This is a genomic window from Empedobacter stercoris (assembly GCF_025244765.1).
GTDB lineage: Bacteria > Bacteroidota > Bacteroidia > Flavobacteriales > Weeksellaceae > Empedobacter > Empedobacter stercoris.
This window is the reverse complement of sequence record NZ_CP104209.1, coordinates 288,358-346,028: the sequence shown is the minus strand read 5'-3', so window position 1 is coordinate 346,028 and position 57,671 is coordinate 288,358. Positions and strand designations below refer to the sequence as shown.

Sequence of the window (57,671 nt, the reverse complement as noted above, 5' to 3'; positions counted from 1 at the left end):
ATTATGATTGAAGCAGCGCAAGGATTAACGACTCAACAAATTGCAGAAAAATTATTTATCAGTACGCATACAGTTGATAGTCATAGAAAAAACTTGATCGAAAAGTTCAAGACTTCTAACCTAAGTTCGGCAATTACCACTGCAATAGAATATGGTTTGATTTCAAAACCTTAAAAAATAACTATAAATAGGGATATTATAGGGTGCCAAAATTTCTCAACTTTGTCGTTATAAAACGGAAATTTCATCACCATTTACATTCGCAATAAGATTACTAACTGATTCTTATTAACTAAAACTACAATTTAAAAAAATCGCTTCATTTCTTTAATCAAGCGATTTTTTATTCAATATAGCTAAAAGCAGTGATGAATTAAATAGTTTTTATGCAGTATTTTTAAAACAAAAATGAAATGGCATTATATCATTATTTTATTCGCCTTTGTCGGTTGCTCTGCTCAAACCAAATTAAAGGTTGAAACCATCTTAGCTACACCAAAAATAGTGACTGCACAAGATCCTGAAACAGGTAGAAAGTATCAAAAAACCAATTTTGTAACGATTACACAACGTTTGGAACCTGCGATTGTAATGCACGAAAAGAATGAAAAAAAATTAAGGTTTTCACTGCAAGGAAATATTAATTCTGGTGGACATTCTATACATAAAGTAAGAAAAATTCGTTTCGAAAAAGAGAAGTCACTTGAACATAGTATCCTATTAAAATATTATGTAGAAATCGTTTATGTCGCAGGAAAAGAAGGGGCTAATGTAAGAGGCTACAACTATTCGAAAGAAGAAACCTATACTATTCTAAAAGGAATTAAGGAAATCAAAATCGAGTTGTATGAAGATCGAGTGAAACAAAGAACAAGTTCGAAAAAACCTAAATTAAAGCTTGTTGCTCAGCAAATTGTTGAGTTTTCTACAAATATTTAGATTCAGTTAATAGGTTTATATCATTGATTTAAAAAAAAACCAGATTAATTTAAATTAATCTGGTTTTTAAGTATAGCTATCTATTTTTATGAAAAAAATATAGCCTTATAATTTAATTCTAATTTGAAGCAGAAAAATCTTTAATATTAATTAAATCTTTCGTATCTAAATTAATTACTGGATTTACCATACTATCAAGACAATTTTTTAGTTCAACTCTTATATATTGTGGAGCACCATAATCTTGTCCATTTTGTACAGCTTGTACTTTAACTAATAAAATTTGATTAGGATTATTAATTTCATATAATTTTTTGATTTCATAATAAGCAGTATTTGCGTCTTCATGAACTCGAGTTACTACATTGTCTTTTAGTTGATTTGATTCTCCTTCTAATTCTTTATAACTCTTTACAATTTTAGAAACTAATTGTCCGTTTTCATCATAATCAAAAACTTCTTGTTCGACAATTTCTCCTAATACAAAATTTAGTTTAAAATCAGTACACACTGAAGGTTTTTTGATCTTTATCAAATCTGCTGCACAAATCTCTAATGTCTTATTGACATCTATTGTGTTTCCAAAGACAGATTGAGGAACAATCGAAATATCATGTAAATAAGTATAGTTACCTAAGTTTGCTTGAACAAGACTAAAATAAGTAATCTCTACTCTATTAAAAGGTTGATCGATTCCTGTAATTCTAAAACGTGGAATTGGATTTTTAAATAAAAACAAATTAAGGTTAATTACTTTAAATTGGTTACTTGCAACAACAGGTCCTACAGGTATATCATCCATGTAACGTTGAACTTTAAAGCTAGCTCCTAAATCAAGCGATAATATATTTACTCCTTCACTCGTCATGATTAACTCTAATTCATCACCTGGACGTGCAGTATTTCTTAAGTTAACCGTCAATTTTTGTCGGTTAAGAGCAGCAACTGTTTTGTTAAAAATAGCATAAGTAAAAGGATCTTCGTCTACCGCTAAATATGGATAAACAACTGATGATAATGATGTTGCAACACCTAAGCCAGCGTCTTCTACTCCCCAAGTCACGTCATTTACGTAATTGTTTAATTTAATTCCTGTTGTTTCATTTTGAGGAGTTAAAACGACAATATCTTCTGGAGAATTTGGTACAATATATTTCAATTTATTTGGTTGAGTGTTAGATGCAGGTAACTTTGCACCTTTCGCATAAATAGTTTCCTCAGGAACTGTTTCGTTTTCTGCTAAAACTCTATCTTTTTCGTAATACGCTCCATATAATACAGCATTATTTGCGACAGCTAATAAACTTCCCACAATAACACGAACTCCTTTGTAAGCGACTGCTTTACCACGTGCATTTGTTGGTACAAAGGTATATTCAAATACATTATCACCTACTAACAAATCAAGTAAAGCACCTTCACCAACAGATTTAATAGGTCCAATTGAATTTCCTTTTTCATCTAAACCAACTACTGTTATACCTCCACCAAGTTGTAATCCACTATACTCTTGTCCTAATTTAACCTTTAAAGGTGTACCTGCTGGAACAACATGATCAAAATAAATATTTTGCCAAGTCGTACCTAAACCAAGTAAAGCAACTACAGATGAAATCGTAGAATAGGTTGACAAATCATTATCATAGGCCAATTCTTTATTTGTAACCACTCCTGCTAAAGTTGTACCCCAACCACTTCCCGAAGGAGCTGCAGTTGCAACAACACGTTCTGTAACCACACGACATTTTGCAAGATCATATACATTTAAAGTAATTGTAGCATAACTAACACAATCTTTCACAGTTCCATTTGCTCCTGTAGAAGTGGCTACAACAGTAAAAACATAGGTTCCTTCTTTTGTAAAATCGAATCGATTATTTTCAATTTTAACACCATTCATATCAAAAACCTCAATTGTACTAGGATACTTAGTTGTAATTGACGGTATTAGAAAATGATTATTAGTACTCTCTGGTGAATTTACTGCAAACAATGGACGTGAAAATTGTGTTCCGCCTGCTATTGTAACTTCATTTTTTTGTACATTAATTTTAACTACATTAGAATATGCAAAATTATTAGGTCGTGTTCCTGTTGGTCTTTCATGCGCTTTACGTCTTAACCAAAATGATTTTTGAACACCTTTTAAAGTCATTGATTTTGAACCAGAATCAGTTTCTGTGTTAGCATTTCCGTTATCTTCATACGGATACCAAGTTAACCCTTCATCATAACTAGACTCCCACGAATATTTTAAGGCATAATGAGCAGGTCCTAATGCTACAAGAGTACCTTTACCATCTTGATTATTATAAATTTTAAATTCTTTATCATTATCATCAAAACATATGTCTATTGATTCTAATAATGAGTCTTCGTCTTCGCCTTCTGACAAAGATATTTTACCTGGATCTGGTAATTCGATATCAGTTTTAGAAAAACTTATATAACCTCTTTCACCTTCACAACCTGATGCAGATACTTTACTATACGAGTAATTTAAAATACCTGTAAAATTCATATCAATTGGGCTATCTCCAGCAACCTCGTTACCAGAAGAGTCATAAAATTTGTAATTTACAATTGCATCTTCTAAACCAGATGCTTTGTGTACTCTATATGATCCTGTTTCATTTAGTTTTATTGTGAAATTTTTTTGTTTATCAGGTATCCTAGAAATTTTATTAGAAACGTTTAAACGAAAATCGGGATTATCCATTTGACCAGAAGCAGAAGAATTCCCATATCTCATTTCTAATTTACCAGAAATTTCAGCATCAGTAGACCTCTTAAAGGACAATTCGAAAACGACCTCTTCATCTATAGCAAAAATCTTAGGACCAACATATCCTAATGCTCCAGTAAAACGCATATCACCAGAAATAACGCGTAATGAATTTACATTTATATTTCCTCCTACAAATCTAATTTTTTTGTTATTAACACCAGATCCTTTAGATTCTCCTGATATTTTAATTGCTCTACCTGAAATATTTTTTAATGTGTATCTTACAACTCTACTTTGTGCATTACCTGAATAACAAATAGTTGAAATTTCACTCGAAAGAGAGAACATCTCATTTTTATCAATAGAAACAGATTGATTATCAAACGTAATATTTGCAGTACTACAAGTAGAAGAATTGAAGACACATAAATTATACATCAACGGCTCTTTAGGTAAAGAAGTACCTGGAGCAATCTTAATTTCACCTGTTGTTGCATCTAATTTAATTCCTAATGGCCAAACTCCTAATGGTGAAATTGTCGCATTTTGATGAGCACCTGTAAGTATTAACGCCTCTGTTTTACCGTCAAAAGTATCATTTGATGCAATATTAAAGGTAGAATATTCAAAAGTAAAATGATCGTCATTTGCTTTAACTACTCCTTCAATTGAAGTATTTAGCAGCACAGAATAATCTTGATTTACATTTAACTTCCATTTCCACCAACTATCCGAATCATCTATTTTTTTTGTTGGTGATACAACTACATTATTTAAAGCATTTAATCTATTATTTGTGTTAAAATATTTGTAATCAAACGAAACTTTTGATACAAACATTGCAGGCAATTTTAATGAAGATGAACTAAAATCTTCATTAAAGGCAGCTTTTACTGAAACTATTTGGAACATACCAAAAAGTAACAGAAGTGTATATTTTAATTTATATATGATTTTCATTTTGTATTATTTAGCATTAAACAATTCTTTCTAATGATATTTGAATTCAAAAGATTATTTAACTTTTAATACAACATTCATAAAGGAACCATTTCTAATAATCGCTTCAGGTAATATTTTATATTTTAATATACCTTCAGGAGAAATCTCTACAGTAGAAGGATTTGTTCCATCACCTAAATTAAAAACTGTTTTATCAGCAAATGTAATAAAATAGTCATATTCATTTGCTTCTAAAATAAACCCATTCAAATTCGATTGAGAATTACTTACTGAAATTGGCGTCCCAAATTGATCTTTGAATAACTTATATAAATCCACCTCATATACCTTTTCTGTATCATTGAATTTATATCCTGAATTTGGAGTTTTTAAACGTTCATCAGAAATAAGTGTTGGTAGTAAAACTGATGGCATATAAAAGAAGCCTGGATTAGCATTTCCAGAAGATAGTTTTACCCAAACAGTACCATCAAAGTAATAAAAGCCTTCAGCATTAATATTTTTAGCTGTATTTTCTTGTGTTCCTGTAGAAATATTATTTACAAAAATCATAGTAGATTTTTCTATATTTCTCATAGATTGCGCTCTTTCTCTATCTACACGTGGTATTAAAATTCCTTCCACTGTTTCCAGATTCCCAGTAGGATTAACAGCTGTAACATCTAATGTTGTTTTAGGATCACTTGTTCCAATCCCAACCTGAGCCATAGCATAAGCCGTTGGTAGAGCAAATGCTATTGCAAGTAAAACTTTTTTAATAAATTTATTATTAATTAAATCAGTACAAAGCTATAAAATAGAATAACACTAATTTGTAACACGAATTACATAGCAATACTTTTCAATATTTTATCCATTTAATAAATGGATAAAAAACTGATATATCCTTAATTAATAAATTCAAAATATTAATATGATTTATATCACGTCTTAATAATTTTAAATTACAAATAAAAATATTATACAATAATTTCATTAATTTTTAATCATTAAATATAAAGCTTATTCAAATTTCTTGAAAAAACAGCCTTACTTTTTATGGTTATTAAAACCTAACGATTAGCTAAACCATTGTGTGTCTATAACTATTCTGAAAATTATTAGTTTAAAAACAAAATTATAGTCTTTTTTATTTTTATTCAAATCATATATTTTTCTACTAAGAATCTAATCGTTTAAAATTAAATAGGTAAATTTTTTAGATGAAGAGTATTTCATGTTTTTTTTCATTATAAATAATCCAATATTATTTAACATCTATGATATTGATTAGTCCAAAACACAATACAAAACCCTATATTTGTAGAAATTTTAAAATTAGTAATGACAGCAGTAATCATTATCTTCATCATACATTGGTATGCTTCTTTATTTTTCCAAACTTTTTTTCATCACAGATATGCTTCTCACGCAATGTTTACGATGTCTAAAACATGGGAAAAAATATTTCATGTTTTAGCTTGGATATTTCAAGGTTCATCTTATCTAAGTCCATATACTTACGGTGTTATGCATAGACATCACCACGCGTATGCCGACACAGAAAAAGATCCTCATTCACCACAATATGATCCTAACTTCTTTGCAATGATGTGGAGAACTCGACTTGTTTATAACGAAATTGATCATGATAAAGCACAAGTTTTAGAAAAGTTCAAAAAAGGGGTTCCAGCTTGGAGATCTTGGGATGCTTTCGCAGGAAATAATGCGGTGAGATTAGCTTGGGTAATTATTTACATTTTGATTTATATGGCAGTCGATGCACCGTTATGGACGTATTTTGTATTTATTCCACTACAAGCTTTGATGAGTCCATTACATGGTGTAATCATCAATTGGTTTTCACACAAATTAGGTTACCGTAATTACGATGTTGGAGACACTTCTACAAATTTAATGCCGATAGACTGGCTAATGTGGGGAGAATGTTTGCACAACAATCACCATAAATTTGGTGGACGTCCTAATTTCGCCGTTAAAAAATGGGAATTCGATCCGATGTATCCATGTATCTGGGCAATGAATAAACTAAATATTATTCAGTTCAAAAAAGGAAAATTAGACACCGATTATATGTAAAATAAAAAAAGCGATTCAATCTAGACTGCACCCAAAAGTTTGGACAGATTAAAAATTAATAATTATAAAAATGAGTTCGATATTGTATCGGGCTCATTTTATTTAAGTTCGATTTTATTCTATCGTTATTGTAATAGTAAATGTATTGTTTTATTTCTTTTTTTAGCTCTTCAATAGAATTAAATTTTTGTAAATAAAATAGTTCCGATTTCAGTATTCCGAAGAAATTCTCGATAATAGCATTATCTAAGCAATTTCCTTTTCTACTCATACTTTGTATGATTCCTTTTTCATTTAATAAAGCCTGATATTGTTTCATTTGATATTGCCATCCTTGATCGGAATGTAATATCAAATCTTTGGTGTCTTTCGTTATTTTAAATGCCTTTTTAAGCATTTGAGTTACTTGATTAAAAACAGGTCGTTCGCTTAACTCATAGCTGATAATTTCTTGATTGTACAGATCCATTATCGGTGATAAATATAGTTTTTTATCTTTTACTTTAAACTCGGTAACATCTGTTACCCATTTTTGGTTGGGTTTATCAGCCTTAAATGCTCTTTGCAAGATGTTTGGTGCAATCTTTCCTTGTTCTCCTTTGTAAGATTTGTATTTTTTTCTTCGAATCAAACTCTTTAATCCTAAGCTATTCATCAGTTTAAGAACAGTTTTATGATTGATGATAGTTCCTGATTTTCTTAATTCATCGGTAATTCGTCGATAGCCATATCGCCCTTTATGCTGATGATAAATGGATTTTATCTTAAGTTTTAATTCCTCGTATTTATCTGTTTTACTACGTGAAATATGATAGTAAAAGCTGCTTCTAGCCATATGTGTACAATCTAAAAGTAAATTTAGATGAAATTCTGGCCTTAATTCATTTATGGCTTGTGTCCAAGTTTCTTTTGTTTTTCTTCCTCGGCTTGAATTAAGGCATTGAACTTTTTTAAGAGTGCAACTTCACAACGTAAACGTTCAATCTCTAACAATAGTTCTTCTTCTCTTGATAATGGTTGTTTCGATTTTTTAGGTCCACCCTTAGATGTGCTCATAGTCTTGGGACGGCCTTTTGGTTTGGGTTTTAATCCGTCTATTCCAAAGGTAGCAAAATCTTTTTGCCATTTTATAATAACCGATTCACTTGGAATATTAAATTTAACTCTGGCTTCTCGTAAACTAAGATATTGACTAGTTATAGTCTTAATAACTTTCAACTTAAATTCAACGCTATACGTTTGGTTTTTTTTAGGTTCTATACCTGAAATTCCTTGATTATGATAATCAGAAACCCATTTCTTTAATAAAGAAGCATGTATATTTTCTTTTTTACTAATTGAACGTATTGTTCGATGTTTTTCTAAAACTTCTTTCACACAGCGTAACTTAAATGCTACACCATATTTTACTTTTCTTGTCATAAAAAATGCCCCCAAAAGTGTCTAACTTTTTGGGGGCAGTGTAATCAAGAATCGCTTTTTTTTATTTCTTTTGATAAACGTTACTTTCGATGTACTTCTTGAAAAAAAATTGACTATCAATATTCTCATATCTTTTAGCGAAAACTTGTTGCATTTTGGGTAATTGAGTTATATCTAAACCTATAGCAATTCTAAAAAATCTCAACATAAAGTTTGTTATTATTTTCTGCCAACCGTTTTGATCTTGAGTGAAATCTACATAAAACCAAATTCCTTTAGGCTTCAAATTATCATTCAATTGATCAACTAATTTTTCTGCTCTTTCCTGAGAAAAATGATCAAATAAAAAAGTGGTCATCACTACGTCGTATTTTTTTGACGTTTTAAATTCAAAAATGTCTGAAACAATAAAATTGATTTTCAAATTACTTGTGTTTACTTTTTTTGCTAAATCAATCATTTTAAAAGAAAAATCAATATAATCTATTTCTAATTTCAAGTTGTGTTGTTCTAACGCTGAAATAAACTTTCCAGCTCCTCCTCCTATCCACAGAATTTTGTCACCATCTTTTAAATGTTTTAAAATCAAAAAATGAGCTTGATGTTGCCTATTCAAAAAAAACAACTGACTCAACGAATGATAATATGGTGCAATAAAATTGTAATTCATTATTCTCTAAGTTCAACAAATAAGTGCAACTCAAATTAAATCATTGGGGGCTAGCCCCCAATGATTAGCCAAGTGCTAAATTTGATTTGTGAAAAAAATATATAAACAACTCGACCAGGAACAAAGATACCAAATTGGAATACTTTTGACCGCAGGAAAAAGCAAAAAAGATATTGCTGATTTAATAGGCGTACATAAATCTACCATCACGCGTGAATTACAAAGAAATATTGGCAAGCGTGGTCTACACGCAGGTAGCTATATTCCTGATTTGGCGCAAGAAAAAACAAGTTTAAGGCACAAACAAAAAAACAAGGCAGTAAAATTCACAAAGTCGCTTAAAAATCAGGCAGCTAATTGGTTAAAGAATGAACAACTAAGTCCAGAATTGATTGCTGTAGAATGGAAGTGCATGGGCGTTCAGGGTGTTTCTCTAGAATGCATCTATCAATGGATATGGGACTGTAAAAAGAGTAATCGCAGAGCTGACGCGCCCTATAAAAATCTGTATAAATTTTTAAGACATGGCAGGCGCAGATTCAAAAGAGGCAACTATAAACAAACCCGAGGTATAATCAAAGACAGAGTATCCATTGAGAAACGTCCAAAAGTAGTTGAACAACGAGAAAGATTGGGAGACATCGAAGTCGATTTAATGATGGGGAAAGACCACAAATCAGCTCTATTAGTGATGACAGACCGAGCAACTTTGGTAACCACCTTAGACAAATTGCAAGGAAAAGACGCTCAAAACATTCAAGAATTAATCAATAAAAGAATATCCAGAATAGGTAGCAGCTGGATCAAAACCATGACTTTTGACAACGGAAAAGAGTTTGCCGGACACAAACAAATAGCCGAAAAACACCATATCAAAACCTATTTCACTCGACCCTACACCTCACAAGATAAAGGAACTGTTGAGAACAGAATAGGCTTGATAAGAAGATTTTTACCAAAGAAAACAGACCTGAATTTAGTAAGTAACCTAAGAATCAAACAAATAGAAAAATTAATTAACAATAGAAGAGTAAGAAAGTTTGGCTATATTAGCCCTATCGAAAAACTAAAATCTACTTGGCCAGTTGCACTTATAACTTGAACATGGCTTCAAATAAAATTACGCTTAAAATTCCACAAATTGCTTTGAAAAAAATCATTCCATCAATCGCAATTAAATAATACAAAATAGGTTTTGGACGATGAAGTCTCACTGTAAAAATTGCCAAACAAATTATCGGGATTAACATAAATAAAATTCGATGCAATGGCAAATCATACCAAATACCAAAAAGGACAAAACTTAAAAAACCTAAAAAGATCAAAGGTAAAATGATACGATTTAATGTAAAATGATAACCATATTTCACTACAAATGTTTTCAAATTTCGATTGTTATCGTCTTCATAATCTTTCAAATCAAACAAAATTGCATTTACAACACAATACATAAAAGTCTGAGAAAATAGAAAATAGAATTTTGCATCGATCATATAATGTGTTTTATTTTTTAACATCAAGAATAAAACAGGTAAAAAAACAGTCGTAATTGCCCATGTCCAACCAATTAAAAAAGGTTTCAATAACATCGTTTTTCTCAACGAAATTCCCAATTTCAAATCATAATAACCGAAAGACAACAATGCTGTAAAGAATAAAACAAAAAACCATTTCCAAGATAAAATATCATAATTTGGTAAACATCTGATTGCCAAAATTGAGCCTGAACAAAAAGCGACAACAAGTAAAAAATAAGTAAAATATCGAATATTTTTTCGGTGATCAATATAGAATTGAATACGAGGATTTTGAGATGCTTTTACTTGTTTTGGAACACGATAAGCGTACAAATAAAATAAAACCGTGATGGAACTAATAAAAGAATAATATGCTATCGAATTAAGTGGTAAACCAATTTTAATATTCGTTTCAATATTCAAAGCTATTGAAAGTAGAATTAAAAAAAAATTAGAAAAAAAGATGTTTTCGATTACTCGATTTTGTACTTTTTGTTCCATTTTTTCGTTTTTTTAATCGTTGAATAAATCAAGTATCGAATTTCCATAAGTCAAACAGCAGGAAATTTTATTTAATCCAAATATATAATTTTATTCTGAATGGATTTTATTTTTTGTATTCAATAATAGATTAAAAACTGATGATTGATGTAAAGTTTTAAAAAATTACAGCAAAATATTTCGTGTAAAAAGAATTCTAAATTCCATCTAATCAATTAAGAGGATTTGGGTTTATCTGATTATGTAAAATAGTTATAGTTTTAAATTTTTTCATTTGTACGAATGACAGAAAAAGACCTAATAAAGTGGCTAAATTTTATCTTTTCACAAGATTTATTATAACGGATAATTGAAATATGAGAGGTTTTTATTTATCTTTAGCGTATAGAAATATACTCAATCAAACACAACAAAAATGATAAACAAAAAAGTAAACAGCATCGAAGAAGCACTACAAGGTGTAGAAAGCGGAATGACGCTTGCTGTTGGAGGCTTTGGACTTTCTGGAATTCCTGAAAATTTGATTCAGGGATTAGTCAACAAAAAAATCAACAACCTTACTTGTATTAGTAACAATGCTGGTGTTGATGATTTTGGTTTAGGATTATTATTGCAAGGAAAACAAATCAAAAAAATGATTTCTTCTTATGTTGGTGAAAATGCAGAATTCGAACGCCAAATGCTTTCTGGTGAATTAGAAGTAGAATTAATTCCGCAAGGAACTTTAGCTACACGATTGATGGCTGCCGGTTATGGAATGCCTGCAATTTTTACGCCTGCAGGAGTTGGAACTGAAGTCGCTGAAGGAAAAGAAATTAGAAAATTCACGTTTCATGGAATCGAAAAAGAATATTTGTTAGAATATGCTTTCGAACCAGATTTTGCATTAGTTAAAGCTTGGAAAGGTGATACAGCAGGAAATTTAGTTTTCCGTGGTGCAACTGCCAATTTTAATCATCCAGCTGCGATGTGTGGAAAAATTACCATTGCTGAAGTGGAAGAATTGGTGGAAGTCGGTGAACTTGATCCAAATCAAATTCATACACCAGGTGTTTATGTAAATCGTATTTTACAAGGAGAAAAATACGAAAAACGAATTGAAAATAGAACTGTTCAACCTAAACCATAAAGGCAATGTTAGATAAAAATGGAATTGCAAAACGTATTGCGAAAGAAGTTAAAGATGGATATTATGTGAATTTAGGCATCGGAATTCCAACATTGGTTGCCAATTATATTCCTGAAAATGTAAATGTTGTTTTGCAATCAGAAAATGGATTATTGGGAATGGGACCTTTCCCTACAGAAGGTGAAGAAGATCCTGATTTTATCAATGCTGGTAAACAAACAATCACCACTTTACCTGGTTCAGCCTTTTTTGATTCGGCAATGAGTTTTGGAATGATTAGAGCTCGAAAAATTAACTTAACTATTTTAGGCGCAATGGAAGTTTCTGAAAATGGAGACATTGCAAATTGGAAGATTCCAGGAAAAATGGTTAAAGGAATGGGAGGCGCAATGGATTTAGTCGCTTCTGCAGATAATATTATTGTTGCCATGCAACATGTAAACAAAGCAGGAGAATCTAAATTACTACCAAGTTGTACGTTACCTTTAACAGGAATTAATTGTGTTAAAAAAATTGTGACAGAATTAGCTGTGTTAGAAATTTTACCAGAAGGTGGATTCAAATTATTAGAACGCGCACCAGGTGTTTCGGTAGAAGAAATTAAAAATGCAACTGAAGGAAAATTAATTATTGAAGGAGAAATCCCTGAAATGATTTTATAAAATCAATTATTAAATTGTTTTATACTAAACATAAAAAAACCACTCAATCGAGTGGTTTTCTTATTGTTATATAGATTGAGTTAATCAATTACTTTACCTATTAAATCGAATTCATACGCTTCGATAATTTCTACATTAACAAAATCACCAATTGGTAAATAAGTATCTACTGCAGAAATTAAAATTTCGTTGTCAACATCTGGCGAATCATGTTCAGAACGACCAATAAAATTATCACCTTCTTTTCGATCTATCAACACTCTAAATGTTTGACCGATTTTTTCTTGGTTCAAATCGTAAGAAATTTGAGATTGAATCTCCATAATTTCTTCCACACGTTGTTGTTTTACTTCCTCTGGTACATCGTCCACTAAATTATAAGCATGTGTATTTTCTTCATGAGAATAAGTAAAACATCCTAAACGATCGAACTTTTGAGCTTGAACCCACTCTTTCATTTCTTGGAAATCTTCTTCCGTTTCTCCTGGATAACCACAAATTAACGTCGTACGAATGGTCATTCCTGGAACTTTAGAACGGAAAGCTTCTAATAAAGCATTCGTTTTTTCTTTTGTTGTTCCACGACGCATCGATTTCAAAATGTTTGTCGATATGTGCTGCAAAGGAATATCTAAATAATTACATACTTTAGGTTCTTCACGAATTACATCTAAAACATCTTCTGGGAATCCAGCTGGAAAAGCATAATGTAAACGAATCCACTCGATCCCTTCTACTTTTACCAATTCTTTTAAAAGACTTGCTAATTCGCGTTTTTTATAGATATCTAATCCGTAGTAAGTTAAATCTTGTGCGATTAAAATCAATTCTTTTGTTCCATTTTTCGCTAATTTAGTTGCCTCCGTAACTAAATCTTCGATTGGACGAGAAACGTTTCCACCACGCATCAAGGGAATTGCACAAAATGAACATGGACGATCGCAACCTTCGGCAATTTTTAAATACGCATAATGGCGAGGTGTAGTCGTTAAACGCTCCCCTACTAATTCGTGTTTATAATCTGCACCTAAAGCTTTTAATAACAATGGTAACTCACGTGTTCCAAAATATTGATCAACATCTGGTATTTGCTCTAATAAATCTGGTTTATAACGCTCAGATAAGCATCCTGTCACAAAAACTTTTTCTACTAAACCGTCTTCTTTACGTTGTACATAGTCTAAAATTGTATCAATACTTTCTTCTTTCGCATTATCAATAAAACCACATGTATTAATCACAACAATTTCTCCTGACTGCTCATGAACTACTTCTTTTCCATTTGCTTTCAATTGCCCCATTAATACTTCAGAATCATATACGTTTTTAGAACACCCTAACGTAATTACATTTATTTTCTTTTTCCCAGTCGATTTCGTACGCATTACTATAATTTAAGTGTGCAAAATTACAAAATTTTTAAGAGACTACCCGTAAAGATTAATTGGAAGTGATATAAATGCCTAAAATAAAAACTATTCTATGAAACAAATTCATGATAGAAGGTTTTCAACTCATCATTTTATCTGAATAAACATAATTTATACCCAGAATAATAAGTCAAAAATTAATCAATATGAAAATGACTTGGAAAAGCCTTTTCAGGATTTTGCTTAAGTAGATTTAATTTGAATTGACTTTCTAAAAATCCATATCCGTAATTAAAAAATTGAATTAAAGTCGTTTGAATAGATAGTAAACCTACAATCGCAGATTTGAATCGTATGGTTGAAAATATAAAGATTAAAAACATATAAATTAACCACAAAACAAAAGGAAGTTGCAGGATAAATTTATACGCTGGAACGATAAAACTCAATACTAACAAAAGAAAAGCAGCTATTGTTCCGACAAAAAATAAGCTCGGAAACCAAAAAGTTGGTTTGATGTATTTTGGATGACGTCGATTAAGAATTGGTCGAGCAACCCCAAATTGATAGACTTGTTTAGCAAATTTTTTCAAGGAAGTTCTACGTTTATGAATCACTTTCGAATTTTGAAACAAACGAGTGTCAAAACCATTTTCCCATAAACGCATCGATAAATCTGGATCTTCTCCAACACGTAAATCTGCAAATCCTCCCGTTTTTTCATAGGCTACACGAGAAATCCCCATGTTAAAACTACGTGGTTGAAATTTACCTATTTGTTTTTTACCTCCACGAATTCCACCTGTTGTCAGAAAAGAAGTCATCGAAAACGTAATGGCTTTTTGCAAATCTGTAAACGATTCATCTGCATCATCTGGTCCACCAAAAGCATCAACAAAATTAGTTATCAACTCCTTTTTTACAGATTCGATATAAGTTGATGGAATAATGGTATCAGAATCTAAGAAAATGAAATAATTTCCATTCGCTTTTTCCATACCATAGTTTCTCGATTTTCCTGGACCTGAATTTGTTTTGTAGTAATAATGAAGATCTAATTGAGAATCAAATTTAGCACAAACCACATCCAATTTATTTGTAGAACCATCGTCTACAATGATAATTTCGAATGACTTATCCGTTTGTTTTGTTAAACTTGACAATAATTCTGTCAATTCATCTTGACGTTCGTAAACCGCAATAATTATCGAAATTTGTAAATCTTCTTTTTCCAAAATAAATTATTGATTGAATGATTCTTTCAATTCCAACGTTACTTGCTGAATTTCGTTTAAATTCTTAAAATGATTCAGTTTGAAAGTAGATTTCGTTTGATTTAATTCGTGAACAATTGCCAAAATGGTATCCAAAGGACTTTGCTCCTCTCCTTTTGAAGTTTCGTCAAAATTAATTCCAACCAAAGAAACTTCTTCAATCATTCCGAACAACCATTCTTCTAAAAAAGTATTCAAATCGATTGAATCAATTTTATGATTTTCCCATTGATTATGTTTCGCATTTTTAGCTAAATCTGTATTCGACCAAAAGCAAATCACCTCTAAATTAGAACCATCTTCATACTCAAATTCCTCTGAGTACGAAACAGCAAAACCTTCTTCTGAAGTTAAAATATATACTTTTTGATCTTGACAGATTTCTTTAATAAATTGACTCACTTTTCTTAATTTTGATTTTTAGCTTTTTTACTTCCTTCGTACATTTCATATTGTAAAAAGTCGCATTCTAATTTACCATTAAATACTTTTACTTTTCTCGAAGGACGTAAACCGACATATTTTTTGGCTTGTAAATCTGATGTAATAAACCACGCCAAAGTATTTGGATAACTCGATTTTAATGTATCTCCAATTTGTTTGTAAAATTCTTGGTTATTATTTTCGATACGCTCATCATAAGGCGGATTAAAAACCAGTAAAACTGGGAATAATTCTTTTTTAGATGTAAAAAAATCTTGATTTCTAACTTCAATAAACTCTTCTAAATCTGCAGATTTTATGTTTGCTTGTGCAATTTTCACCATCATTGGCGAAATTTCATAACCAACGATTTTATATTCTGATTCTTTGATTCGATTTAAACGTGTGTTACGAATTTGCGTAAACAATGTTTCGTCATAATCTGGCCAATTCTGAAAAGCAAAATGCTTACGATGAATTTGTGGTGGAATATGATTTGCAATCATCGCTGCTTCGATTAACAAAGTTCCCGAACCACACATCGGATCAAGGTAATTTCCTTTTCCATCATAACCCGCTTTTAACAACAAACCTGCTGCTAAAACTTCATTAATTGGTGCTGGTCCAGTTTCTTCACGATAACCGCGTTTGTGCAGAGAATCTCCCGAAGAATCTAAAGACAATGTAATTTTGTCGTGCGAAATATGTAAGTTGAAACGTACATCAGGAAAGTCTTTATCGATACTCGGACGACGACCATCCTTTTCTTTAAAACGATCTACAATAGCATCTTTTACTTTTAACGCTGCATAATGCGAATGTGTAAAATAATCTGAAAAAACAGTTGGATCAATCATAAAAGTTTGATCGACATTCAAATAATTTTCCCAATGGAATTTCTTGAATTTCTCGTACAATTGATGATCATTTTTCGCTGAAAATGTAAGAATTGGTTTTTGTATACGTAATGCTGTACGCAGGCTATAATTGGCTTTATACATAAAACCTAAATCGCCATTAAATTCAACCATTCGGTTTTGAACTTTTACATCTGCTGCACCCAACGCTCTTAATTCTTGCGCCAATATTTCTTCGAAACCAAAAAAGGTTTTCGCAATCATTCTGAAATTTTCCAAGGAAATAAAATTTTTACAAAAGTACGGGAAATAAAGGAAATTGAGAAAGGAATAATCGATTTTCAATTTTCTAAACTTTCTTGCTTCAAGATTTTAAAACAATCGAGATTTTATTTTTCATTCTTCGTACCTTTCGCCCGTAAAAAAGTCAAATTTTAGAACGATATAAAATGGAAAAAATCACTGATCGTCTTTCAGCCTTGAGAGAAGTTATGAAACAAAATGGTGTAAGTGCAACTATTATTCCAGGTACAGATCCTCACGGAAACGAATATTTACCAAATCGTTGGAAAGAACGTGAATGGATTTCAGGTTTCAATGGTTCGGCTGGTACGGCAGTTGTCACGTTAGAAAAAGCTGCTGTTTGGACAGATTCAAGATATTTTATTCAAGCAGAAGATCAATTGAAAGATACCACTTTCGAATTGATGAAAATGAAAATGCCTGAAACTCCTTCAATTAATGAATGGATTATTTCTCAATTAAAAGCAGGTGAAACTGTAGGTCTTAATCCACAGATGTTTGCACATCATGCATTTACTGAAACAGCGAACGAATTTACATTCAATCAACTTGCTGTTAAATCAATTGATTTAATTGACTTGACGAATAAAAACCGTGATGAATTACCTCAAAATCAATTCTACATTTATGATGTTAAATTTGCTGGAAAATCAGCTACAGATAAAATTTCGGAGGTACGAAATGAAATGAAAAAAGCAAATACAAACGTTTATTTCATGAACTCGTTAGACGAAATCGCATGGTTATTTAATATTCGTGGAAATGATGTTAATTTTAATCCTTTGACAATTTCATATGCGGCAGTAGATACAGAAAATGCTTATTTATTCATAGATGAAGCGAAAGTAACTCCCCTTACAAAATCTGCTTTAGCAGCTGAAGGCGTTATGATTAAATCATATTTGGAAATATATGATTATCTACAAAACTTAAATGAAAAATCGCACGTTTTGGTGGATGGAAATCGTATCAACCAATCGCTTTACGAAGCTATACCTTCATCATCAACGATCAAATTAGCTTCATCAATTGTAACACATCTAAAATCACAAAAAAACGAAGTTGAATTAGATGGTTTCCGCCAAGCAATGGTAAAAGATGGTGTTGCATTGACGAAATTTTTCATGTGGTTAGAAGAAAATATCGAACAAAATATCAATGAAGTTACGGTTGCAGATAAATTAATCGAATTAAGAGCTCAACAAGAAAACTTTAAAGGTGCAAGTTTCGGAACGATTTGTGGTTACGCTGATCATGGTGCGATGAATCATTATTCTGCAACTCCAGAATCTGCTTATACATTAGGAAAAGAGGAAATGTTATTGATTGATTCGGGCGCACAATTTTTAGAAGGAACAACAGATATCACACGTACATTGATGTTAGGTGAGCCAACTGCTCAACAAAAAATTGATTATACATTGGTTTTAAAAGGAAATATTGCTTTATCAGAAGCTGTTTTTCCTGTTAATTCTCGTGGTTCTTTGTTAGATGTTTTATCACGTAAAGCGCTTTGGGAAAATGGTTTTAATTACGGACACGGAACAGGTCATGGCGTTGGACATTTCTTATGTGTACACGAGGGGCCGCAAAGTATTCGATTAGAAGAGAATTTAACTCCTCTAAAAGTAGGAATGGTTCTTTCGAACGAACCTGGTTTGTACCGCGATGGTGAATACGGAATTCGTATCGAAAACTTAATGGTTGTTCAACCAGCGATGTCAACTCAGTTTGGGGATTTCTTGAAGTTTGAAATTCTTACTGTTTCTCCGATTGATACAAAATTAATTGATAACAATTTGATGACTACTCAAGAAATTGAGTGGTTAAATAACTATCACCAATTTGTATTCGAAAAAATTTCTCCATTCTTAGATGAGAAAGAAACAACTTGGTTGAAAGAGAAATGTAAAGCGATATAAATCGTTGACATAAATCGTTAACTGAATTCGTTTCGGAACTATTCAAAATAAAATCCTATTCGGCATGAATAGGATTTTTTATTTTCTAACTTTCTTTGTATTATTGCAACATATTTGCATTAAGAGATGAAACGACGAAATACACCAACCAAACAAGCGGTTATTGATTTGTTCAATTCGTGTTCTACTGCATTGAATCAAGAACAAATTGAGACACAATTGCAAGGAAAAATGGATAGAGCGACAATTTATCGTATTCTAAATAATTTTTGCGATGATGGAATGATGCATAAAGTTGTTGGCGATGATGGTGTAAACTATTTTGCGATGTGCAAAACAAGTTGTGAACACACCCAACATCATCACGATCATTTTCATTTTCGCTGTACAACTTGCAATCAATTAATTTGTTTGAAAGAAGAAATAAAAATTAATTTACCCGAAGGTTTCTCTATGCAAGATTGTAATTGTGTCATTACAGGAACTTGTCAAAATTGCCAAAAATAACAACAATGGATTTACAATGGTTTGTAAAATGGTTTAACTCGCCATATTATCATATTTTATACAAAAACAGAAGCTTAACAGAAGCAGAAGATTTTATCAAAAAAATCACCCATTACTTACAACTTCCGCAACATGCAAAACTGTTGGATTTAGCTTGTGGAAAAGGCCGACATTCGATTACGTTGAATAAATTAGGATTTGATGTTTTGGGAATAGATTTAGCCGAAGCAAGTATTTCTTTTGCAAAACAATATGAAAATGAACACTTAAAATTTGAAGTACACGATATGCGCGAAGTGTATCATCCAAACGAGTTTGATGCTGTTTTCAATTTATTTACAAGTTTTGGTTACTTCGAGAAATATGAAGATAATTTTAGCGTTTTTGAAGCCGTAAAACAACAAATTAAATCGCATGGAATTTTTGTGTTGGATTATCTGAATGCAGAAAAAGTTGTTTCACACATGATTCCCTATGAGGAAAAAGTAATTGACGGAATTTTATTTAAAATCACAAAGTCAATTGAAAATGGATTTATTAAAAAAGAAATTGATTTTGAAGATAAAGGCGAAACTTTTCATTTCGAAGAATATGTTCGATTGATTTATTTCAATGATTTCAAAAAAATATATGAAACTGAAGGTTTTGTATTAGACAAAGCTTTTGGGAATTACAATTTGGATGATTTTGATGAACAAACATCCGACCGATTAATTTTAGTATTAAACAAATGAAAGAAAGTTTAATCTTAATTTCAAGTGTTTTAATTGGTGTGATATTCTCTCGAATTTTACTCAAAAACAAACACAACTCAAAATTACTGCTCACCTTTAGTGGTGCTTATTTCTTAGCGATGACCGTTTTAGAAATATTACCTCAAGTTTACGGACATCCCTCAGATCATCATAGTCATCATTCGATTGGTTTGTTTGTTTTGTTAGGGGTTGTTGTGCAATATATTTTAGAAACAGTGAGCAAAGGTGTCGAGCACGGACATATACATTTGCATAAAAAAGAGCAGTTTCCATTCGGAATTTTTGGAGGATTATTTCTTCACTCTATTATCGAAGGAATTCCCGTTGCAAATGCAGCTTCGCATGATTTTATGTGGGCAATTTTTGTACATAATATTCCTGTTTCGACGATTTTATTTAGCGCATTGTGTCAACATACAGAATCTAATGCAAAACGTTTTCTCTTTATGTCTTTGTTTGCATTAGCCGCTCCAATAGGTTATTTCTTAGGAAAACACACCATTATTTCGAACTATTCATTAGAAATGAGCGCAATTGTTTCTGGAATATTCTTACACATTTCAACGGTCATTTTATTCGAAAGTAACGAAGGACACAAATTTAATCTACAAAAATTTGGCTCAATTATAATTGGATTTTTATTGGCTTATTTAACCGTTTCTATGCATGTACATTCGCATTAAAATAAAAAAAAAAGAAGTTCAAAATTTGAACTTCTTTTTTTAATTATAACATTTTTCGATGATCTAAAACTAAAATTTCTCCGTTTGAGACAAATTTCCATTTTTGATCTTTTTTACATTCATTTTTTTCAGTCGTTGATTTAATATCAAATGCAACTTCTTTTCCCTTCATCGAAATTGAAGTGTGGTAATCACAATCTCCAATTTTTACATTTGTCGAAACAAAGTCATTCGCTAATATTTCTGTTTCAGGAATTGCTTTTATCGCTTCATTAATAATATTTAAATCCAATTCATTGTAAATTAATTCAAAATTATCCTTTACCAAATTTGTTGACAAACGAAAAGAATTTGATTCTACATCTGTTCTAATCGTCGTATTTTTTGTGCTCAAGTCTAATTCTTCAACACGTTTTGGACAATCTAAATAGTCTGGAAATTTAATTGATTCTTTACTTTGTAAATCTTTTTGAAATGCTTTAATTTCATAAAATAATTGTTTTTTATCCTCAGAAGCATCTTTAAATTCTGATGTTTCAGAAAGTTCTAACGTTGTAAGCTGTTTAACTTCTAACTTATTTTCGGTGCAATTAAAGAAGAATAAAAATGTAAAAAGTGAGTAAATGTAATGTTTCATAAGCTTGTAGATTTTAATTACCTAATTTACAAAATATAACACTCAATTTCAATAATTTAACACTCCCTAATTATAGGTATTTTTTCAAATCCAATTTCAATATTTCTCCAACTTTAGTAAATTCCTCATTAACTTTCGCATGAAGCGTGATTTTTTTATTTGAAACAGGATGATTAAACACTAACTCATGGGCATGAAGCATCATTCCTTTCAATCCAAAATTCTCTAACCACAATTTATTCTGTTTATTACAGCCATGTGGACGACTTCCTAAAATAGGATGAAAAATGTGCCGAAAATGTTTTCGCAATTGATGCATTCGACCAGTTTCTGGAATTGCTTCAACCAAACAATAACGAGAAGTTGGATGATTATTGAAAGCCAATTCAATTTCAGCTGTTTGCAAGCGATGAAAGTAAGTAATTGCGTTTTGTTTTACACCATCATCATTGGTTAAATCATAATCTATTGTTAGCTCTTCTGGTGCCCAACCACGTAATATCGCCAAATATTTTTTTTCGACCGCACGTGTGGCAAAACGGTCATTCATAATTTTTAGACTTTCTTTATCTAAAGCAAATAAAAGTACGCCAGATGTTTTGCGATCTAAACGATGAATGGGATAAACGTGTTGCCCTCCTATTTGGTTGCGCAACTCTTGAACTGCAAAAACAGAAGCATCTCGCGCATAAAAAGATTTATGAACCAATAAACCACTTGGCTTATTAATGGCAATAATATAGTCGTCTTGGTAAAGAATTTCTAACATTAAGCAAAAATAAAAAGAGATTTGGTTTAATAAATCTCTTTTTGAATAATAATTATGTAGATAATGTTAATTAACTGCTTTGAAAAACGAAGGAGCGTTTCCATAAATAGCTGTTTTTCCATCCCACTTTTCTATAAATTGTTGTTGAATCAATAATTGATTTAAAGAAACTTTTCTCAATTCATTTGCTCTTGCTTCAGCTTCGGCTTGTACAATTAATTTTTTAGCATTTGCTTCCGCAACTTTTAATTCGTTTTCTACACGTTGTGCTTCTTGTATCGCGGCATTCTTAGCATTAATGGCTTTTGTAATTGCTTCAGGATATTGAATTCCACTTGTCAATTGTTCTAAAATAAATCCTTCTTGTTTCAAAAATGCATTCATTTTTTGCTGAACTCCATTTTCAAAAGCTTCGCGGCTGCTAATAATTTGATCTGTAGTAAATTTATTAAACTCGATACGGTAAACATCTTTGATATGATTAACTAAAGTATTCTGTAAAACTTCGTTAATATTACGACGATATTTTTTGAAAATTTTAGGCGATTCTCCATCTATAACTTTAAGCGAAATTGTAGGGTCAACCGTAAAAACAGAACCATCTTTTGCATTAACTGTGAATGCTTCATAATTGATAGTCTGCACATAAGTTGGAATTTCGAACACTTGTTCTGTCAAAGGATTATACCAAACTCGACCCGTTACTAAAGCAACATCTTGCACACCTTTGTCTGATCCGTACATTTTGACAAGTAAACCTTCGTGACCAGCATCAATGCGTTCTGTACAAGCTATTGCAACAACTAATAAAAATAATGAAAGTGTTCCTCCTGCAATTAATTTGATTAAATTTTTATTCATTCGTAAAATAGATTTTTTTGAAAATAATTAAAGTTGTAAAAATTAAAATACTTAACAATACGACGCCTATAACAACATGCAGTGTATTTGGTTCGCTAATTAATCCAAATATATATTGAATAGCAAACAATATAAACAGTAACCAAATGGGTACAAATGCAATTTTTAAAATTGTTTTGTTCGACATAATTTAAGTTTTGTTAAAAATATCATAAATAAATTTAATTTATAACATAATTAATCATTGTAAATAGTATTTATTATATTTATATTTATCGAATGTTTTGAAAATATGAAGAAAGGATTAATTATTGGAAAAGGTTGGTTGGGAAGTCGCTTAGAAGAACATCTTGCAAAACACTATCAAATTACTTCAACCAAACGACAGTCTGATGCTCCAAATTGCCTTTCGATCAATTTCGATCAAACATCATTACAACGTATCGATACCAGTATATTCGAGTTTATTATTATTACCATTCCTTTTGGAAAACGCAATACTACAGATGAGTTGAGAATTAGATTTAATCAAATTATTCAGTTTATCGGAACATATAGTCGACCACTTTTTTTGATAAGTAGTACTGGAATTTATCCAGATTTAGAAAAAATTATCAGCGAAAATAAGTTAGAAAAAGATAAGCTAAATCAACCTTATTTATTTATTGAAAACAAATTGCGAATACAATTTCCGCAGCTTAATATCCTAAGATTAGGAGGTATAATGGGCGATAATCGCCGTTTATCAAACTATTTAACTTTTGAAAGTCCTCATTTGAATCAAGTTGTTAATCATGTTCATTTTGAAGATATTTGTCTAATTATAGCACAATTAATTCAACAAAATAAAACTTCATCTATTTATAATATTGTTGCACCAAAACATCCTACAAAAGAAGAAATTTTAAATTATCAACAACATCAAAAAATAATAAATTCTGAAATAAAAAAAGGTAAAATCATCTCGTCGGATAAAATTATCAACGAATTGAATTACCAATTTATATTTCCAAATCCACTTTATTTTTAACCTATCTTCTTGGATTCTTGCGTTTATTGTTTAAAACAAGAAGAAAAATCACAATTGATAAAACCGTAATTAAAATGGTGTCCCAATGTTCTTTGAATAGTGTACTTATATGATCCATTTTGATTTGTATTTAATTTTAAAAATAATAAAAAAAGCTGTTCTTACGAACAGCTTTTTGAATTTATCTTAAATCTATTGATTAAGCGTGAATTGCACGATTGTCTGTAGCAGCTAAAGCAGCTTCTTTAATCGCTTCTGCAAATGTTGGGTGTGCATGAGACATTCTTGTTAAGTCTTCTGCTGAAGCACGGAATTCCATTGCTGTAACTCCTTCTGCAATTAAATCAGCAGCACGAGCACCAATAATATGCATTCCTAGGATTTCGTCTGTATTTTTGTCTGCTAAAATTTTAGCAAATCCATCCGTATCCATAGAAGCACGTGCACGACCTAAAGCTTTGAATGGGAAAGAACCAACTTTGTACTCTACTCCTTCTTCTTTTAATTGCTCCTCTGTTTTTCCAACTCCAGCAACTTCTGGCCATGTATACACAACGCCAGGAATTAAGTTATAGTTGATATGAGGTCTTTGACCTGCCAATTGCTCAGCAACCAATACACCTTCTTCTTCTGCTTTGTGTGCTAACATTGCACCGGCAACAACGTCTCCAATTGCGTAAACGTTAGAAACGTTTGTTTGTAAATGATCGTTTGTTTTGATACGTCCTCTTTCATCTACTTCGATTCCTACATTTTCTAAACCTAAAGAACCAGTGAAAGCACGACGACCAACTGCAACTAAAGCATAATCTCCGTTAATTTCAATTTCTTCTCCTTTTTTAGAAGCCGCTTTTAATGTTACATCGTTTCCATTATTTACAACTGAAGTTACACCTGTAGAAGTGTGGAATTTCATTCCTTGTTTTTTCAATACTTTTGTCAATTCTTTAGACAAAGCACCGTCCATACCTGGAATAACACGGTCTGCATATTCTACAACTGTTACTTGAGAACCTAAACGTAAATAAACTGATCCTAACTCTAATCCGATAACACCACCACCAATTACGATTAAGTGTTTAGGAACTTCTGTTAAAGCCAACGCTTCTGTAGAAGTAATGATACGAGTTTTATCTGTTGGCGCAAATGGTAATTCAGATGAAACTGATCCTGTTGCGATAATTGTATTTTTTGCTTCGATTTCTTGAGTAGAACCGTCTTTAGCAGTTACAACAATATGAGTTGCATCTTTAAAAGCACCTGTACCTTCTAACACATCAATGTTATTTTTACTCATCAAGTATTTGATACCAGCTACGTTAGTATCTACAACACCTGCTTTGCGAGCAATCATTTGAGTGAAGTTTACTTTTGGAGCATCAATTTCGATTCCGTGCTCTTTAAAGTGATTTACAGCATCGTAATAGTGATGAGAAGAATCTAATAAAGCCTTTGATGGGATACATCCAACATTAAGACAAGTACCACCTAAACTTTCTTTCTCGATAATTGCTGTTTTAAATCCTAATTGCGCGCAACGAATTGCAGCAACATATCCTCCAGGTCCAGCACCAATTACGGCTACATCATAAGAACTCATATAGTTTTATTTTGATTTTGTTATTATAATTTTTTAAACTCCACAAATATAACTAATCCCGAATATATTTGCGTTATAAAATTGTAATGAATTTTATCAATTTAGTCTATTATAAATAATATAAAAGTTTTTAAAACAATATGTATCCTATTTTTTAAAGAATTGATAATGATTTTACAGAAGTACAAAACCCTTCACTTTATAGCGAAGGGTTTTGTATATCATCTAAATTAATTTTAATTTCTATCGAATAATTACCAGTTTATTAACACAGATCCCCATGTAAATCCTGCTCCAAAAGCAGTCATCATCACCAAGTCTCCTTTCTTGATCTTACCTTCTTTTTTCGCTTCACTTAATGCAATCGGAATAGATGCTGCTGTTGTATTCCCGTAGCGCATAATGTTGTTGTAGACTTTTTCGTCAGGTAATCCTAATTGTTTTTGAACAAACTGAGAAATACGCAAATTGGCTTGATGTGGAATAAATAAATCTAAATCTTCTGGCTTTTTATTTGCAGCAGTTAATGCTTCTACAATTGATTCTGGAAAACGAGTTACCGCATGTTTGAAAACGTAATTTCCGTTCATGTACGGGTAAATCTCTTTTTTTGTTAATCCGTGATTATCTTTCAACAATTCGTCTGACCAACCTGTTTTAGTTCCTGGGAAAGTAACGGCTAATTCTTCCGCAAATTCTCCTTCTGAATGTAAGTTTGTTGATAAAATTCCACGACCTTCTTCTTCTGAAGCCGAAACAACTACCGCTCCTGCTCCATCGCCAAAAATAACAGAAACTCCTCGTCCTTCATCAGAATAATCTAAACCAAATGAATGAACTTCTGCTCCAATTACTAAAATATTTTTATAAATACCTGCTTTTATAAAAGCATTTGCTGTAGACAAGGCATACACAAAACCAGAACATTGGTTACGAATATCCATCGCACCAATTGTTCGACATCCTAATTCTTTCTGAACCAACACTCCATTTCCTGGGAAGTAATAATCTGGCGATAAAGTTGCAAATAAAATAAAGTCGATATCTTGTGCTGTGATTCCTGCATCTTCTAATGCATTTTTAGCCGCAATTACACCTAAATCTGTAGATGAAATTTTAGAGCCAGTTTCGATATGTCTTCTTTCAACTATACCTGTACGTTCCTGAATCCATTCATCATTGGTGTCCATTACCTCAGCTAAATCAAAGTTTGTAACTACACGTTCTGGCACATAGTGTCCGACACCTGTTATAATAGAGTTTATCATTTTTTATGGTTTACTTTTCAATTAAAACAAATGTATTAAATGATAACCATTTCTTAAAACAATTACGTCTTTATGACAACAAATTATTTAAAAAACTTTGCTTTTAAGATTCCATTCATAACGATAGAAAGTACCATTACTCCTGTAGCAATATAAAAGACAGGTGTCATAAGTTCTGAATCCCCAAAAATAAGACTTGCTAAAAAGATGCCGTAAACAGGTTCCAAATTTACGTTTAACATCATGGTAAAAGCACTTACATGTTTCAATAAAGCGACAGATTCAATTTGTGCAAATGCTGTAAAAATAACTCCAAGTAATATTAACCATCCTAAGTTTGACCAACTTACATTTATAACTTCCGTAATTGCATCTGGTTGTAACAGTACCATAATCAAAGAAAGTGTGATGAGTCCTCCAACCATTTCAAAAAATGTAACTTTTGTAGGTTTTATGCTTTTTGGTAATCTCGAATTAAGAACAGCAAATAATGCGGATAAAAAACTACATAAAATACCTATGATAATCCCTAATTTATAATCATCTGGTGATGCATTAAAAATAACAGCAACACAGGCTGAAACAATAATTGCTAAGATAATTTCGAGGAGATTAATTCGTCTTCTGAAAAAAATAGGTTCTAATACTGCACTAAAAAGTGCGCCCATTGATAGTGTGCTCAATGCAATAGAAATATTTGAAAGCTTAATAGATAAATAAAACGTAAACCAATGTATACCTACAATACCTCCAATTCCCAATAGTGTTAACAACTCTTTTTTAGAAACTTGAAAATCAGATTTCTTAAATTTCATGTAAACAAAAACTGCAATTGCGGCAATTAAAACGCGATACCAAACCATAGGCAAAGCATTCATGGTTACAAGTTTACCGAAAACACCTGTAAATCCCCACAATAAGACAAGAAATTGTAATCGGAACTGCACGTTTGAAATCATCTTTAGCTTTTTGGCAAAAGTAGAATTAAATTCTTGATTGTAAATAGCTTTTTGAATGAATTATTTACTAATAAAACTCTATTATGAAGTCAATATTAAATTAACATTAAATTAACATTAAATAATTATTTACATAAAATTAAATATCAATCTCGTTGTATTTTCGTTTTTTTTAAAAAATTATCAATGGATTTTAGTATTTTTTTACAACCCGATGCATTAATTGCATTGTTTACATTAACGATGTTAGAGATTGTTTTAGGAATCGATAATATTGTTTTTATCTCTATTTTATCAGGAAAATTACCTGCACATCAACAGAAAAAAGCACAACAACTTGGTTTATTCTTAGCCATGTTTACACGTGTTATCTTATTGTTTTCGCTAAGTTGGGTGATGAGTCTTACGACACCGTTATTTAATATTGGCGATTGGATTGGAATAACATCAATTGAATGGGTAGAGAAATTAGCAATTTCTGGGCGTGATTTGATCCTATTAATTGGAGGTCTATTCTTAATTTATAAATCAACCGTTGAAATTCATCACAAAATAGAAGGCGTAGAAGAAAACGAAGGAAAAGTAAAAGTACATTCTTTTGCTGGTACAATTATTCAAATCTTAATTTTAGACATTGTCTTCTCTTTAGACTCGGTGATTACAGCAGTTGGTATGGCAGAACATATCGAAGTAATGATTGCTGCAGTTGTCATCGCAGTAGCTGTAATGATGTTGTCGGCAAGCGCTGTTTCTAAATTTGTAAATGATCATCCAACAGTTAAGATGTTAGCATTATCATTCTTATTGTTAATCGGTGTTTCGCTATTAGCAGAAGGATTTGATCAACACATTTCGAAAGGATACATTTATTTCGCAATGGGATTCTCAGTTTTGGTTGAATTCTTAAATTTGAGAATGAAGAAAAAACATTCAAATCCTGGTGTTATTCGAAATATGGTTGGCGATGCAGAAGAACAAAACAAGAATTTATAACTATCTTTAAGGCCTCAACTAAGAGGCCTTTTTTATTCAATAAAATCAATGCAAAATATAAAATTAATAGTGACTGATATGGATGGAACTTTATTACGTTCAGATCATTCATTAAATCCTGAATTCTATACAATCTATGAAGAATTAAAACAAAATAACATCCTATTTGTGCCTGCAAGTGGACGCCAATATTATAGCATAATCAACTATTTTGAGCATATAAAAGATGAATTAGCGGTTATTGCCGAAAACGGTACTTATGTAACGTATAAAGGTCAAGAAGTTTTTGTTGATGAATTGGATAAATCTATAATAAAAGAAATCATTGAAGAAGTTCGAAAAATTGATGGTGCTCATCTTGTTTTAGCAGGAAAAAATGCCGCTTATGTTGAATCGAAAGATGAAACGTTTTTAGAATATTTTAAAAATTTTTACGACAAAAATGTTTGGGTTGAAGATTTAACACAAATCGAAAACGAACAATTCATTAAAATAGCGGTAAATCATCAAGGAGGAACAGAACATCATGTTTTTCCAAGATTAATCAATTTTGAAAAACATGGCCTTAAAGTAGTTGTTTCAGGTGATGTTTGGTTAGATGTTATGAACAAAAAATCAAATAAAGGTGTCGCATTACGAGCATTGATGAATAAATTACATATTTCGTCTGAAGAAATCATTGTTTTTGGCGATTTTATGAATGATTACGAAATGCTAAATTTGGCAAAATATAGTTTTGCTATGGAAAATGCACATCCTTCTATTAAGGCAATTGCAAATTTTAGCGCTCCTTCAAATGATGAAGATGGTGTAAATCAAATAATTAAACAATATCTACAACAATTAAAAACCGTAAATACTTAATAATCTTATAAATAACATCAATTATTTAACATTCAAATCACATTAAATTATTAATTTCGCAAAAAACCTAAATAACCAATGTTCAAAACAAATAAACATCTAAAAAATGTTTTCGTAATCGCCTTTTTACTTGTCATTTTTTCGTGTAAAAACGAAAATCATTCCGTTCAAAATCAAACTTCAATTTCTGAACCGAAAGAAATTTTGCAAGATGATGTCGATTCTATTTATACCGTAAAAATTGACTCTTCTTTGTTACAATTAGACACAATTGTTAAAGCTGAAAAACTGCAAAAAGTTGATTCGACAAAACAATATGTTTATTTAACATTTGATGATGGTCCTTACAAAGGAAGTAAAAATATCAATAAAATATTAACAGAAGAAAATGTAAAAGGAACTGTTTTCTTGGTTGGTTTTAATGCTTTTACAAAAGATTTGAAACAAAATGTAGAAGATTATAAAGCAAATCCGAATGTAGAAATTGCCAATCATACTTTTTCTCATGCACGAAACAAATACAAAACTTTTTACAGCATACCGGAACAAGTTTATGAAGATATTCGCAAAAATGAAGTGGTTTTGGACATACATTCGCGCTGGGTTCGTTTGCCTGCACGCAATACGTGGCGTTTGAATAAACGTAAAAGAGACGACCCTATGAAAAATGCAATTCCAACTGCTGATTTAATCGCCAAAAATCAATATTATATTTATGGTTGGGATTATGAATGGAACCGCAACCAAGAGGGCTTAACTTCTCCCGAAAATATCTACAATGGTATTGTAAACCGTTTGGATCAAAATAAAACATTTGAAAAAAATCATTTGGTAATTTTGATGCACGATGATATGTTTAATTCTGATACAAATGCAGAAAAATTAAGACAATTAATCGTTTTGTTAAAACAAAATCCAAAAATTGTAATTGAAGGAATATCAGGATATCCTATAAGAATTAGCTAATAAAAATCAATGGATATATAAAGCCACTTCAATATAGACTGCACCCAAAAGTTTGGACAGATTAAAAATTAATAATTATAAAAATGAGTTCGATATTGTATCGGGCTCATTTTATTTAAGTTCGATTTTATTCTATCGTTATTGTAATAGTAAATGTATTGTTTTATTTCTTTTTTTAGCTCTTCAATAGAATTAAATTTTTGTAAATAAAATAGTTCCGATTTCAGTATTCCGAAGAAATTCTCGATAATAGCATTATCTAAGCAATTTCCTTTTCTACTCATACTTTGTATGATTCCTTTTTCATTTAATAAAGCCTGATATTGTTTCATTTGATATTGCCATCCTTGATCTGAATGTAATATCAAATCTTTAGTGTCTTTCGTTATTTTAAATGCCTTTTTAAGCATTTGAGTTACTTGATTAAAAACAGGTCGTTCGCTTAACTCATAGCTGATAATTTCTTGATTGTACAGATCCATTATCGGTGATAAATATAGTTTTTTATCTTTTACTTTAAACTCGGTAACATCTGTTACCCATTTTTGGTTGGGTTTATCAGCCTTAAATGCTCTTTGCAAGATGTTTGGTGCAATCTTTCCTTGTTCTCCTTTGTAAGATTTGTATTTTTTTCTTCGAATCAAACTCTTTAATCCTAAGCTATTCATCAGTTTAAGAACAGTTTTATGATTGATGATAGTTCCTGATTTTCTTAATTCATCGGTAATTCGTCGATAGCCATATCGCCCTTTATGCTGATGATAAATGGATTTTATCTTAAGTTTTAATTCCTCGTATTTATCTGTTTTACTACGTGAAATATGATAGTAAAAGCTGCTTCTAGCCATATGTGTACAATCTAAAAGTAAATTTAGATGAAATTCTGGCCTTAATTCATTTATGGCTTGCGTCCAAGTTTCTTTTGTTTTTCTTCCTCGGCTTGAATTAAGGCATTGAACTTTTTTAAGAGTGCAACTTCACAACGTAAACGTTCAATCTCCAACAATAGTTCTTCTTCTCTTGTTAACGGTTGTTTCGATTTTTTAGGTCCACCCTTAGATGTGCTCATAGTCTTGGGACGGCCTTTTGGTTTGGGTTTTAATCCGTCTATTCCAAAGGTAGCAAAATCTTTTTGCCATTTTATAATAACCGATTCACTTGGAATATTAAATTTCAAGCGTGCTTCACGCAAACTAAGAAACTGTTTGGTTATAGTCTTAATAACTTTCAACTTAAATTCAACGCTATACGTTTGGTTTTTTTTAGGTTCTATACCTGAAATTCCTTGATTATGATAATCAGAAACCCATTTCTTTAATAAAGAAGCATGTATATTTTCTTTTTTACTAATTGAACGTATTGTTCGATGTTTTTCTAAAACTTCTTTCACACAGCGTAACTTAAATGCTACACCATATTTTACTTTTCTTGTCATAAAAAATGCCCCCAAAAGTGTCTAACTTTTTGGGGGCAGTGTAATAGAAGTGGCTTTTTTATTTGTTGAAAATTTAATCTTAGTTTCCTAAAATGTAATTAAAAATCAATGGTGCAACGATTGTCGCATCAGATTCGATCATATATTTTGGTGTATCAACATCTAATTTACCCCATGTAATTTTTTCGTTAGGAACTGCTCCTGAATAAGAACCGTAAGATGTTGTAGAATCAGAAATCTGACAGAAATATGCCCAGAACGGAACATCAGTCCATTCTAAATCTTGGTACATCATTGGAACTACACAAATAGGGAAATCTCCTGAGATACCACCCGCAATTTGGAAGAACCCTACTCCTTTTCCATCAGAATTTGCACGGTACCATTCTGTTAAATAAATCATGTATTCGATACCAGATTTTACTGTATGTACGTTCAAATTACCTTTAATTACGTTTGAAGTAAAGATATTTCCACAAGTCGAATCCTCCCATCCTGGAACAACGATTGGTAAGTTTTTCTCAGCCGCAGCAACAATCCAAGAATCTTTAGGATCAATTTCATAGTATTGCTCTAAAACACCTGAGTTAACTACTTGATATAAAAATTCGTGTGGAAAATAACGTTCACCTTTTGCTTCAGCAGCATGCCAAACATCTTCTAAATGTTTTTGTAAACGACGGAATGCTTCCTCTTCAGGAATACATGTATCTGTTACACGGTTATAATGATTATCTAATAATTCTCTTTCTTGTTCTGGAGTTAAATCTCTATAATTTGGCACTCTTTTGTAATGAGAATGAGCCACTAAGTTCATCACATCCTCTTCTAAGTTAGCTCCTGTACAAGATATAAATTGAACTTTATCTTGACGAATCATTTCAGCTAATGAAATTCCTAATTCAGCAGTACTCATTGCACCTCCCATAGAAATTAACATTTTTCCCCCATCTTCTAAATGCGCTTCATATCCTTTAGCTGCATCTACTAATGCAGCTGCATTAAAGTGTCTATAGTTGTGCTCTATAAACTGACTGATTGGTCCTTTACTCATTTTATTTGTTTTTATTTTATTAAAATTCTAATTATTTATATCCCAATGTATTCAACACATCTTGGTGTGTTTGTTCTTCTGAATACACTTTTGCTTCGTAGTTTTCATCAATCAAAATATATTTTGGCTGAGGAATCAAACAGTGATTTATTCCACCAAATCCACTGATATTATCTTGATACGCTCCTGTATTAAAGAAACCAATATACAATGGTTTTGCTTGATCGTATTTTGGCAAATAAATAGCATTTACATGTTGTTCTGAGTTATAATAATCGTCAGAATCACACGTTAAACCACCTAATAATACACGTTCGTATTTATCGTACCAACGGTTAACTGGCAACATTACAAATCGTTTTGAAATTGCCCAAGCATCTGGTAAAGTCGTCATGAAAGATGAATCGATCATATCCCAATACTCTTTATCATTTTGTTTCTTTTGATAAAGAATTTTGTAGATCACTCCTCCACTTTCACCTACTGTAAACGATCCAAATTCTGTAAAAATATTTGGAACAGGAATACCTTCTTCGTCACAAATCATTTTAATTTGCAACAAGATTTCTTTCGCCATGTATTCGTAATCATATTCGAAATTCAACGAATTTTTGATTGGAAATCCACCACCGATATTCAAACTATCTAATTCTGGACAAACTTTCTTAAGGTTTACATAAACTCTCAAACATTTTGTCAACTCATTCCAATAATATGAATTATCTTTAATTCCTGTATTGATAAAGAAATGAAGCATTTTCAATTTAATGCGTTCATTTGGTTTTACCATTGTTTGATAGAAAGGAACAATGTCTTTGTATCCTATTCCTAAACGAGACGTATAAAACTCGAATTTTGGTTCTTCTTCAGATGCAATACGAATTCCGATTTCGAAATCACCTTCGATAGCTTCCGAAAATAAATCAACTTCTTCGTAATTATCAATAACTGTAATTGTTTTGCGATGTCCGTTATTGACCAAACGAGCAATGTTTTCTACATATTCTTCACGTTTAAAACCATTACAAACGATATATTGATCGTCTGTAATCAATCCTTCTTTAATCAAATTTTCGACAATATTAATGTCAAATGCAGAAGATGTCTCGATGTGAATATCGTTTTTTAATGCTTCGCCTAATATATGACGAAAGTGAGAACTTTTTGTACAATAACAATAATTGTAAGTTCCTTCATAGTTTAATTCTTCACGCGCTTTTTCAAACCAACCTTTCGCTCTTTGAATGTTTTGTGAGATTTTTGGTAAGTAAGTAAATTTTAATGGTGTTCCATGTTCTTCGACTAAAGCTTTCAAGTCGATTCCATTAAATTTTAAGTGCTCTCCATCCAATTCAAATTCATCTTGCGGAAAGTCAAATGATTGCGTGATTAAATCTATGTATTTAGTTTTCATTATGCTTTATAAATGTTACGTGTGTTGAATAATTCTAAAAAATTTGCGAGAAAAATTTTAGGGTATTACAGACGTATCGCATAATATACATTGCGAAGCAATAAAGGGAAAGAATAATTCTTAGACTCTTTTCGATTCATTAAAAGTAATGCGTTGAGATTTTTTTTAATTTCAACGCTTTCGAATAAAAGGTTAAAACTCATCAACTTTTTTTATTAAAAAAATTATAAAAATACTTGCCGCAAATATATGTTTTTTAATTCTGTTAAAAAGATAAAATAATATTAAAATTTATCAATAGTTAACTCTTAATGTTAGCGATAATTTAAATATTCTACAATTGTTCAAAATTTTATTTTTTCTTTAAGGTTTAACAAGGTTAAATATTGTATTTTTGAAATCGTTTTGAACGTAAATTATGGGTAAAATTATTGCTATTGCGAACCAAAAAGGTGGCGTAGGAAAAACGACAACCTCGTTAAATCTTGCCGCTTCTTTAGGTGTTTTAGAGAAAAAAGTTTTATTAATTGATGCAGATCCGCAAGCAAATGCAACATCTGGTTTAGGTTTTGATTTGGATGAAATCGAAGCAGGAACCTATGAAGTATTAGAACATGAAGTTCTTGCAAGCGAAGCTATTTTACAATCAGAATCTCCTAACTTAGACTTAATGCCTGCTCATTTAGATTTAGTTGCTGCCGAGATTGAAATTGTAGATTACGAGAACCGCGAATACATGTTAAAAACTGCGTTGTCGGAAATCAAAGATCAATATGATTATATAATTATAGATTGTGCGCCTTCACTTGGCTTGATTACTTTGAATGCACTTACAGCTGCAGATTCTGTAATTATTCCTATTCAGTGCGAATATTTTGCTTTAGAAGGATTAGGAAAATTATTAAATACAATAAAAGGAATTCAACAACACCACAACAAAGAATTGGATATTGAAGGTTTATTGTTGACAATGTACGATTCGCGTTTACGCCTATCTAATCAGGTTTTAGATGAGGTAAACAATCATTTTCCGCAAATGGTTTTCAAAACAATTATTACGCGAAATGTGCGTTTGTCTGAAGCGCCAAGTTTTGGCGAAACAATTATTCAGTACGATGCAGCAAGTAAAGGTGCAGAAAATTACTTAAATTTAGCGCGTGAATTTTTAATTAACAACAACGATACAGTTTAAATAAAATGGCAAAGCCAAATAAAAATAATCGCTTAGGACGTGGATTATCAGCTCTATTAAAAGATGAACCAACGGTAAAAACAGCACAAGATGAAGGTGCGAAGAAATTGGTTGGAAATATTTTGGAAATAGATTTAGAAAAAATAACCGCAAATCCTTGGCAACCACGAACTAATTTTGATAAAAAAGCTTTAGATGAATTAGTCGCTTCTATTCAAACATTAGGCGTTATTCAACCCATTACAATTCGTAAAAAACCAACAGGTGAATATGAATTGATTTCAGGTGAAAGACGTTTTCGTGCTTCGCAATTGGCAGGAAAAAAGACAATTCCGGCTTATGTGCGATTAGCAAATGACCAAGAAATGTTGGAAATGGCATTGGTCGAAAATATTCAACGTCAAGATTTAGATGCTATTGAAATTGCACTTTCTTACCAACAATTAATGGATGAAATCAAGCTTACTCAAGAAGAATTAAGTAAACGTGTTGGGAAAGATAGAACATCTATTACAAATTATTTACGTCTATTAAAATTAGATCCAATTATCCAAACAGGAATTCGAGATGGAATGATTTCGATGGGACATGGGCGTGCTTTAATGGCAATTGATGATGCGGATTTACAGTTTGATATTTACGAAAAAATTGTCAAAAATAATTTATCTGTACGTGATACAGAACGTCTAATCAAATCAATAAAAGAAGGGAAACCTGAGAAGAAAGCTAAAGATGAATTGCCTTCTCAGTACAAAGAAGCATTAAGTTCTATTTCAAATTCTTTGAAAACGAAAGTCGAAATAAAACGTGCGAATAATGGTAAAGGTAAAATTATTTTGAATTTTACTTCTGATGATGAGTTTGAACGTTTAAGAAAGTTTTTGAATGAAAATTAAAGGATTATTTCTTGGATTAATGATGGCTTCAACGTTTTCATTTGCCCAAGTTCAAATAGATTCAACTCTAATCGTAAAAGATTCTGTTAAAATTAGTAACGAAGTCTTAATGGAAAAAAGTCCAATCAAAGCTTCGTTGTATTCAGCTATTTTACCAGGTGCAGGACAATTGTACAATAAAAAATGGTGGAAAGCACCAATTGCATTGGGATTAGTTGGTACAGGCACAGGTTTTACAATCTATTACAATAATTTATATAAAAAGTACCGAAAAGCGTACATTGCAGTAAGAGAAGGAACTCCAAACGAATTTTCTGGTATTTTAACTCCAGAACAACTGGCAGTTATACAAGACGATTACAAACGAAAACGTGATTATAGTGTTGCGTTAACTGCGTTAGCTTATTTATTAAATGTTGTTGATGCTACAGTTGATGCACATTTATTTACAGTACGAAACGACACTGAAATGTCATTTAAACCAACTGTCATTCAAGATGAAATGACATTAGAGCCAGTTTTGGGATTGGCATTTAACTTAAAATTTTAGAAATTAAAGATGAAAATTGCATTAATAGGATACGGAAAAATGGGAAAAGCAATAGAAGAAATTTTAGTTCAACGTGGTCATGATGTTGTACTTAAAATTTCTCGTACTCCTCTTCCAGAAGAATTAAAAGATGTTGAAGTTGCAATCGAATTTTCTCGACCAGAATTTGCATTCGATAATCTTAAAGTATTACTTGAGAACAACGTTGCAACTATATGTGGAACAACAGGATGGTTAGAGAAACAAGGTGAAATAAATCAATTAGCCATTGCTAATCATACGGCTTTTTTATATGCTTCTAATTTTAGTTTAGGTGTAAATTTATTCTTTGAATTGAATTCTATTTTAGCTCGAATGATGAATAAATACCGCAACGAATATCAAATTAATTTAGAAGAAATTCATCACACACAAAAACTTGATGCACCTTCAGGAACTGCAATTACAATTGCAGAAGGAATTATTGATCATTCTTCTTATACTTCTTGGTCGATGGATGAAAAAGCAAAAGATATTATTCCTGTCGAAGCAAAAAGAATAGAAGATGTTCCTGGAACACATATCGTGCAATATAATTCGGAAGTAGACACAATTGAAATTTCTCATACCGCTCATTCACGCAAAGGTTTTGCCTTAGGTGCTGTAATTGCTGCGGAATGGATTTGGAATAAACAAGGTGTTTTTACAATGAAAGATGTACTTGAACTGAACTAAATTAAAATACTAAATATCAAAAACTTATGCATGTACTAATTTACTGGTTAATTGGTTTTATCATAGCCAATGTAATCTTTGGAGCTGCAACTTGGAAATTATATAAAAATGCAGGAAAAGAAGCTTGGCAGGCCTATATTCCCTTTCTTAATATTTGGAAAGGTTTAGAAATTATTCATCGTCCAAAATGGTGGATTATTCTATTTTATTTGCCAATTGTTGGTCCTATTTTTTGGTTAGTATTCTTTGTTGATTTAGGCGACTCTTACGGAAAAATTGAAACCAAAGATAAAGTCATCATGGTTTTGACATTAGGTTTATACATTTTTGCAGTAAATTATGCTGATAATCCAAAATATTTAGGTCCTGAAAAACGTAAACCTACTTTTGTTTCTTCCTTAATTTTTGCGCTTGTATTAGCGACATTAGTTCACAACTGGTTTATACAACCTATGATTGTTCCTACAGGATCAATGGAAAATACAATCAAAATTGGTGACGCCCTTTTTGTAGAAAAAGTAAGTTACGGTGCACGTGTTCCTATTACTCCTATTGGAATTCCTTTCTCAGAATTCATTTACCGTGATGGTTTTATCGATAAAGCACGTTTGCCTTACATGCGTGTTCCGGGTTGGAGAGATTTAAAATCAAATGACATTGTTGTTTTCAATTACCCTACCGATTCTATTTACAATGCGATTGATCGTAAAGATGCATATGTAAAACGTTTGGTTGGTTTGCCAGGAGAAACAGTTCAAATTCGAAATGGTGTTTTATATGTAAACGACAAAAAATTCATCCCGAAAAAAGATGCACAAGTTCAGCATTCATATTTAGTGGTTGTAAAAACTCCATTTAGTGATAAACTATTATACGATAATTTTGGAATTATCAGTACAGATTATCAAGCTGGAAAACAAACTGATGGTACATTTATCTATCAATTTGCTGCATTAACTGACGCACATGTCACAGCAATGAAATCGAATGCAAATGTAGTTTCTATCGAACCTATTTTACAACCAGTTGGTCAAAAAACAGAACATATTGTGAATGGTAAAATCGATAGTACAAATACGATTTTCCCTGTTAACAAAAACTGGAATACAGATCAATACGGTCCTTTATACATTCCGAAAAAAGGAGATGTTGTAGATGTTAACAAAGAAACGTTGGCACAATACATCAATATTATTCGTCGTTACGAAAACAATACGCTAAAAGTTGATTCTGCTAATGGTAAGTTTGATGTATTTATCAACGATCAAAAAACAGACAAATACGAAATCAAACAAAACTACTATTTTATGGTTGGTGATAACAGAAATCAATCATTAGATGCGCGTTTCTTTGGATATGTTGGAGAAGATCATATCATTGGTCGTCCAATTATGATTTGGGCAAATATGAATGGAATGTTTGAACCTGCAGCTCCTAAGAAATTTATATGGGATCGATTCTTTACCTCAATCAACAACGATAATCCAAACAAAACATCGTACGGAATTTATGTTTTAATTGCGTTAATTGGTTGGATTGGATACGATATTGTAAAAGCTCGAAAAGAGAAAAAGAAAAACAACTATTAAAATTATTTTGTAGTCAAATTTTAAAAAATAAAATTTGTTATTCGAAAATAAATAACTCAAAACTGTGCATTATAAGTAATTGTAATGCACAGTTTATATACAGAAAAATAATAAAAACGAATGAAAAATACGTTTGCCGCTTTTTATTTTGGACCGATTGATTACTATGCAGAAATGGTAAAAAGCCAGACTTTGGATATCGAAGTTCAAGAAAATTTTCAAAAGCAAACTTACCGTAATCGCATGTATATTTTGGGCGCAAATGGTAAGTTGATGTTAAATATTCCCATCTTTCACAACGGAACTCGATTGTTCAAAGATTTACAACCTTCTTATGAATATGATTGGCAGAAAGAACACATCAAATCGTTAAAATCAGCTTATCAAAGTTCTCCATATTTTGAGTATTATGAAGATGAAATTATTCCAATTTTAGAACAGAAGGAAAAATTTTTATTGGATTTGAATTTAAAAACAATTGAATTCATCAACAAAAAATTAAACTTAGACTTGGAAGTTTCTAAAACAGAAACTTATCAATCTATATTACCTGAAAATGATTTTAGAAATCAATTTTCTGCTAAAAAAGCACCTCAATACAACTTACCCGAATACGCACAAGTTTTTGATGACAAATTTGAATTCGTTGAAGGATTGAGTATCTTAGATTTACTTTTTAGCGAAGGTCCAAGTGCCGCAGTGTATTTAAAAAACTTAATAAAATAACAACATGAGAAAATTATTTATTGCTTTAGGATTTGCCTTTACATTAGGGTTTGCTCAAGCACAAACAACAGAAGTACCGAAAGAAAAATGGTACCATGCAAGTGTAGAACAAACAGGTATTTATGGTGTAAATACTGATCAAGCATTACAATTTTTAAAAGACAAGAAAAGAAAAGCCAATACAATTATTGTAGGCGTATTAGACAGTGGTGTTGAGCATTTCCACGAAGATTTGAAAGCAAATATGTGGTCAAATCCAAAAGAAATCCCAGGAAACGGAATTGATGATGACAAAAATGGTTACATTGATGACGTACACGGATGGTCTTATTTGGGAACAGCGAAAGGAATCAATTATAATGATGATACAACTGAAATAACGCGTATTTACAAAAACTTATCGAATAAATACGCTACTTACGATCAGAAAAAAAATCATGCTGCAATTGCAAAAAATCCAACAGAATATGCAGAGTTTCAAAAAATTGAAAAAGAATATTTAAGCGCTGTAGGTAAAGCAAAATACAACCAACAAGTTGCACAATCAAAACTAAACGCAGTTGAAGGTGGTGTAAATAAAATGGTTTTAGAATTTGGTGACACTAAATTATCAAAAGATGTTTTGGCTAATTACCAACCAACAGATTCACAAATTTTAGAAGCTTTATGGATTTTTGGTGAATTAAAAGAAGAGCAATGGGTTGGTAAAACCATGAAAGAGGTTGCCAATACTTACTTAGGAGCTGCACGCCGTGCTGCAAAAGGTGATGCTTTAACATCTCACCTGAACTTAAATTTAGTTGATCGCAAAGACGTTGACAATCCAAACGATAAGAAAGAACGTTTTTACGGAAATGGAGATTCTAATGGTCCTGAGTCATCTCATGGAACACACGTTGCTGGAATTATCGGTGCTGTAAGAGGAAATAACATCGGAAACGATGGTACAATTGGTGGAAATAATGTAAAAATTATGTCAGTTCGTACAGTTCCAAATGGTGATGAGCGTGACAAAGATGTTGCAAATGCAATTTATTATGCAGTGGACAATGGTGCTAAAATCTTAAACATGTCTTTCGGAAAACCATACTCTCCCGATGCGGATTTAGTTTGGGATGCTTTCAAATATGCTTCGGATAAAGGAGTTTTAATTGTAAAAGCAGCAGGAAACAGCAACGAAGATATTGATGTTCATGTTCATTATCCAACAAATTTCAGAAATGGAAATGCAGTTTCTAAATCTGTTTTAACAGTTGGTGCATCAACAAAAGATCCAAATGCTTTAAAAGCTCGTTTCTCAAATTATGGTAAAAAATCAGTTGATGTTTTTGGACCAGGACAAGAAATTTATGCTACTTATCCAGGTGTAGATCAATACCGTTTCTTAAATGGAACTTCTATGGCTTCTCCTGCTGTTGCTGGTGTTGCTGCAATGGTTTGGTCACACTATCCAAAATTAACTGCTGAAGATATTCGTAATATTTTAATGGAAACAGTGAATAAAAATGATCAATTAAAAGACATTTCTGTTGCTGGAGGTGTTGTAGATTCGTACAAAGCTGTACAAAAAGCTGAAGAAATTTACAAACAACGTAAATTGAAATAATTTTAACACAACATTATAAAATGGCTCCCTAATTTGGAGCCTTTTTTGTATTTTCAAAATACGAAAACTCAATGTGTAACAATTCGCTTTGTTATCCGACATATATAGAAAAATTTATTATGAAAAAATTCTTATTAAGTATATCTGTTGCCATGTTTATTGGTGTGGCATCATTCGCACAAGAAACTATTCCATTACCAAAGGTTGACCAAAAATATTGGCAACACGAATCTCTTGAAGAAAGTGGTGTTTATGGTGTTAATACACAAAAAGCAATTCAATTTTTAGAATCAAAAAAACGTAAACCATCGCAATTAATTGTCGGAGTTTTAGATTCTGGTGTTGAAGTGACACATGCAGATTTAAAAGATAATGTATGGATCAATGCAAAAGAAATTGCTGGAAATGGAAAAGATGACGACAAAAATGGATACATTGATGATGTGCATGGTTGGAATTTTATTGGAGGAAAAGATGGTAAAAACGTCGATGGCGATACATTAGAATTAACACGTCTTTTTGTAAAATATAAAAACCTTTTCGAAACGAGTACCGATGCTGCTTCAAATAAAACCAAATACCCTGAAAAATTTGAAGAATACCAAAAAATAAAAGTAGAATTCGAAAATAAATTAGCTGAAGCTAAACAAGGTGCTATGCAATATCAGCAAATGGATGAAATTTTCAAAGTTAGTTTTCCAGTATTAATTTCTGAATGGGGAGAAAAGGATTTGGACGAAAAAAACATGTCTACCTTTCAACCAAAATCGAAAGAAGCTCAGCAAGGTATGATGATTTTCGCGATGGTTCCAAAAGAAGCTTGGGATGGTAAGACAATGAAAGAGTTTTTGAAAAAAGTAGGTGATGAAATTGCTGAAGGTGCGAAATATTACAAAGAACAAGTAGAAATTAACTTAAATACAGAGTTAGATCCTCGTCCTATTGTTGGTGATGATTATGCCAATGTGAATGAGAGATACTATGGAAATTCGGATGTAGACGGTCCAGATTCAAACCACGGAACACACGTTGCTGGAATTATTGCGGCAAAATCTGGTAATGGAATTGGAATAGATGGTATTGCTGGACAAGGAAATGTAAAAATAATGTCTGTTCGTACTGTGCCTAATGGTGATGAGCGCGACAAAGATGTTGCAAACGCTATTCGTTATGCGACTGACAATGGTGCTAAAATCTTGAATATGTCTTTTGGGAAAGCGTATTCTCCTGATGTAAAAGCAGTTTGGGAAGCGTTTAAATATGCACAAGACAAAGGTGTTTTATTGATAAAAGCAGCAGGAAACGATAACGAAAACATCGACACGAATATACATTTTCCTACGGTTTATAACGAAGCGGGTACAGCAATTTCTAACAATGTGATTACTGTTGGTTCGAATACAAGTAATAAAGATGAATTAAAATCTAGTTTTTCTAATTACGGTAAAAAATCTGTAGATGTATTTGCTCCAGGTTCTGATATTTACTCTGCAATCCCAACAAGAGATGGCGAATACAAATCAAATTCTGGAACTTCTATGGCTTCACCAGTTGTTGCAGGTGTTGCAGCATTAGTTTGGTCACATTATCCAAAATTGACAACACAACAAGTGAAACAAATCATTTTAGATTCTGTCAATAAAAATGATCAATTAAAAGATATTTCTGTAACTGGAGGTGTTGTTGATGCATATAAAGCTGTACAATTAGCTGAAAAGATTTATACAGATAAAAATTTGAAATAATTTTTCATAAAACGTATAATACAAAAATACCTCTCGATTATGAGAGGTATTTTTTTTAATAAAAATTGTTTAAATCGTATTATACTTTGGGCTTTTCTATTCAGGAATAACAGCTTTAATGGTTTGTTCTATGGCGTTTTTTAGCTAATATATTTTATAAATCTTGAAGAAAAAATCCAGTTAAATCGTTAACTGGATTTTTATTTGATTATTATTGATCTAATTTTATTTTTTGTTGACTTTGTTGCAATTGATACAACTCAATAATATCTTCGATTGGATAATTGAACCAATCTACTTGTTTTTTTATTTTTGAATTTTCATCCAAATATAAAAAAGTGGTAAACTTCATCGAAGGAAAATTCATTCCATTATAGGTGTAAGCAGAAAATTCTCCATTGGCAATAATCATCGAATCATTTGAAAATAAATCTTTTACTTCCAACAATTGGTTGTTCTCATACTGCATAGTCGTATCATTCCAACGCACAATTTCATTCAAAAGATAACGAGGATCAATTGTTGAAGCACCCGAATATTGGGCTACATTTTCGTATACCAAACTATCATTATAAAAAGACAACATTTTTTTATAATCGGCACGAGTAGAGTAATTTTCGAAAAATCGTTTTCCTAATTCATCATTTTTATTTGATGAATTTGAATTACAACTCACCAAATTAGTTAATATTAAAACACTGAAAATCCACGTAAATATTATTTTCATTTTTCTGAAATTCTAGTTAAATAATTTTCGCCATTATCGTCTGCCATTCCATCTTCATTTAGAATCATGATTTCTGAATTATCTGACCAACGTAAAAACTGAAAAGGTAATTTTTTCTTTTTAGGCGCGAGTTCTATTAAAGAACCATCATCTTTTTTAAACAATTCTCCTTCAAACGATTGACCTTTGTACTCTACTAAAAATGATTTTTCAGTCAATTTCAAGATGATTTTATCACCATAGTAATTCCCTTCAAAAATTCCTTTGTAAACAAGCGTTTCATTCGTAAAGACAGAACTTTTTTCTAATGACAATACGTCTTCATGCGACAAACCATCAGAACTTTTGTCTATTTCTGTTTTTTCATTCTTACACGAAAACATCAAAAAAATAAAAGCTATTAGAAAAATAACATTTCTTGTCATGAAAACAGTTTATTTTTTCACAAATTGTTCAACATCTTTTCTTGAAATTGGATCATCTCCGAGAATTAATAATCGTTCAACAACATTTCTCAACTCGCGTATGTTTCCTGTCCAATCCAATTCTTTTAAAGCATCGTAAGCCGATTTATCAAAAGATTTTTGACTTGTTGTGTCTGTTATAAAATGTTCTACCAATAATGGGATATCATCCTTGCGGTCATTAAGAGCAGGAACATTAATAATAATAACAGCCAAACGATGGTATAAATCTTCGCGAAAGCGACCTTCTTCAATCTCTTTACGTAAGTCTTTATTCGTTGCTGCAATTACACGAACATTTACATTAATTTCCTTTTCAGAACCAACTGGTGAAACCTTTCCTTCTTGCAACGCTCGCAAAACTTTGGCCTGTGCAGAAAGACTCATATCCCCTATTTCATCTAAGAAAATTGTACCTTCGTTTGCTAATTCAAATTTTCCTTGTTTATCTTTAACAGCACCTGTAAACGAACCTTTTACATGTCCAAATAATTCGCTTTCTATTAATTCTGCAGGAATCGCAGCACAATTCACTTCAACTAAAGGTTTAACACTACGGTCACTTTTTTCATGTAAATGATGAGCAACTAATTCTTTTCCTGTTCCATTTGGTCCAAGAATAAGCACACGAGCATCTGTAGCAGCTACTTTATCAATAATTTGTTTTACTTCAGCAATTGCTGGAGCTTCACCAATCATTTCATATTTTTTTGCTACTTTTTTCTTTAATGCTTTATTTTCTTTCTTTAATTCTTTGTTCGTAGACAATAACGATTTACGATCTAAGGCATTGCGAACAGTGGTTAATAATTTATTTAAATCTGGTGGTTTTGATATAAAATCATAGGCACCTTTCTTTATTGCGTCTACAGCCAAATCCACGTCACCATGTCCAGTGATCATTACCATTGTTAAATCAGGATTGTATTCCATAGCTTCCGAAAGAACCTCCATCCCATCTTTCAATGGCATTTTAATATCACTTATAATTAAGTCGTACTCTTTTTCTTTTATTTTTTCAATTCCAACCACTCCGTTTTCTGCTTCATCAACTTTCCATTTCGGATTTTCGTCCATTAGGATACTTTTCAAAACATTTCGGATAGCCTGTTCATCCTCGATTAATAAGATATTTGACATCGTTAATATCGTTTATTTTTATACAAAATTAAATAGACTCAAAGATAACTGAAATTATTATTCTTGAGTCTACTTTTATTTCTTTTTAATGATTTTTAAGATGTTTTTACTTTTTGAGCGGTTTCTAAGTTTAATTCTCGAATTGAGACTTCACGCATTTCTATTTTTCTGATTTTACCAGATATTGTCATTGGAAATTCAGTTACAAATTTCCAAAATTTTGGACGTTTAAAATGTGCAATTGATAAACAGTATTCTTTTAGTTCATCTTCTGTTACTGTTATACCTTCTTTCACTTTTACCCATGCCATCACTTCTTCACCATATTTAATACTTGGAACTCCAATAATTTGAACATCCGAAATTGCTTCGTGTTCATACAAAAAGTCTTCGATCTCCTTAGGTGAAATATTTTCACCACCTCTAATAATAATATCTTTAATTCTTCCTGTAATATTAATATAACCATCGACATCCATCGTCGCTAAATCTCCGGTATGCAACCAGTTATTTTCATCTATCACTTGAGCTGTTGCTTCTGGATTATTCCAATATTTTTGCATAACTGAATAACCTCTAGTGCAAAATTCACCAGCAATGCCACGTGGTAATATTTCACCTGTTTGCGGATCAATAATTTTAATTTCTAAATGGTCTTGAACTGTACCAACCGTTGAAACTTGTTTTTCTAAAGGAGTACCGATAATTGTTTGGGTCGAAACAGGAGAAGTTTCCGTCATTCCATAACAAATTGATACTTCTTTCATATTCATTTTAGATTGAACTTTCTTCATGATTTCTATTGGACAAGGCGATCCTGCCATTACGCCAGTTCTTAAAGAAGATAAATCAAAACGATCAAAATTTGGCAATTCCAATTCCGCTATAAACATCGTAGGAACTCCATAAAGAGAAGTACATTTCTCTATTTCTACAGCATTTAGCGTTTTTTCTGGATCAAAACTTTCAGATGGGATGACCATACAAGCACCATGAGAAGTACAAGCCATATTTCCGATAACCATTCCAAAACAATGATAAAAAGGAACTGGTATACATACACGATCTAAATGTGTATAATTTAATCGTATTCCAATAAAGAAACCATTATTCAATAAATTATGATGTGTTAGAGTAACACCTTTCGGAAAACCTGTTGTCCCAGAAGTATACTGAATATTAACTGCATCATCAAACTGTACGGATTGTTCGATTTGATGAATTTCGGATGTTGATATTTCTTCACCTTGTTCTAAAAAATCATTCCAATTTTCTTCAAAAATGATAATATGTTCTAACATTTTAGCATTTTGCTTCACATTGTTCAACATGATTTTATATTGACTTGATTTGAAACTTAAAGCTGCAAAAACAGCTGAAATTTCGGCTTGATTTAAAACAAATTCAAGTTCATTTTCTCTGTATGCAGGATTAAGGTTAACGAGAATCATTCCGACACGAGCAGTTGCATATTGCAATAATGTCCATTCCGCACGATTAGGCGCCCAAATTCCTACTCGATCTCCTTTTTCTAAACCAATTGCAATCAATGATTTTGCAATTTGTTCTGTTTGAGAATAAAACTCTGTATAGGTCGCACGGTAATTTTGATCAACGCAAACCAATGCCTCTTGCTGAGGATATTTTGCGACAGTATTGCGTAAATTTTCTCCAATTGTTTCTCCCAATAGAGGATATTTAGAAGCACCGCTTGAGTATGATAAGTTCGCTATCATCTATTTATATTCTTTATTTTAAAAATTACTTTACTCTCAAACATAGCAACGTTTTTTCGGAAAAGAAACTTATCAAATGCAAGATTTTAAATATCTATAAGAATCTTATTTTTTTATTAGATTTAAAATTAATTTCAAAAAAATGTAGCATAAATTTTAACAAATACTTAAAATAAGTCATTTTAATAATGCTTAAATTGTAAAAAATTACAAAAAAATGAATACAATAAACCATGACAATTATATTAATATCTATGACGGAATTGAGGTTGTAGATGCCTTACAAACCCGTATTGCTGATATCAAAAAAACCTTAACAATTGTTACCGAATTAAATAAGTGGGATTATGCTTATGCTGAGGAAAAATGGACAATAAAGGAAATGATACAACATTGCATTGATTGTGAACGTATTTTTTCATATCGTGCTCAGCATATTGCGAGAGAAGATGCTCAGACATTAAATTTTTTTGATGAAAATGCCTACGTTTTGACTTCTAACGCAAAAAGTCGAAAACCAGAAGAATTGATCAAAGAATGGACGAATTTGATGAAAGCTACGTATTTTCAATTCAAATCTTTTGACGATGAAACCCTAAATAGAATTGGAAAAGTTGGTGATCGAGAATTTTCTGTCGAAAAAATTGGTTTTGTAATGGCTGGTCATTCTATTCATCATATGAATGTGATCAACGAACGATATTTATAAAAAAAACAGCTTTACAAAGCTGTTTTTTTTATTTATTTTGGCATTACATTATAAGTAGGATCTTCTTCAATATTGACTTCTATAACACCTTTTGCTTGATCTAATAGTAATATAGAATCTTTGCTTAAATGACGCAAAATAACTTTTTTATTTTGTTGTGTATATTTAAAAGTAATTGTATTTAAAGCATTTATTGCACTCATATCCACTATCCTACTCTCTTTCAAATCAATAATAATTTCATTTGGATCATTTATGATATCAAATTTATCTAAAAAAGTAGATGCAGAACCAAAGAAAAGTGGACCATATATTTCATAAATTTTACGACCATTGTCATCGATAGATTTTCTGGCTCTTATTCGTTTCGCATTATCCCAAGCAAAAACCAAAGCAGAAACAATGACTCCAACAAAAACAGCTAAAGCAAGATTATGAAGAACAACAGTTATAAGTGCAACTAAAACACTTACAAAAATATCTGATTTAGGCATTTTTGTAATTAATTTAAAAAATCCCCATTTAAATGTTGAAATTGCTACCATCATCATCACGCCAACTAAAGCTGCCATCGGAATTTTTTCTATAATTGGCGCTCCAACCAAAATAATAACCAAGATTGTTATTGCTCCTATTGCTGGACCAAGTCGAGATCGTGAACCTGCATCAAGATTGACAAAAGTTTGTGCAATCATTGCGCATCCCCCCATCCCTCCAAAAAATCCATTGGTCATATTAGCAACACCTTGCGCCATGCATTCTTTATTCGAGTTCCCTTTGCTTTCTGTCACCTCATCAACTAACGTTAGTGTAAGTAAAGTTTCTATCAATCCTACCGATCCCATAATAATCGAATACGGTAAAATAATCTTAAAGGTTTCTAAAGTTAATGGAACACTTGGAATATGAAAAACAGGTAATTCTCCTTTGATGGTTGCTATATCACCTACCGTTTTAGTATCAATTTGAAAACCTAAAACCAACAAAAAAGTGATCAGAATTGCAACCAATGAAGCAGGAATTACTTTAGTTATTTTCGGAAAAAAGTAAACAATTAAAATGGTGATAAACGTTAATCCTAACATTATATAAAGAGATGTGCCTGATAACCAATGCGTAACCCCTTCTGATGTTGATTTGAATTGTTCGATTTGTGACATAAAGATCACGATTGCCAAACCGTTTAGAAAACCATACATAACAGGTTGATGAATTAAACGAACAAATCTTCCAAGTTTAAAAATACCCACTATTAGTTGAAAAACACCTGCCAATGTTACTGCTGCAAAAATATATTGTTCACCATAAGTCGCATTTAAGGCAATTAGTGTAATAACCGTCGCTCCTGCTCCTCCTGAAACCATAGCTGGTCGACCACCAAAAATTGCCGTTACAATTCCCATTATAAATGCTCCATACAATCCGATTAATGGAGATAAACCTGCTAAAATTGCAAACGAAAGCGACTCAGGAATCATTGTCATCGCAACAGTTAACCCTGCTAAAATTTCATTTTTTATATTAAGTTTTTGATTGGTATTGATAAAGCTAGAAAAAGACATTTTGTTTAATTATAATCGATACAAAAGTAACCATTTGAAACCAGCTATAATTAGTAAAAAAGTACATTATATGTCGAATTACGCACTATTTTTCTAAAATAAAAGATTGAATAATTTAGATCAATCATTAAAAAACTATTTCTGAAATGTTAAATATTTCATAATGATGATTTAACAATTAGGATATATTGCAAATGTACTTTTGTTGAAATTATTGAACCATGAAACATTTATTAAAACTCACATTACTTGTGTTAGGACCTATGGTTTTGGCTCAAAATGGTGTGATTTCTGGAAAAATTATTGATGCTACTGATCAATTTTCTCTACCAGGAGCTAGGCTACGAATTGAAAACACAAACAAATACACAATTTCTGATCAAAATGGAAATTATCAATTCCTAAACCTAAATCCGGGTACATACATTGTTTATATTGATTATTTAGGTTATGAAACTATATCTAAACAAATAGAAGTTTCAGAAAATAAAACTGCAGTAATCAATTTCTCTTTAGATGCTGAAAGTAGAGAATTAAATGAAGTTGTCGTAATCGGTGATTTTTTGAAAGGTCAAGCAAAAGCATTAAATCAACAGAAAAACAATGGAAATATTACAAATATTATTTCTTCTGATCAAGTTGGTCGTTTTCCAGATTCTAATATTGGAGATGCTTTAAAACGTGTTTCAGGTATTACGATGCAAAATGATCAAGGAGAAGCACGTAATATAATTATTAGAGGTCTTTCACCTGAATTAAATTCTGTTATGTTAAACGGAGATCGTATTCCTTCTGCAGAGGGTGATAACCGTAACGTACAAATGGATTTGATTCCTTCGGAAATGATATCTACAATCGAAGTAAATAAAACTTTGACGCCTGACATGGATGCCGATGCAATTGGTGGAGCTGTGAATTTGATAACACGTGCAGTTCCAAATAAAGAGCGAATTTCTATTACAGCTTCAGGAGGATACGCTCCAATTCGTGAAAAAGGATTATACAATTCTGCTTTTTTATATGGAAATAGATTTTTTGATAAAAAGTTAGGGGTTGTTGCTTCTGCAAGTTACCAAGTTCAGAATTTTGGTTCAGATAATATTGAGGCAGTTTGGGAAAAAGATGGCGATAAAACTTATTTGTCTGAATTTCAGATTCGAAAATATGATATTCAACGTGTAAGAAGAAGTATTTCTTTATCTTCTGATTATCAATTCAATGAAAACAATAGAATAGATTTATCTGCTATCTATAATTGGCGAGATGATAGAGAAAACAGATATAGAGTAACATATAAAGACTTAGAATACGACGAAAAAACAAACAATTACAAAGGAAGTATAAGAAGAGAGACTAAAGGAGGTATTAATAATAATCGCAATAAAAATGCACGATTAGAAGATCAAAGAGTTTATAATATTTCTTTAAAAGGAGAACATTTGTTATCTCCAAAAATTGATATGGATTGGGCGGTAACTTTTTCTAAAGCAAGCGAAGATAGACCAAATGAGCGTTATACTGATTACAGAGCAAAAAACGTTAGTTTTACAGAAGATTTATCCGATCCAAACTATCCATTAGTTTCTACAACATCTACAGAAGATTTATCTAAATACAAAGTCGGAACTTTGTCTGAACAACATGATTATACAAGTGAAAAAGAATTTGGAGCGAAATTAAATTTCCGAGTTCCTTTTAGTGTAATCGATAACCAAAAAGGGCGTTTACGTTTTGGTGGGCGTTTACGTTTAAAAAATAAAGAACGAAACAATATTTATTATTCATACGAAAGTATAGATGGTTTGGGGAATTTAAATTCTCAAAATCCGGTAGATTGGAGCAGTTCTAAATTTAACCCAGGTTCAAAATATCAAGCTGGCTATTTTTACTCGAATCAAAATTTAGGAAATTTAGCACTTTCTAATCCATCATTATTTAATGCTAATTTAGAACCGTCTGAATTTTTAGCGTCAAATTATAAAGCAAAAGAAAATATTTCGGCTGGATATATTCGTTGGGATCAAGATTTATCTACGATGACTTCTGTAATACTTGGAGTTCGAGTAGAAAATACGTCTATCGAATATACGGGTAATTATGTTCAAGATGAAGAAGATTTAATCGGAGAAATTAATCATAAAAATGATTATACAAACATACTTCCAAGTATTTCTTTGAAACATAAATTCACAAATGATTTTATTCTTAGAGCTGCATTTACAACGAGTTTGGCTCGTCCCAATTATTATAGTTTAGCACCATATGTAAGCGTTTTAAAAGAAGATTCTGAATTATACGCAGGAAATCCTGATTTAAAAGCTACTTATGCAATGAATTACGATTTAATGTTAGAAAATTATTTTGAAAATATTGGAATTGTTTCGGGAGGATTCTTTTATAAAAAATTAAATGATTTTATATACACATATAAAAACAATACATTTACAAGCAGTAATTTTAATGCATTATTTCCTGATATTGCTAATCCAATTCCTACCGGTGAAAATTGGAAAATGACTCAAGCGCGCAACGGAGATCATGTAAATGTTTATGGCTTCGAAATAGCTTTTCAGCGTCAATTAGATTTTATTCCAGGAGAATTTTTCAAACATCTTGGTGTGTATTTAAATTATACATACACCGATTCTAAAGCCAAAGGAATAACAAATGAAGACGGTGATTTGAGAGAAGATCTTGATTTACCAAAAACAGCTCCACATATGTTTAATGGATCATTATCTTTTGAGAATAAAAAATTTACAGCAAGAGTTTCTCTTAATTATACGGCAGCTTATTTAGACGAAATTGGAGGAAATGCTTTCGAAGATAGTTATTACGACAAACAACTATTTATAGATGCAAACGCTTCTTATAAATTTTCAAATAACCTACGAATTTTTGCAGAAGCAAATAATTTAACCAATCAACCATTACGTTACTACCAAGGCGTATCAAACCAAACTAAACAACTTGAGTATTATCAACCACGTTTTACAATGGGGTTAAAATTTGATTTCTAAAATAAAATAGTATGAAAAAAATAATCATCACTTTATCAGTAATTGGAAGTATATTTTCGTGTGAATCTTCCAAATTAGCATCCATCCCAAAAAATGCATTAAAGCCAACTGTTACAACTCAACAAACACCAAATGACACTGATGATCCTGCGATTTGGATTGATAAAAAAAATCCAGAAAAATCTATGATTATCGGAACAGATAAACAAGAAGATACAGGAGGTTTATATGCTTATAATCTTAATGGTGAAATTATTCATAAAATTACTCCACTCAATCGTCCAAATAATGTAGATGTCGCTTACGGATTTAGTTTTGAAGGAAAAGAAATTGATATTGCTGTTACGACAGAACGTGCAAGTAACAAAATCAGAATTGTTTCTTTACCAGATTTCAAATTAATAGACAATGGAGGAATTGATGTATTTGAAAATGAAGCTCAACGAGATCCAATGGGAATTGCATTATACAAAAGTAAAGACAATAAAATCTATGCAATTGTAGGAAGAAAAGAAGGGCCAAGTGGCGAATATATCCATCAATATCTACTTGAAGAAAAAAATGGTCAAATTACAACTACATTGGTTCGAAAATTTGGTAATTATTCTGGCAAAAAAGAAATTGAAGCAATCGCAGTTGATGAAGAATTAGGGTATATTTATTATGCAGATGAAACAACGGGAATTAGAAAATATTATGCTGAACCTAAAAAAGGAAACGAAGAAATAGCTTTTTTTGGACAAAATGATTTTAAACGAGATCACGAAGGTATTGCGATTTACAAAACCTCAGCTAAAGATGGTTACATCTTGATTTCTGATCAACAAGCAAATTATTTTAATGTTTATAAAAGACAAGGAGAGCCTACAAATCCGAATGAACACAAATTAATTGCTAAAATTCCAGTTTCTACAATAGAATGTGATGGAGCTGATGCTGTAAATTTTAATTTCGGAACTAAATTTCCAAAAGGATTTTTTGTCGCAATGAGCAATGGAAAAACTTTTCAATTATATGATTGGAAAATCATTCAAAATGAAATTGATAAGCAAGCAAAATAAATTATTATTTTAAATATAATTCATTATTAATAAAAGCACAACGAAGGATTCTTGGTTGTGTTTTTTTTATCGTTTATTTTTGGTAAAAATTACATCTTGAAACATTTATTTAAAGTTGCATTAAATTGGATTAAGAAAGAACCTTCAACCGATCGTACTACTAAATTTTATAGTAAAAGTCATCATATTTTGATTGAAGGAAAACCTAATTTAGAAATTTCGGCAGCAAAAGCTTTCAAAGGAGATCCTAATTTATATAATCCCGAAGATTTGTTATTAAGTAGTTTAACTTCATGCCATATGATGTCGTACTTATATTGTTGTGCTCAACATAAAATTGAGGTCATTTCTTACACTGATCATTCTGAAGCAACTTTAGTTGTGAATGCAGATGGAAGTGGAAAAATTATTGTAGTCAATTTATTTCCAGAAGTTATTATTGCTGATGAAACGCAAATTGAGCTCGCTCTTTCTTTGCATAAAAAAGCAAATGAATTGTGTTTTATTGCAAATTCATGCAATTTTCCTGTTTATCATAATTCAACATGTACTACACCATAAAAAAATCGAGTTAATACTCGGTTTTATACATTTTGTTCGTTATAATTTCTCTTTTAAGAATAGCGCTGTATACGATTCTTTTACTTTTACAATATCTTCTGGTGTTCCTTCTGCTACTAAGAAACCACCTTTTTTCCCTCCTTCTGGTCCAAGATCTATTACCCAATCGGCAACTTTAATAATATCCATATTGTGCTCAATCACAAAAACTGAATGTCCCAAATTAATCAATGCTCGTAAAGCCTTGATTAATTTCTGAATATCATGAAAATGCAAACCAGTAGACGGTTCATCAAAAATAAACAAGGTTTTATTCGTGGTTTCTCCTTTTGTCAAGAAAAAAGCCAATTTTACACGCTGCGCTTCTCCGCCTGAAAGCGTATTCGACGATTGACCTAACTTCACGTAACCTAAACCAACATCTTGCAAAGGCTTTAACTTCTCTACAATTTTATTTTGTTGATGTGCTGCAAAAAAATCGATAGCTTCATCAATTGTTAAATTCAAAATATCTGAAATTGACTTTCCTTCAAACTTAACTTCTAAAATTTCTTTCTTGAAACGTTCTCCATGACAATCTTCACAAACCAACTCAACATCCGCCATAAATTGCATTTCGATCGTAATTGTTCCTTCTCCTTTACAAGCATCGCAACGTCCACCATCTACGTTAAACGAAAAATGTTTGGGCTGAAATCCCATCACTTTACTCGCTTTTTGTGATGCAAATAAATTTCGAATATCGTCATAAGCTTTCACATAAGTCACAGGGTTTGAACGCGATGATTTCCCAATTGGATTTTGATCAATTAACTCGATTCCTTCTAACTGTTTCAAATCACCAACTAAATCGTCAAAATCACCAATTTTATTCCCATAGATTTCAAAATGACGCTGAACAGCTGGTGCTAAAATATCTTTCATTAACGTTGATTTCCCTGAACCAGAAACTCCTGTAATCACAGTTAATTCGTTTAGTGGAAATTTAACATCAATATTCTTTAAATTATTTTCTCGTGCACCTATAATTTTCAAATAATTAGGTGAATTTAAACGGTTCTTAGGAACTTCAATTGCTAATTTCCCATTCAAATATTTAGATGTCAAGGTATCAGCTTTTATCAATTCGTCATAAGTTCCTTCAAACACGACCTCTCCTCCATTTGTTCCAGCTTCTGGACCAATATCAATAATATAATCCGCAGCTTTCATGATATCTTCATCATGTTCCACCACAATTACTGTATTTCCTAAATCACGTAAACGATGTAAAATCGTGATAAACTTTTCCGTATCTCGCGAATGTAAACCAATCGAAGGTTCGTCTAAAACGTACATCGATCCAACCAAACTGCTTCCTAACGAAGTTGCTAAATTGATACGTTGCGATTCTCCTCCAGACAATGTATTTGACGCACGGTTGAGCGATAAATATTCTAAACCAACATCCAATAGGAAAGTTAAACGAGATTTTATTTCATAAATAATTCGACCAGCGATTTGCTGATCATATTCATTAAATTGAATACTTGTAAAAAAATCATTCAATTCATTTAACGGTAAATCAACTAAATCACTGATTGATTTATCTGCAATTTTCACAAAATTAGTTTCTTTGCGTAATCGTTTTCCTTTACACGTCGGACAAGTTGTTTTTCCTCTGTAACGAGACAACATCACACGGTATTGAATTTTATAGGTGTTTTCTTCAACCATTTTAAAGAAACCGTCTAATCCTTCCCAATTCAAATCACCTCGCCACAAATACTCTTTTTGTTCTTCTGATAATTCAAAATAAGGTTTGTGAATAGGAAAGTCGACTTGTTGTGATTGCTTAATAAAATGATTTTTCCATTCGCTCATCTTCTCTCCTTTCCATGCAACCACCGCATCTTCGTAAATAGATAACGATTTATTTGGTACGACAAGATTTTCTTCAATCCCAATTACTTTCCCGTAACCTTCACAAGTTGGACAAGCACCATAAGGATTGTTGAAACTAAAGAAATGAATGTTTGGTTCATTAAAAATCAAGCCATCAGATTCGAATTTATTTGAAAAATATTTAACTGAATTATGATCTATATTTACAACTGCAATGTCTCCTTTTCCTTCGAAAAAAGCAGTTTCGATAGAGTCTGCCAAACGATGATAAAAAGATTCTTCGTCTTCTGTAGGTAATGCAATACGATCAATGACTAAATGAACATCATTTTCGGGTTGAGGCTCAAAGTTAAACGAAATTAAATCTTCAATTTTGACTTGATTTCCATCTACACTTAAACGTGTAAACCCTTGTTGTTGAAGAATATTTAAATGTTCAGAAAACGTACGTTCTTCTGGAACAACCAATTTAATTTGAAGAATAAATTTTGTTTCGGCTTCAAAAGTTTTCAAATAATCCACAACATCCGTCACCGAATCTTTCTGAACTAATTCTCCTGTAATCGGTGAATATGTTTTTCCAATTCGGGCATATAATAATTTCAAATAATCGTAAATCTCTGTTGTTGTACCAACTGTAGAACGTGGATTGGTTGAATTTACTTTCTGTTGTATCGCAATCGCCGGAGCTATTCCTTTGATATAATCAACTTGTGGTTTATCTAATTTTCCTAAAAATTGACGCGCATAAGACGACAAACTTTCAACATAACGACGCTGACCTTCTGCATACAATGTGTCAAAAGCCAACGTAGATTTTCCAGAACCAGACATTCCAGTAATCACAACCAATTTATTTTTTGGTATCGCTAAATCAATATTCTTTAGATTGTGCAACTTTGCACCTTTTATTAGGATAAATTCCTTTGAATCGAGTTGATTGATATCTTTTTTCATCGTGGCGCAAAGTTAATGTATTTTGGAAAGTTATTGTACTGACTACTCTAAAAGAAACCGTATTTTTTAAAAAATAAAAACGCATTAAATAATTAATGCGCTTTTTCAATAAAAAAATAAAAATTTATTCCTGAAATAACAAATAATTTTCTTCGTTTAATTTCTGATATCCAACATCGTACACATAAAAAATTGTGCCATTTTTAGATTCATCAACATTCGTAATGTATCTAAAATCAAAGTTCCTTAGACTAAGTTCATTTTTATCCACCGAACGA

51 protein-coding genes (2 of these 51 only partly in view) are annotated in these 57,671 nt (G+C 31.5%); 26 read left to right on the top strand and 25 right to left on the bottom strand.

Annotated features, from left to right (window positions below; all coding sequences use genetic code 11):
- Together NZD85_RS01615 and NZD85_RS01610 are read left to right on the top strand one after the other, a co-directional pair.
- On the top strand, positions 1-174 hold the 3' portion of the coding sequence (locus tag NZD85_RS01615; RefSeq protein WP_188320081.1) for a response regulator transcription factor. It extends 459 nt beyond the left edge of the window; the window shows 174 of its 633 coding nt (coding positions 460-633); the start codon falls outside the window, past its left edge; it ends in the stop codon at positions 172-174.
- 234 nt (positions 175-408) lie between these two features.
- On the top strand, positions 409-939 hold the full coding sequence (locus NZD85_RS01610; RefSeq protein ID WP_260542983.1) for a hypothetical protein: 531 nt from the start codon (positions 409-411) through the stop codon (positions 937-939).
- 118 nt (positions 940-1,057) lie between these two features.
- Here NZD85_RS01610 and NZD85_RS01605 read toward each other — a convergent pair whose 3' ends face one another.
- Positions 1,058-4,627, bottom strand: coding sequence for a hypothetical protein (locus NZD85_RS01605; RefSeq protein ID WP_260542982.1), 3,570 nt, complete (start codon positions 4,625-4,627; stop codon positions 1,058-1,060).
- A 54-nt stretch (positions 4,628-4,681) separates the two neighbouring features.
- Positions 4,682-5,338 (bottom strand): hypothetical protein, encoded by a 657-nt coding sequence (locus tag NZD85_RS01600; RefSeq protein WP_260542980.1) that lies wholly within the window; start codon positions 5,336-5,338, stop codon positions 4,682-4,684.
- A 615-nt stretch (positions 5,339-5,953) separates the two neighbouring features.
- Here NZD85_RS01600 and NZD85_RS01595 point away from each other — a divergent pair.
- Positions 5,954-6,709, top strand: a complete 756-nt coding sequence (locus NZD85_RS01595; RefSeq protein ID WP_260542978.1) for an acyl-CoA desaturase — start codon at positions 5,954-5,956, stop codon at positions 6,707-6,709.
- Positions 6,710-6,764: 55 nt separating this feature from the next.
- Here the strand turns inward: NZD85_RS01595 and NZD85_RS14725 are convergent.
- A protein-coding gene (locus NZD85_RS14725; protein ID WP_396127066.1) for an IS3 family transposase occupies positions 6,765-8,131 on the bottom strand; the annotation gives its coding sequence in 2 pieces (ribosomal slippage) (positions 6,765-7,672 and positions 7,672-8,131; 1,368 coding nt in all).
- Positions 8,132-8,192: 61 nt separating this feature from the next.
- Positions 8,193-8,801 (bottom strand): class I SAM-dependent methyltransferase, encoded by a 609-nt coding sequence (locus tag NZD85_RS01580; protein WP_260542976.1) that lies wholly within the window; start codon positions 8,799-8,801, stop codon positions 8,193-8,195.
- Between the two features lie 88 nt (positions 8,802-8,889).
- On the opposite strand from NZD85_RS01580, the gene NZD85_RS01575 reads away from it, so the two are divergent.
- Positions 8,890-9,903, top strand: a complete 1,014-nt coding sequence (locus NZD85_RS01575; RefSeq protein ID WP_260542974.1) for an IS30 family transposase — start codon at positions 8,890-8,892, stop codon at positions 9,901-9,903.
- On the opposite strand, the gene NZD85_RS01570 is transcribed toward NZD85_RS01575, so the two are convergent.
- Positions 9,893-10,819, bottom strand: coding sequence for a UbiA prenyltransferase family protein (locus tag NZD85_RS01570; protein WP_260542972.1), 927 nt, complete (start codon positions 10,817-10,819; stop codon positions 9,893-9,895). The genes NZD85_RS01575 and NZD85_RS01570 overlap by 11 nt on opposite strands.
- Positions 10,820-11,234: 415 nt before the next feature.
- Here NZD85_RS01570 and NZD85_RS01565 point away from each other — a divergent pair, with 415 nt between their 5' ends.
- Positions 11,235-11,948: a CoA transferase subunit A gene (locus NZD85_RS01565; protein ID WP_171622125.1), complete on the top strand. Its 714-nt coding sequence runs from the start codon at positions 11,235-11,237 to the stop codon at positions 11,946-11,948.
- 5 nt (positions 11,949-11,953) lie between these two features.
- Entirely contained in the window at positions 11,954-12,610 is a 657-nt protein-coding gene (locus NZD85_RS01560; RefSeq protein ID WP_171622126.1) for a CoA transferase subunit B, read from the top strand.
- An 80-nt stretch (positions 12,611-12,690) separates the two neighbouring features.
- On the opposite strand, the gene rimO is transcribed toward NZD85_RS01560, so the two are convergent.
- The 4 genes from rimO to NZD85_RS01540 form a co-directional block, all read right to left on the bottom strand.
- Positions 12,691-13,995, bottom strand: a complete 1,305-nt coding sequence (rimO, locus tag NZD85_RS01555) for a 30S ribosomal protein S12 methylthiotransferase RimO (RefSeq protein WP_171622127.1) — start codon at positions 13,993-13,995, stop codon at positions 12,691-12,693.
- A gap of 182 nt (positions 13,996-14,177) precedes the next feature.
- Positions 14,178-15,215 carry a glycosyltransferase gene (locus NZD85_RS01550; RefSeq protein ID WP_260542970.1) on the bottom strand — a complete coding sequence of 346 codons (1,038 nt, stop codon included), beginning with the start codon at positions 15,213-15,215 and terminating at the stop codon, positions 14,178-14,180.
- A 6-nt stretch (positions 15,216-15,221) separates the two neighbouring features.
- Entirely contained in the window at positions 15,222-15,656 is a 435-nt protein-coding gene (locus NZD85_RS01545; protein ID WP_171622129.1) for a DUF2750 domain-containing protein, read from the bottom strand.
- A gap of 5 nt (positions 15,657-15,661) precedes the next feature.
- Positions 15,662-16,819, bottom strand: coding sequence for a THUMP domain-containing class I SAM-dependent RNA methyltransferase (locus tag NZD85_RS01540; RefSeq protein ID WP_171622253.1), 1,158 nt, complete (start codon positions 16,817-16,819; stop codon positions 15,662-15,664).
- Positions 16,820-16,983: 164 nt separating this feature from the next.
- On the opposite strand from NZD85_RS01540, the gene NZD85_RS01535 reads away from it, so the two are divergent.
- The 4 genes from NZD85_RS01535 (at position 16,984) to NZD85_RS01520 (ending at position 20,704) form a co-directional block, all read left to right on the top strand.
- Positions 16,984-18,759, top strand: a complete 1,776-nt coding sequence (locus NZD85_RS01535; protein WP_260542968.1) for an aminopeptidase P family protein — start codon at positions 16,984-16,986, stop codon at positions 18,757-18,759.
- Between the two features lie 126 nt (positions 18,760-18,885).
- A complete protein-coding gene (locus tag NZD85_RS01530) occupies positions 18,886-19,266 on the top strand; it encodes a Fur family transcriptional regulator (protein ID WP_171622131.1) in 381 nt (126 codons plus the stop codon).
- Positions 19,254-20,000 carry a class I SAM-dependent methyltransferase gene (locus NZD85_RS01525; protein ID WP_260542966.1) on the top strand — a complete coding sequence of 249 codons (747 nt, stop codon included), beginning with the start codon at positions 19,254-19,256 and terminating at the stop codon, positions 19,998-20,000. The genes NZD85_RS01530 and NZD85_RS01525 overlap by 13 nt, the downstream gene beginning before the upstream one ends.
- Complete coding sequence (locus NZD85_RS01520) at positions 19,997-20,704, top strand: ZIP family metal transporter (RefSeq protein ID WP_260542964.1); 708 nt, start codon at positions 19,997-19,999, stop codon at positions 20,702-20,704. Before NZD85_RS01525 ends, NZD85_RS01520 begins: the two co-directional genes overlap by 4 nt.
- A 43-nt stretch (positions 20,705-20,747) precedes the next feature.
- Here the strand turns inward: NZD85_RS01520 and NZD85_RS01515 are convergent, their stop codons facing one another.
- From NZD85_RS01515 to NZD85_RS01505, 3 genes are all read right to left on the bottom strand, one after another.
- Positions 20,748-21,341: a hypothetical protein gene (locus NZD85_RS01515; RefSeq protein ID WP_260542961.1), complete on the bottom strand. Its 594-nt coding sequence runs from the start codon at positions 21,339-21,341 to the stop codon at positions 20,748-20,750.
- Between the two features lie 70 nt (positions 21,342-21,411).
- The gene (locus NZD85_RS01510; RefSeq protein ID WP_171622135.1) at positions 21,412-22,110 is read right to left on the bottom strand and encodes a pseudouridine synthase; all 699 of its coding nucleotides are present in this window, start codon (positions 22,108-22,110) and stop codon (positions 21,412-21,414) included.
- A gap of 66 nt (positions 22,111-22,176) precedes the next feature.
- Positions 22,177-22,971 (bottom strand): prohibitin family protein, encoded by a 795-nt coding sequence (locus tag NZD85_RS01505; protein ID WP_171622136.1) that lies wholly within the window; start codon positions 22,969-22,971, stop codon positions 22,177-22,179.
- Between the two features lie 292 nt (positions 22,972-23,263).
- On the opposite strand from NZD85_RS01505, the gene NZD85_RS01500 reads away from it, so the two are divergent.
- Entirely contained in the window at positions 23,264-24,001 is a 738-nt protein-coding gene (locus tag NZD85_RS01500) for a Rossmann-fold NAD(P)-binding domain-containing protein (protein ID WP_260542958.1), read from the top strand.
- Between the two features lie 199 nt (positions 24,002-24,200).
- Here the strand turns inward: NZD85_RS01500 and lpdA are convergent, their stop codons facing one another.
- The 3 genes from lpdA to NZD85_RS01485 all read right to left on the bottom strand — a co-directional run bounded on the left by lpdA (position 24,201) and on the right by NZD85_RS01485 (position 27,828).
- Positions 24,201-25,601: a dihydrolipoyl dehydrogenase gene (lpdA, locus tag NZD85_RS01495; protein WP_260542956.1), complete on the bottom strand. Its 1,401-nt coding sequence runs from the start codon at positions 25,599-25,601 to the stop codon at positions 24,201-24,203.
- 254 nt (positions 25,602-25,855) lie between these two features.
- Positions 25,856-26,869 carry a 3-oxoacyl-ACP synthase III family protein gene (locus NZD85_RS01490; RefSeq protein WP_260542954.1) on the bottom strand — a complete coding sequence of 338 codons (1,014 nt, stop codon included), beginning with the start codon at positions 26,867-26,869 and terminating at the stop codon, positions 25,856-25,858.
- 83 nt (positions 26,870-26,952) lie between these two features.
- On the bottom strand, positions 26,953-27,828 hold the full coding sequence (locus tag NZD85_RS01485) for a DMT family transporter (protein ID WP_260542952.1): 876 nt from the start codon (positions 27,826-27,828) through the stop codon (positions 26,953-26,955).
- A 186-nt stretch (positions 27,829-28,014) separates the two neighbouring features.
- On the opposite strand from NZD85_RS01485, the gene NZD85_RS01480 reads away from it, so the two are divergent.
- The 3 genes from NZD85_RS01480 to NZD85_RS01470 all read left to right on the top strand — a co-directional run bounded on the left by NZD85_RS01480 (position 28,015) and on the right by NZD85_RS01470 (position 30,651).
- Positions 28,015-28,821 carry a TerC family protein gene (locus NZD85_RS01480; RefSeq protein WP_260542950.1) on the top strand — a complete coding sequence of 269 codons (807 nt, stop codon included), beginning with the start codon at positions 28,015-28,017 and terminating at the stop codon, positions 28,819-28,821.
- Between the two features lie 48 nt (positions 28,822-28,869).
- The gene (locus NZD85_RS01475; protein WP_260542948.1) at positions 28,870-29,685 is read left to right on the top strand and encodes an HAD family hydrolase; all 816 of its coding nucleotides are present in this window, start codon (positions 28,870-28,872) and stop codon (positions 29,683-29,685) included.
- A 78-nt stretch (positions 29,686-29,763) separates the two neighbouring features.
- Positions 29,764-30,651, top strand: coding sequence for a polysaccharide deacetylase family protein (locus tag NZD85_RS01470; protein WP_260542946.1), 888 nt, complete (start codon positions 29,764-29,766; stop codon positions 30,649-30,651).
- Positions 30,652-30,719: 68 nt separating this feature from the next.
- Here NZD85_RS01470 and NZD85_RS14720 read toward each other — a convergent pair.
- From NZD85_RS14720 to NZD85_RS01450, 3 genes are all read right to left on the bottom strand, one after another.
- A protein-coding gene (locus NZD85_RS14720) for an IS3 family transposase (protein ID WP_396127064.1) occupies positions 30,720-32,086 on the bottom strand; the annotation gives its coding sequence in 2 pieces (ribosomal slippage) (positions 30,720-31,627 and positions 31,627-32,086; 1,368 coding nt in all).
- A gap of 79 nt (positions 32,087-32,165) precedes the next feature.
- Positions 32,166-33,140, bottom strand: coding sequence for a deoxyhypusine synthase family protein (locus NZD85_RS01455; protein ID WP_171623594.1), 975 nt, complete (start codon positions 33,138-33,140; stop codon positions 32,166-32,168).
- Positions 33,141-33,171: 31 nt separating this feature from the next.
- Positions 33,172-34,554: a type III PLP-dependent enzyme domain-containing protein gene (locus NZD85_RS01450; protein ID WP_260542943.1), complete on the bottom strand. Its 1,383-nt coding sequence runs from the start codon at positions 34,552-34,554 to the stop codon at positions 33,172-33,174.
- Between the two features lie 418 nt (positions 34,555-34,972).
- Between NZD85_RS01450 and NZD85_RS01445 the strand changes: the two genes are divergently transcribed.
- From NZD85_RS01445 to NZD85_RS01410, 8 genes are all read left to right on the top strand, one after another.
- Positions 34,973-35,746, top strand: a complete 774-nt coding sequence (locus tag NZD85_RS01445) for a ParA family protein (RefSeq protein ID WP_171623596.1) — start codon at positions 34,973-34,975, stop codon at positions 35,744-35,746.
- Between the two features lie 5 nt (positions 35,747-35,751).
- On the top strand, positions 35,752-36,642 hold the full coding sequence (locus tag NZD85_RS01440; protein ID WP_171623597.1) for a ParB/RepB/Spo0J family partition protein: 891 nt from the start codon (positions 35,752-35,754) through the stop codon (positions 36,640-36,642).
- A complete protein-coding gene (locus NZD85_RS01435; RefSeq protein ID WP_171623598.1) occupies positions 36,632-37,192 on the top strand; it encodes a DUF5683 domain-containing protein in 561 nt (186 codons plus the stop codon). Before NZD85_RS01440 ends, NZD85_RS01435 begins: the two co-directional genes overlap by 11 nt.
- A gap of 9 nt (positions 37,193-37,201) precedes the next feature.
- Positions 37,202-37,906 carry a 4-hydroxy-tetrahydrodipicolinate reductase gene (gene dapB, locus NZD85_RS01430; RefSeq protein ID WP_260542939.1) on the top strand — a complete coding sequence of 235 codons (705 nt, stop codon included), beginning with the start codon at positions 37,202-37,204 and terminating at the stop codon, positions 37,904-37,906.
- Positions 37,907-37,932: 26 nt separating this feature from the next.
- Complete coding sequence (lepB, locus tag NZD85_RS01425) at positions 37,933-39,495, top strand: signal peptidase I (RefSeq protein ID WP_225540508.1); 1,563 nt, start codon at positions 37,933-37,935, stop codon at positions 39,493-39,495.
- A gap of 120 nt (positions 39,496-39,615) precedes the next feature.
- On the top strand, positions 39,616-40,221 hold the full coding sequence (locus NZD85_RS01420) for a WbqC family protein (protein ID WP_171623601.1): 606 nt from the start codon (positions 39,616-39,618) through the stop codon (positions 40,219-40,221).
- A gap of 4 nt (positions 40,222-40,225) precedes the next feature.
- Positions 40,226-41,827: a S8 family serine peptidase gene (locus tag NZD85_RS01415; protein WP_260542934.1), complete on the top strand. Its 1,602-nt coding sequence runs from the start codon at positions 40,226-40,228 to the stop codon at positions 41,825-41,827.
- Between the two features lie 119 nt (positions 41,828-41,946).
- On the top strand, positions 41,947-43,572 hold the full coding sequence (locus NZD85_RS01410) for a S8 family serine peptidase (RefSeq protein ID WP_260542932.1): 1,626 nt from the start codon (positions 41,947-41,949) through the stop codon (positions 43,570-43,572).
- 211 nt (positions 43,573-43,783) lie between these two features.
- On the opposite strand, the gene NZD85_RS01405 is transcribed toward NZD85_RS01410, so the two are convergent.
- The 4 genes from NZD85_RS01405 to NZD85_RS01390 all read right to left on the bottom strand — a co-directional run bounded on the left by NZD85_RS01405 (position 43,784) and on the right by NZD85_RS01390 (position 47,639).
- Positions 43,784-44,299: a hypothetical protein gene (locus NZD85_RS01405; RefSeq protein WP_260542930.1), complete on the bottom strand. Its 516-nt coding sequence runs from the start codon at positions 44,297-44,299 to the stop codon at positions 43,784-43,786.
- A complete protein-coding gene (locus NZD85_RS01400; RefSeq protein ID WP_171623605.1) occupies positions 44,296-44,724 on the bottom strand; it encodes a hypothetical protein in 429 nt (142 codons plus the stop codon). Before NZD85_RS01400 ends, NZD85_RS01405 begins: the two co-directional genes overlap by 4 nt.
- Before the next feature lie 9 nt (positions 44,725-44,733).
- Entirely contained in the window at positions 44,734-45,903 is a 1,170-nt protein-coding gene (locus NZD85_RS01395; RefSeq protein WP_171623606.1) for a sigma-54-dependent transcriptional regulator, read from the bottom strand.
- A gap of 95 nt (positions 45,904-45,998) precedes the next feature.
- Positions 45,999-47,639, bottom strand: a complete 1,641-nt coding sequence (locus NZD85_RS01390; RefSeq protein ID WP_260542927.1) for an AMP-binding protein — start codon at positions 47,637-47,639, stop codon at positions 45,999-46,001.
- A 217-nt stretch (positions 47,640-47,856) separates the two neighbouring features.
- Between NZD85_RS01390 and NZD85_RS01385 the strand changes: the two genes are divergently transcribed.
- Entirely contained in the window at positions 47,857-48,348 is a 492-nt protein-coding gene (locus NZD85_RS01385; protein ID WP_260542925.1) for a DinB family protein, read from the top strand.
- Positions 48,349-48,380: 32 nt separating this feature from the next.
- On the opposite strand, the gene NZD85_RS01380 is transcribed toward NZD85_RS01385, so the two are convergent.
- Positions 48,381-49,910, bottom strand: a complete 1,530-nt coding sequence (locus tag NZD85_RS01380; protein WP_260542923.1) for a SulP family inorganic anion transporter — start codon at positions 49,908-49,910, stop codon at positions 48,381-48,383.
- A 221-nt stretch (positions 49,911-50,131) separates the two neighbouring features.
- On the opposite strand from NZD85_RS01380, the gene NZD85_RS01375 reads away from it, so the two are divergent.
- From NZD85_RS01375 to NZD85_RS01365, 3 genes are all read left to right on the top strand, one after another.
- Complete coding sequence (locus tag NZD85_RS01375; RefSeq protein ID WP_210766902.1) at positions 50,132-52,930, top strand: TonB-dependent receptor; 2,799 nt, start codon at positions 50,132-50,134, stop codon at positions 52,928-52,930.
- A gap of 11 nt (positions 52,931-52,941) precedes the next feature.
- On the top strand, positions 52,942-53,991 hold the full coding sequence (locus NZD85_RS01370; RefSeq protein ID WP_171623610.1) for a phytase: 1,050 nt from the start codon (positions 52,942-52,944) through the stop codon (positions 53,989-53,991).
- 93 nt (positions 53,992-54,084) lie between these two features.
- Positions 54,085-54,552, top strand: a complete 468-nt coding sequence (locus NZD85_RS01365) for an OsmC family protein (protein WP_260544531.1) — start codon at positions 54,085-54,087, stop codon at positions 54,550-54,552.
- Between the two features lie 39 nt (positions 54,553-54,591).
- Here NZD85_RS01365 and uvrA read toward each other — a convergent pair whose 3' ends face one another.
- Positions 54,592-57,393, bottom strand: a complete 2,802-nt coding sequence (uvrA, locus tag NZD85_RS01360; protein ID WP_260542918.1) for an excinuclease ABC subunit UvrA — start codon at positions 57,391-57,393, stop codon at positions 54,592-54,594.
- Between the two features lie 124 nt (positions 57,394-57,517).
- A protein-coding gene (locus tag NZD85_RS01355) for a hypothetical protein (protein ID WP_171623612.1) crosses the window boundary here: on the bottom strand, positions 57,518-57,671 show its 3' end. The gene runs 185 nt beyond the window's last position; 154 of the gene's 339 nt are visible here — the last part of the coding sequence; its start codon lies off the right edge, out of view — the gene reads right to left on this strand; its stop codon occupies positions 57,518-57,520.

Bases quoted from the DNA above. Each gene is read 5' to 3' on its own strand.
- NZD85_RS01610 (WP_260542983.1), top strand. From the start codon at position 409: ATGAAATGGCATTATATCATTATTTTATTCGCCTTTGTCGGTTGCTCT.
- NZD85_RS01605 (WP_260542982.1), bottom strand. From the start codon at position 4,627: ATGAAAATCATATATAAATTAAAATATACACTTCTGTTACTTTTTGGT.
- NZD85_RS01600 (WP_260542980.1), bottom strand. From the start codon at position 5,338: ATGGCTCAGGTTGGGATTGGAACAAGTGATCCTAAAACAACATTAGAT.
- NZD85_RS01595 (WP_260542978.1), top strand. From the start codon at position 5,954: ATGACAGCAGTAATCATTATCTTCATCATACATTGGTATGCTTCTTTA.
- NZD85_RS01580 (WP_260542976.1), bottom strand. From the start codon at position 8,801: ATGAATTACAATTTTATTGCACCATATTATCATTCGTTGAGTCAGTTG.
- NZD85_RS01570 (WP_260542972.1), bottom strand. From the start codon at position 10,819: ATGGAACAAAAAGTACAAAATCGAGTAATCGAAAACATCTTTTTTTCT.
- NZD85_RS01565 (WP_171622125.1), top strand. From the start codon at position 11,235: ATGATAAACAAAAAAGTAAACAGCATCGAAGAAGCACTACAAGGTGTA.
- NZD85_RS01560 (WP_171622126.1), top strand. From the start codon at position 11,954: ATGTTAGATAAAAATGGAATTGCAAAACGTATTGCGAAAGAAGTTAAA.
- rimO (WP_171622127.1), bottom strand. From the start codon at position 13,995: ATGCGTACGAAATCGACTGGGAAAAAGAAAATAAATGTAATTACGTTA.
- NZD85_RS01535 (WP_260542968.1), top strand. From the start codon at position 16,984: ATGGAAAAAATCACTGATCGTCTTTCAGCCTTGAGAGAAGTTATGAAA.
- NZD85_RS01530 (WP_171622131.1), top strand. From the start codon at position 18,886: ATGAAACGACGAAATACACCAACCAAACAAGCGGTTATTGATTTGTTC.
- NZD85_RS01520 (WP_260542964.1), top strand. From the start codon at position 19,997: ATGAAAGAAAGTTTAATCTTAATTTCAAGTGTTTTAATTGGTGTGATA.
- NZD85_RS01515 (WP_260542961.1), bottom strand. From the start codon at position 21,341: ATGAAACATTACATTTACTCACTTTTTACATTTTTATTCTTCTTTAAT.
- NZD85_RS01510 (WP_171622135.1), bottom strand. From the start codon at position 22,110: ATGTTAGAAATTCTTTACCAAGACGACTATATTATTGCCATTAATAAG.
- NZD85_RS01505 (WP_171622136.1), bottom strand. From the start codon at position 22,971: ATGAATAAAAATTTAATCAAATTAATTGCAGGAGGAACACTTTCATTA.
- NZD85_RS01500 (WP_260542958.1), top strand. From the start codon at position 23,264: ATGAAGAAAGGATTAATTATTGGAAAAGGTTGGTTGGGAAGTCGCTTA.
- lpdA (WP_260542956.1), bottom strand. From the start codon at position 25,601: ATGAGTTCTTATGATGTAGCCGTAATTGGTGCTGGACCTGGAGGATAT.
- NZD85_RS01490 (WP_260542954.1), bottom strand. From the start codon at position 26,869: ATGATAAACTCTATTATAACAGGTGTCGGACACTATGTGCCAGAACGT.
- NZD85_RS01485 (WP_260542952.1), bottom strand. From the start codon at position 27,828: ATGATTTCAAACGTGCAGTTCCGATTACAATTTCTTGTCTTATTGTGG.
- NZD85_RS01480 (WP_260542950.1), top strand. From the start codon at position 28,015: ATGGATTTTAGTATTTTTTTACAACCCGATGCATTAATTGCATTGTTT.
- NZD85_RS01475 (WP_260542948.1), top strand. From the start codon at position 28,870: ATGCAAAATATAAAATTAATAGTGACTGATATGGATGGAACTTTATTA.
- NZD85_RS01470 (WP_260542946.1), top strand. From the start codon at position 29,764: ATGTTCAAAACAAATAAACATCTAAAAAATGTTTTCGTAATCGCCTTT.
- NZD85_RS01455 (WP_171623594.1), bottom strand. From the start codon at position 33,140: ATGAGTAAAGGACCAATCAGTCAGTTTATAGAGCACAACTATAGACAC.
- NZD85_RS01450 (WP_260542943.1), bottom strand. From the start codon at position 34,554: ATGAAAACTAAATACATAGATTTAATCACGCAATCATTTGACTTTCCG.
- NZD85_RS01445 (WP_171623596.1), top strand. From the start codon at position 34,973: ATGGGTAAAATTATTGCTATTGCGAACCAAAAAGGTGGCGTAGGAAAA.
- NZD85_RS01440 (WP_171623597.1), top strand. From the start codon at position 35,752: ATGGCAAAGCCAAATAAAAATAATCGCTTAGGACGTGGATTATCAGCT.
- NZD85_RS01435 (WP_171623598.1), top strand. From the start codon at position 36,632: ATGAAAATTAAAGGATTATTTCTTGGATTAATGATGGCTTCAACGTTT.
- dapB (WP_260542939.1), top strand. From the start codon at position 37,202: ATGAAAATTGCATTAATAGGATACGGAAAAATGGGAAAAGCAATAGAA.
- lepB (WP_225540508.1), top strand. From the start codon at position 37,933: ATGCATGTACTAATTTACTGGTTAATTGGTTTTATCATAGCCAATGTA.
- NZD85_RS01420 (WP_171623601.1), top strand. From the start codon at position 39,616: ATGAAAAATACGTTTGCCGCTTTTTATTTTGGACCGATTGATTACTAT.
- NZD85_RS01415 (WP_260542934.1), top strand. From the start codon at position 40,226: ATGAGAAAATTATTTATTGCTTTAGGATTTGCCTTTACATTAGGGTTT.
- NZD85_RS01410 (WP_260542932.1), top strand. From the start codon at position 41,947: ATGAAAAAATTCTTATTAAGTATATCTGTTGCCATGTTTATTGGTGTG.
- NZD85_RS01405 (WP_260542930.1), bottom strand. From the start codon at position 44,299: ATGAAAATAATATTTACGTGGATTTTCAGTGTTTTAATATTAACTAAT.
- NZD85_RS01400 (WP_171623605.1), bottom strand. From the start codon at position 44,724: ATGACAAGAAATGTTATTTTTCTAATAGCTTTTATTTTTTTGATGTTT.
- NZD85_RS01395 (WP_171623606.1), bottom strand. From the start codon at position 45,903: ATGTCAAATATCTTATTAATCGAGGATGAACAGGCTATCCGAAATGTT.
- NZD85_RS01390 (WP_260542927.1), bottom strand. From the start codon at position 47,639: ATGATAGCGAACTTATCATACTCAAGCGGTGCTTCTAAATATCCTCTA.
- NZD85_RS01385 (WP_260542925.1), top strand. From the start codon at position 47,857: ATGAATACAATAAACCATGACAATTATATTAATATCTATGACGGAATT.
- NZD85_RS01380 (WP_260542923.1), bottom strand. From the start codon at position 49,910: ATGTCTTTTTCTAGCTTTATCAATACCAATCAAAAACTTAATATAAAA.
- NZD85_RS01375 (WP_210766902.1), top strand. From the start codon at position 50,132: ATGAAACATTTATTAAAACTCACATTACTTGTGTTAGGACCTATGGTT.
- NZD85_RS01370 (WP_171623610.1), top strand. From the start codon at position 52,942: ATGAAAAAAATAATCATCACTTTATCAGTAATTGGAAGTATATTTTCG.
- uvrA (WP_260542918.1), bottom strand. From the start codon at position 57,393: ATGAAAAAAGATATCAATCAACTCGATTCAAAGGAATTTATCCTAATA.